The organism is Arthrobacter mangrovi (assembly GCF_026011795.1).
GTDB classification, from domain to species: Bacteria; Actinomycetota; Actinomycetes; order Actinomycetales; family Micrococcaceae; genus Crystallibacter; species Crystallibacter mangrovi.
Window position 1 is genome coordinate 1 of record NZ_BRVS01000015.1, and the last position, 57671, is coordinate 57671.

Below are 57671 nucleotides of genomic sequence, written 5' to 3' on the forward strand. Positions count from 1 at the left end.
CGTTTTTCTTACAGTCCCCGCAGGGACCGTGCCCTTCGAGACGAGGCGATCCGTAGCTTAGCCTCCGCCGCAGCGAGCTTAGTCACCGCCGCGGTGTGGTCCGTAGACGGCGGATACGTGGCGCAGTAGTCGAGCGTTTCGCGGAGTTCTGTAACGCGAGTGAACGCTCCGCTAGCTATAGCTCCCAGGAGTCCTCCTGCCAAGGCGGCGATGAACAGTGCCACTCCGAGGGGCACGGATCCTTCAAGCCAAAGAAGCTGACCAGCACCGGGTAGGAACCCGGGCCAGATAGGGAGCGCGTCTTTAGCGCGAGTTTGTTGATGGCTGGATAGATTTGTTCTGCCGGGCAGCGTCGACCAAGGCTTTGAAGATGGCTTGCTGCCTTGGATCTTCGCTGGCCAGCACTTCGGGGTGCCATTGCACTGCCAGGACCTGCCGCGCCTGATCTTCGATGGCTTCAATGCAGCCGTCGGCCGCGCGTGCTGTGACCATCAGGCCTTCGCCGAGGCGGTCAACGGCCTGATGGTGGGCGGAGGCGGTGGGAGCTGTGGTGCCCAGCAGTGCGGCAAGCCGGGATCCAGGTAGGAGGTCGACCGGGTGACGGGCGAAGGCGCCAGCAGGGTCCGCCGTGTGCCGATGCCGGTGATCGATATCCGACGGCGGCAGGTCCTGGATGAGGGTGCCGCCGTAAAGCACATTGATCAGCTGCATTCCGCGGCAGATGCCGAAGATGGGCAGGTCCTTCTCGAGGGCATGCTTGGCGGCGGCGAAGTCGAGATCGTCCTGCGCCGGATTGGTGTCGTAGACGCGGGGATCCGGTTCCTGACCGTAGCAGCGGGGGTGCAGGTCTCCGCCCCCGGGGAGCAGCAGCCCGTCGATGTCCGGTCCCGCGGCCCAGGTTTCCGGGGTGAGCGGCACTGGGATGCCGCCTGCGGCGCTTACGCGGTCAGTAATGAGCCCGATAAGGCGATTGGCTACTGCCACACGGTTGTCCAGCGCCGGATCACTGAGGCGTACGGGGATACCGATTCTGGTTGACATTCTGATCTCCTTTGATCGTGCACTAGGCCCACACCGCGCCGGGCAGTACCTGGGCATGCCGCGCCGCCCCCTGCGGTGGGCTGAGAGGGCGGCGCGGCGGTCGGATTGTGGCGTGTTAAGGCTGTTCCGGATCGAGGACGAAGTTGTAGGTGACTTCGTTCCCGCTTCCATCGGCCTTGGGGTGTGGGGCGAGGACCAGTTCGGGTTTGACCGCGGTAGCGATGTCGTCTTCCAGGTGGCTGTCGCCCTGGAAGTAGAGCTGGGCGGTGAGCAGTTCGTGGCCGGGTGCGGAGACCTTCAGGTGCAGGTGGGCCGGGCGCCATGCGTGCCAGCCGGCGGCCTCGATCAGCTTGCCGCAGGACCCGTCAGTGGGGATCTGGTACGGCGCGGGCTGGATGGTGTTGACGGCGAAGGTCCCGTCCGCGTCGGCGATGATGGTTCCGCGCAGGTTCCATTCCGGCAGGCCGGGAGCGAACTGCGAGTAGAAGCCGTGGTCATCGGCATGCCATAGTTCGATGTTGGCGCCGGCCAGCGGTCGGCCGTCGACGTCCCTGACCTGTCCTGCGAAGAGCAGGGGAGTGCCGGGCTCGTCGGCGCGCATGGGCAGGCTGCACGTGGCGGGCAGTTGCGGGGCGCCGGCAACGTAGTACGGTCCTTCGATGGATCCTTTGGACCCTTCGCGGTGGTCGGTGGCTACTTCCTCGACGACGTGTTCGACCCAGACGTCCATGAAGAGGGGCCATTCGCCGTCCAGACCGACCTGAATCAGCCAGCCTTTGACAGCCTGGTATTCGTCATAGGTGACCCGGTGCCGGCGGATCACGTCGTGGACCGCCGTCAGGACTTCGGTGGCCAGCTGGCTGACCCGTTCCTTGGGCGTGTCCAGGTTTGTCGCGTGGTTTTCAAAGTAGCGTTCGGTGGCGCGGCCGCCTGAGTCGGCTGCGGTAGCCTCGAATTCGGTGACTTCCTGCGACATGTCAGTTCTCCTTTGCTCCGTTGCGTTGTGCTGGGTGGCTGAATCAAATTTCCCGGATCAGGGTCTTCAATGGGAGACCGGTGTTGTGGGCATCTGTGGGGTCGATCGTGGCACCTTTGGCCAGGGCACGTTTGACGGCCATGAAGTCGTGCGGGTTGTTGACGGCGTCGGCGGCGATCAGCCGGCCGTCGCGGTAGTACAGCACGGTGAACTGCTCGGTACCGGGCTCTCCGCGGATCACGTAGTCGTCGAAGCCCATCGACAGGCCGGCGATCTGAAGTCTGATGTCCGCCTGATTGGACCAAAACCAGGGCACGGCCCGTTCCGGCCGGGGCCCGTCCATCAGTGAGGCGGCGGCTACCTTGGCCTGGTCCGCGGCGTTCTGTACCGATTCCAGGCAAATGGACTCGGTGGGGTAGAGCGGATGCGGCTGCATGGTGCAGTCGCCCGCGGCCACAATGGCAGGGTTGCTGGTCCGTGCCGCGTCATCGACGATGATGCCGCGGCCGCAGTCCAGTCCCAGCTTCTGCGCCAGTTCAATCCGTGGTTCGACGCCGATGCCGATGATCACCAGGTCGGCAGGGAGCACCATGCCGTCGGAGAGCTCAACACCGCTCACGCTGCCGGCGGATCCCCGCAGGGCCGTGACCGAGGCGCCGAGAAGCACCTTCGCCCCGCGCTTTTCGTGGGCGGTGCGGAAAAATTCCGATATCGGAGGGGCGGCCACGCGCTGCAGCAACCGGTCGAAGGTCTCAACCACGGTGACATCCAGGCCACGCCCGCGTGCGACGGCGGCGGCCTCGAGCCCGATGTAGCCACCGCCTACGACGACGACCCGCGTAGCGCCGGGAAGCAGTGTGCGCAGCCGACGGGCATCCGGGATATCCCGCAGGTAGCAGACCCCGTCGAGGTCCCCGCCTGGCACCGGCAGGCGCCGAGGGCTTGCGCCGGTGGCCAGTGCCAGCCCGTCGAAATGGATTGCGTGGCCGGCAGAGGTGGTGGCGGTCCCGCCTGCGGAATCCTCGTCCAGGACGATGTCCTCGATATGCGCGTTGGTGAGCAGCCGGAGGTCCTTGTCCTGGTAGAAATCATCGGCGCGCAGGAGCAGGTTTTCCTCGTCCATCTCGCCGGCGAGGAATTCCTTGGACAGCGGCGGGCGCTGGTACGGCGGGTCGGCTTCCAAGCCGGTGATCGTGACAGGGGCCGTGTACCCCGCGTTGCGCAGGGCGACGGCGATGCCGAGTCCGGCTTCGCCGGCACCGACGATCAGCGTCCCGGTCTCAGTTTCAGTCGTGACGGTGTCCATGGGGTCCTTCACTGTTCGGGGGCAATCTCTACTTCGAGCCCGTCGAGTTCGTCGGACATTCGGATTTGGCAGGAGAGCCGGCTGTTGGGACGGCGTTCGGAGGTGGCGTCGTCGAGCATCTCGTCTTCGAAGTCCTCGGCCGCACCGGCGCGTTCCAGGCATGAGTCGGACACATACACGTGGCAGGTGGCGCAGGACAACGCCCCGCCGCATTCCGCGACGATGCCGGGGACACCGTGTTTGACGGCGGTTTCCATGACCGAGGCCCCGACGCGGGCGTCCACGGTGTGTGTGTTCCCGTCCGGGGAACGGAGAATGATTTTGGGCATGGGGATCGACCTGCTTATCTGTCTGTTCTGTGCTGCAGTGTCCGGGTGCCGTCGGCAGCGACGGCACCCGGATGATGGTTCCTGGTGGTGGGGCTAAAACACCTCGAAGTACTCGCGGTGCTCCCAGTCGGTGACGCCGTTGACGTACTGGTCCGCGTCCGGATGCTCTGCCAGCCAGGCCTGGTACCTGGTCACCTCGCTGCGCTTCATGGCGACGAGGTAGTCGATAAAGGTGCTGCCGAAGGCCTGCCGGTAGAAGGTGTCGGCTTCGAGGGCGTCGATGGCTTCGGCCAGGGAGGTGGGCAGCTGCGGGACGTCTGCCTTGTAGGGGTCTTCGCTGAGCGGGCCGGGCTTGGTCTTGCTCAGGATTCCGTCCAGTCCGGCGGCGGCCTGGGCGGCGATGTAGAGGTAGGGGTTCGCTGCCGAGTCGCCTACCCTGTTCTCCACATGCGATGCTTTGTCGCCTGGAGCCGAGATCACGCGCATCATGGCGGCGCGGTTGTCCTGGCCCCAGGTCAGCCGGTCGGGTGCCAGCGAGTAAGGCCGGCGGCGCCGGTAGCCGTTGACGGTAGGTGTGGTGAAGACAGAGGCGGCGATGCCGTGCTCCAGGGTGCCGCCCACGTAGTGCTGGCCAAGGTCGGACAGCGGCTCGTCGAAGGAGGGAACCATGAGATTCTCGCCCGTGGAAAGGTCAACGACGGAGGTGTGCAAGTGCCAACCGTTGGCGTAGAACCCCTGGATGGCCGGCGTGCACATGAAGGATGCAATATGGCCGTGGCGCTTGGAGATCTGCTTGACCGCCATCCTGAAGAGCACTGCGGCATCGGCGGCGGCGAGCCCGTCGAGGACGTCGAACGTGGTTTCGACCTGGCTGGGTGCCCACTCGTCGTCCAAAGAGCGTAGGGGCAGGTCCATGGATACGAGCGCCTTGCGGATTGGCCGCAGAATGTGGTCGATCTCGTCCAGATGGTCGCTGAGCAGGTAGTTGTAGCCCCGGGCAACGGGCGCCACTTTCGGCGGATCGGCCGGCGAGCCGGGGGCGCCGAGGGACCCGTGTTCGAGCATGTTGTCGACGAGCCGGGTGAGGTACCACTCCATCTCGATGCCGGCGACGAGTCCGTAGCCGTTCTCAGCCATCTTGCCCAGTGAGGTCTTGAGGATTGATCGCGGGGCAAAGGGGAACAGCCGGCCGTCGGACATGTACAGGTCGCAGATGACGACAGCTGTTTCCTCCACCCAGGGCAGGACAGTGAAGGTGCCCGGGTCCGGGACCATCTTGACGTTGGGGCTGCCGCCCAGGCCTTCGATGGCGAAGCCGCCGTCGGGGGAGAACGGGTTGAGCACGATGCCGTTGGCCGTGTCGAAGAAGAACGGCGCCATGGTGATGTCCATCCCGGACTCCAGGCATGCCAGGTAGGACTCCTTGGTGACGGATTTGCCACGGAGCAGGCCGTGCTGGTCGGGCCAGACGAGGCGGACGATCTCAATGTTGCCACTGTCAAGGCTTGCGCGGTTGCGTTCTGCAGCCGCGAGCTGCTCGTCAGTGTAGAGGTTGAACTTGGGGATGAACTTGCTGGAATTAGACATAATCAGGTCCTTTGGAGCAGTGCTCGGCGGCGGGCGCCGCCGGACGGTTGGTGGTGTTTCTAGACGGTGATGCGGCCGGTGAGCCAGCCTCCGAGAATTTGCCGTGCTCCGGCCCAGGCCGTGTCCCGGGATGCAGTTGCCTCCGCAAGTACGGCTTCAACGTCGATGCCATATGTGCGCAGCTTGTCTTCCTCTATTGAAAGCAGCTGCCGGATACCGGCAGGAGAGATTTCCGGGTGGAACTGGATTGCGAGGGCCGAGCCAAGCCGCCAGGCCTGCGGGTACTGGTCGGAGACTGCCAGCAGCTCTGAACCTGCCGGGGGGAGGAAGGTATCGGTGTGGAAGGAAAAGAACCGTCCACACAGCCAATCCGGCAGTGGGTCGCCCGAAGCCTCCGCCGTTCCCTGAACTGTCCGGACATCGATGAATCCGCATTCCAGTCCCCGGGTACCGGGCATGGCCTGGCCTCCGAGCGCCCGGGACAGGATTTGCGAGCCCAGACAGATGCCCAGCGTAGGGACCCCTGCCTCGGTTGCGTCCCTGAGGAATGTCTCTTCGCTGAGCAGGAAGGGATGTGCAGCCGTATCGTAAGCGCTGTGGGGGCCGCCCAGGCAGATCACTGCCGCAGTGTCACCGTCACCGGGCTGCGGCAGCGGTTCCCCGCCAAACGGACGGACTGTCCGGGGCACCAGCTCCTGCTCTCGGATCAAGCGGTCCAGCCACAGCAGATCCGCATCATCGAAATGGGTGATGATTACGACCTCGCCGCCGCGGTTCATGGCTGAGGCCGTGGCTCGATGCGGGACTGCCAGGGGTGCCAATGGTCGGTCCCGGCCAGGGCACGCATCAGCTCCGTAGCGCTGGCCCGGTCCAAAGCCAGCCACGAGTCATCTGGCCGGACCCCGTAGGGCGTGAAATCCCAGATTTTCAGACGTTTGACCTCGGCAATGATCGGTTGCATGCTGGCCGCTTCGCGTTCGAGACGGCGTATCCTCTGCTGCAGCAGGCTGTTTTCCCGTCGCAGCTGTTCCAGGTCGGCGTAGTGACCGTCCTCATGTGTCGTCATTTTCGGCCTCCCCTCAGAAGACCAGCGTGAGGTTTTCGTGGATGTGCTCGGAATCGAGCAGGTTGGCCTGCTTGAGTCTGATGGTCCAGCCGCCGTCCTGCGGTTGAAGCACGTGTCCGTACCAGCCGGTGTAGCTCTTGGCGACCCCGGCGCGGAATTCGTTGACGATGAAGTTGGAACGGATGAAGCGCAGGCCGCTGGCTGGTTCGTCCAAGACCTCCATGTTGCTGATCATCCGGCGGGTACGGGACTGGGGGATCTGGCTGAAGGCGAGGCCGGTCCGCAGCCAGTAGACGCGATCAGTGAGGCGGCGGCAGTCGTCAAAGGCGTGGGAGACTTCCAGGCGCGGGTTGCCGCCTCCCGGGGTGATGGGTACCCAGTACAGGCAGTCGGGCCCGAAGAGCTCCAGCCAGTCATTGAAGCGGCCTTCGTCGATCAGCCGGGCTTCGCGGGCCAGGAATCCTTCGGCGGCGCGCGCAGGCTCGACTTCGGCTACCGGCCAGTCCTCGGCGAGCACCCGGCTGAAGCGGTCAAGGTCCGCGTAGAAGGAATCATCAACGTGGTAGGACCAGCTCGAGGTGTCGGAGTAGTCCTCAATCTTCTGGCTCATGCGGGCTCTCCGTTCATCAGGCGCAGCCATTCTTCGTAGTAGCCGCGCATGTGGATCTCGTCCGTCACGGCGGTGACGATGACGCCGTTCTCGTCGATGGTCTGCCAGCCGTCCACGTTCAGGCCGCGGTTCATGAGGACCCATTCCTCCTCGGTGACGGCCAGTCCGCGCTGGACCTCTTCGAAGTTCGCCTGATCGTCCGGCTCGCCAAAGGCCGGGAAGTCTTCCTGGGTGCGCATGCGCATGGTGTTGACTTCCTCAGGAACCCCGCCGATCGATGTGGCGTTCCAGGTCAGCTGGGTGCGGTCCACGCTCAGCGGCTCGATCACCTGGATCTGGTTGCCGATGATCAGCAGGTTCGGGAAGATGCTCAGGTTGATCTGCCCGCCGGCGCTGATATCCAGCAGCCGGTCGGCGTCCTCGGGATACTTGGCGCGGATCAGTTCCTCGAACTTTTCGCGGCCGGGCTGGGGACGCTGGTTGGCCCAGATGCTGCCGGGACCATCAAAGTTGGGTCGCTGGTCGATCACACTGTGGCCGTTGCCCAGCGAATACACCTTCATCGGACCGTCGTCCGGGGTTTTGCCGAAGTAGGACATGTCCTTGCTGTCGCCCATCCGCGAAGCCATCTCCAGCAGTGAACGGTGCGAAAACGAGGGGTGGTAACCGTCTCCGGCATTGTCGAAGGCGAGCTTCCAGTTGCCGCGGTAACCCATCCGGTGTGCCGCGCTGCGCACGACGACCTCGCCCTCCGGGGCCCGGTCGATCCAATAGTCCAGCCAGGGCCGGGCTTCCCCTAGATAGTCGGCCAGCGGCGGTGCCGCCTCGCTAAGGGTGCCGAAGATGAAACCTCGGTACGAGTCGACACGGGTGACCTTGCCAAGGCCGAATTCGGACTTATCGAAGTCTGGCCCGTAGCCCTGCGGCCAGGGGGCGCCGACCAGTTCGCCGGTGTTCTTGAAGGTCCACCCGTGGTACGGGCACTGGAAGCTCTTGGCGACACCGGTTTCCTCGCGGCAGACAGTGGCCGCGCGGTGTGCGCAGCGGTTGAAGACCGCGTGCAGGCCGCCCCGGCGGTCACGGGTGACAATGATCGGCCGCAGGCCCAGTTTGGTGGACACGAATGAATTGGGTTCGGGGAGCTGCGACTCATGCGCCAGGTACACCCAGGTATGGCCGAAGACCTTGACCATTTCCTCGTTGAAAACGCGCTCGTCAGTATAGAGGGACCGGTGAACCCGATCCTCCCGGACGTATTCGCGCCACGCAACGTCCTGCGCTTCCGCGGCCGTGGAACTGGAGATCTCAGGGGAAACCACCATAGAAATGCCTCCTCAATGTGGGCCAGGACTCTGGCTCGGGGACGGTTGCACCGAGCGTAGGGTGCGCCGTTTCAGCCGGTCTACGGTCTTGTACCGCATTTCGCTGAGGAGAATAACTAAAAGGTATGTTTTTCCTATGAAAATGCCGTCCGGAAATATGAATCTTTCGGGCGCCGGATACCGCTGCCTCCCACGCAGATCCCTATGAGGCGTGGGCAGCAGCCCCCCGGGCAGGCTTGCCTAGATCCGCTTCGGCCGTGGCGACGGCATCGCGCAGAGCCTCGACGTAATCCGGGATCTTCTTGCGGTTGAACCGAATGCTGGGAATGGCTACGGAAATGCCTGCGACCGCGCGACCCCCAGGGTCCTTCACACAGGCAGCGATACCCGCAATTCCCTGGGCGGCCTCTTCGAGGTTGAGTGCGTAGCCGTTCTGCCGCACGGTCACCAGGTGCCGCTTGAGCGACTGCAGGGAGGTGATCCGGGACGAGCGCCACGGCGGGAGCCCGCCGGCATGGATGGACTCAAGCTCGGCGTTGCTAAGCGTGGCCAGCAATGCCTTGCCGCCCGCAGAACAGTAGGCGGGCACAAGGTCCCACATGGCCGTGCGCACACTCAGGGACTGAGTGCTCTCGATCCCGTCGATGTACCTGACCCTCGGCCCCTGCAGGACCCAGACCTGGATGGTCTCGTCGAGGGTCTTATTGAGGGTCTCAATGGAGGGCCAGATGGCCCCGCGGAGCTGGTTGGGCGGGTAGGACATTTCCTCGTGGGGGGCCAGCTCCGGCCCGGCCCGGTACCGGCGCTCCCTGTCCTGGACTGCGAAGCCGTCGTAGCAGAGGGCGGCCAGCAGACGGTGTGCGGTCGAGGGGACAACGTCGAGCATTGCGGAGGCATCTTTGACGCTGAGGACCTGACCGTCGCGCAGGGCCACGAGCAGCCGCAACGCGCGATGCACGGAATCGAGCGGAGGCACCTGTTCAATATTTCGCATGGAAGAATCCTTGCACCTCCTGTTGCCCTAGGGGAAACCGATTTGTAATGTCCTTTCCGAGTCAGATCCGTGATCCGCTTCACACCTCCCCGTTGGTGTCTTCCGGTGCCCTCGGGAACACGGTTCCTTGACTACCCATACTCAACGGGGTCGGTTTGCCGGCCCGCTACCGCTAACTGCGTGGGCCTGCGGGTCCGGCAGCGAATGCGAAAGGTGCGCAGATGCCCAATTCATTTTCCGAGCGGGACCGCCGCTGGGACCTGCTGAACAAGTCGATGCAGGAAAACGGCGTGGACGCCCTCATCTTTGCCGCCAATGATTACCGCGGCCACAAGGGGGCGCTGCGCTACGTTTCCGACTACAACCTGCCCCATCGTTCCGGCAATGCCGTGATGTTTAAGGATGAGGAGCCGGTGCTCGTACTCTCGGGAAACCTCATCGGCGGACGCCGGCCAACCAGCGGCTGGGTCAGCGACTACCGCTTCCCGGGAACCATCGCCCAGGGCCTGGTCGACGCCTTCAAGGGCCGCAGCTTTTCCAAGGTCGGCATCATTGGGCTGGGACAGGTTATGAAGGTGGAAGAGCACCTTGCCCTGACGAGCGCCTACCCCGAAGCACAGTTCATCGACTATTCGGCCCAGTTCGAACTGATCCGTTCGGTCAAGAGTGCGGCGGAAATCCGCGGCGTCGAGGAATCAGCGTTCATCCTGGACCAGTGCTTCAGCCGGCTGCTGGAGATCGCCCGGCCGGGCGTCACGGAGCGGGAGATCGGCGCCGAGATGTACAAGGTCGGGCATCAGCTCGGCGGCGAGGACCCATTGTTCCTCACCATGTACACGGAAGTCGACGGCGGTAAGACCGGGGCGACCTTCGGACCCCCGCGTGACCGCGTCCTGACCACCCACGACATCCACACCTTCTCCTTTGAAATCGTGGGGCCCAAGGGCTACTGGACCGAGCTGTCCCGGATGGTCACCTTCGCCCGCCCGGCGGACGACGACGCGCGCATGGCCCGGGCCGTTACCAAGGGTTTGGCCGCAGCCGCAGCGCAAATGGCACCCGGAACCTCGCCGTCGGACGTCCAGCGGTCTATCCTCGAGGCCATCGGCACCGAGGGAGCCACCTCCTCCTACTGGTCCGGACACTCACTGGGGCTGGACGTGCTCGAACAGCCCTGGATCGGCCTCGACGTAGTCGAGGACGGTACCCAGTCCCAGGACACCGCCCTCCAGGCCGGCTATGTGCTGGCCGTGCACCCGATGGTGCTGGATGACCGAGCGCAAACCAGTGGTTACATGGCCGACACCTACGTCGTCGAGGAGACCGGGAGCCGTAAGCTTTCGGAGCACCCGACCGGCCTGCACCGTCTTTCGAAAGGTGAAGTACATGTCAACGAATGCTGAGAACAGGATCGATCCGATCACGGCATCGGTGCTGCAGCGCCGGGTCGACGCGATCGCCAAGGAAATGGCGACCATGCTGATGCGGTCCTCCCGATCACCGATCTTCAACGAAATCGGGGACCTGGTGACCGTAGTCTTCGACAAGGATGGCAACACGCTGGCCCAGGCCGAATTCGCCGCCATCATCGCCTTCGGCGCCCATCCGGCGCTGGAGTACATCATCAACTACTACGGGGACGACATTCACGAAGGCGATGTTATCGTCCACAACGACGTCTACCACGGAGGCAACCAGAATGCGGACACGGGCATCTTCATGCCCGTCTTCTCTGCCGGCCAGCTGGTCGGATGGACCGCTGCCAAGGGCCACATGGCCGATATCGGCGGGATGACCGCCGGCGGCTACGACCCGAACGCACGGGACATCTGGCAGGAGGCCCTGCGCATCCCCCCGGTCAAGGTCGCGGAGAAGGGCGTTTTCCGCAGGGACGTGTGGGACTTCATCGCGGCGAACATCCGCTTCGATTTCGTCATGGAAGACATCAAGTCCATGATCGGCTGCTGCACCATCGGAGCCCGCCGGCTGGGGGAGCTGATCGAACGCTACACGCTGCCGGTCTACGAGAACCACATGGACTATATCCTCGAAAGCTCAGCGCGCCAGGTACGGGCCGAGGTCAGCCGGTGGGCCGACGGACACTACTACGGCGAAAGCTGGATGGTCTCCGACGGCTTCGACACCACCAAGCGCTACAAGATCGCCTGCGACATTGAAATCAAGGGTGATGAAATCACCTTCGACTTCTCCGCCAGCGACGACCAGGCGCCGGGCATCACCAATATGCCACCGGCCTCTGCCAAGGGAGCCGTGCGAATCGCATTCCTGATGCTCATGGCCAGCGGGGACATTAACATCCCCACCAACCAGGGGCTGTTCGAACCCATCAGAACAGTCTTCCGGGAAGGCTCCGTCCTGAACCCGCGCTTCCCGGCCGCCACCGTCTTCGGGAACCAGATGTCTGACGAAGTGGTCGAGTGCATCATGACGGCACTGGCCGGTATCCTCCCGGACCGGGTATCCGCGGGCTGGAACAAGTACCTGTGTACGTCCACCAACGGCGTCGACCCGCGCACCAACGAAGAATTCGGCACCTTGACCGTCTTCCAGCGGACCGGCCCCGGAGGCGTGCAGGGGACCGACGGCTGGGACGCCCTGGGCTTCACCGGGACCGCCGGGCAGATGCGCGCACCGGACCCGGAAATGTTCGAACTAACCTCGCCGCATTTCCTCGAATACCACGAGTACCTGCCCGACTCCGCGGGCGCCGGCGAATACCGCGGCGGGATGGGGACACGTTCCGCCTGGGTCAGTTACGGCGAGAACCAGCATGGAGTCACTCTCGGGGACAATGTCCGCGCCGAAGGCGCGGTGCCGGCACAAGGACTCTTCGGCGGCATGGATTCGGGTCTCAACGACATGACGGTCACCTTCCCGGACGGAACGGTTCACCAGTGGGGGTCCAAGGAGATCATCGCCATGCCCCCGGGGACCAGGGTCGAATCCCTGCTCGGCGGCGGTGCCGGATACGGCGACGCCTTCAAGCGGCCGGCGGAGAAGGTCCTGGCCGAGGTCCGCGACGGCATTCTCTCGGCAGAAAGGGCGCGGTCGGATTACGGCGTCGTCCTCACCTCAGACGGAACCGCCGTCGACACCGCACAGACCGCAGCGCTTCGCGCCTAAGACATATCCGGAAGGTCCATTCCCATGAGCATCAGAATCGGCATTGACGTCGGCGGCACCTTCACCGACTTCCTGGTCATTTATCCCGACGGCCAGCGGCGCATCCACAAGACCAGTTCGGTTCCCTCCAATCCGCCGCTTGCGGTCTACAACGGGCTGCAGGAGATTGCCGCACTGGACGACACGTCCATTGAGGACTTTCTGGCCGGTGTGGAACTGATTGTGCACGGCACCACCGTCACGACGAACGCCCTTCTCACCCGGCGCGGACCCAAGACCGCGCTGCTGGGCACCGAGGGGTTCAGGGACGTGCTCCCGATGCGCCACGGCACCCGCGAGGAGCCCTACGACAACCGGCTGGAACAGCCCGACTCGCTGGTGCCCCGGCATCTGCGGCTGCCGGTGGCCGGCCGTCTCGATTACAAGGGGGACGAAGTCACCCCGCTGTCCGAGCAGGACGTGCGGGACGCCGTGGCAGTCCTGCAGGAGCAGGACGTGGAGTCCGTGGCCATCTCCTTCATGCACTCGCATGCCTCGACGGTCCATGAGGACCGCGCGGCGCAGATCGTGGCCGAGCTGATGCCGGGCGCCTACATCACCAAGTCCGCCGAACTTTTGGGCCAGGCCCGTTACTACGAGCGGACCAGCACCGCGGTGTTGAACTCCTACGCGGGCCCCATCATCAGCAGTTACCTATCCACACTGATGGAACTGCTCGCCGAGGTCCGGTTCGAGGGCGTCCTGCTGATGATGCAGTCCAACGGCGGTGTCGCGACCCCCGACCAGCTGGCCAGGCGCGCGGCGCTGTCGCTGCTGTCCGGCCCGGCGTCCGGCCCCACAGCCGGGCTGCTGGTCACCGCCACCCATGGCTGGAACTCCTGCATTACCGTGGACATGGGCGGTACCAGTTTCGACGCCGCCGTGGTCAAGGACAACAAGCCCCTGGTGATGACGGACGGCGAGATAGATCGCTGGTCCGTCGCCTTACCGGCGGTGGATATCCACACCATCGGCGCCGGGGGCGGCTCCATCGCCTCTGTGGATGAGGGCGGCCTGCTGAGGGTCGGACCGCAGAGTGCGGGCGCCGTGCCCGGCCCGGCCTGCTACCGCCGCGGCGGCGTGCATGCGACCACCACCGACGCCGATGTGGTCCTGGGCTACATTGATCCTGATACCTTCCTGCACGGCCAGATCGGCTTGGACAGGGAGGCCGCCGTTAAGGCGATCAAGACGGACGTGGCGGACCCGCTGGGACTGAGCGTGGAAGAAGCAGCAGCCGGCATCTACGAAATCGTCAATGTCAATATGGCCGCGGGCGTGCGGGACATTACCGTCCGCCGCGGCCTGGACCCGCGCGACTTTCCGATTGTCGTCGCCGGCGGCGCCGGTCCGGTCCACGCGGCCGCCATCGCCCGGGAGTTGGAGATTCCCGTGCTGATCACCCCGCGTGATTCCTCCATCTTCTGCGCGGCGGGCATGCTGGTCTGCGATTTCAAGCACGACTACGTCCAGAGCGCCAACCAGCGCCTGGAAAACCTGGATGCGGGGACGCTGGTGGCTGCATGGAAGGAAATGGCAGCCGATGGCCTCAACACCTTGCTCGCCGAAGGTGTTGACGAGGCAGACATCTCGTTTGTCCCCTCCGTTGACCTGCGCTACAAGGGGCAGTGGTACGAACTTAATCTCGAAGTGGATCCGGCTAACCTGGAGGCACCGAACGTTGCGGAGTTCGCCGAGGCGTTCCATCGGGAACACGAGGCGCTGTTCGGCTACAACAACTTCGAGATGCCGATCGACCTGCTCAACATCCGCCTCTCCGCGGTCGGCCGTACCCCTAATGATCGGGTCACGCTAAGCGGCACCATTTCCGGGGGAGCACTCCCGGAACCGAAGCGCCGCAATATCTGGTCTCCGCTGCAGCACCGCATGGTGAAGGCCGATGTCCACCAGGGCGCCGCGATGGGACCGGGCGAGGAAGTGGAAGGCCCGGCCATCATCGAACTGGGCACCACCACAATCGTGGTTCTGGACGAATACAACACCGTCGTGGATGCGAACGGTTCCTTCGTGATGTACCTGCGGGACCAGAAGGATCAGATCAGGGCACGCCTGAGTCTGTCCTGATCTGAAGCTGGGCCTGGAGGCCGCCTGTTTCGGCCTCCAGGCCCTAACCAACCGGCCACCCCTCGCTTCAACACAGTGGAGTGGTCTGGTGCAATCGCCCTACCCTCAGCCTCCGTCCGCCGCGGGCAGTCTTGCCCGCCGCCGCAGGAGGGTCACCGCTCCGGATTCTGCCGGCATGCCGTGCCCCCGCAGTACCGGAACCAACTCCAAGGAGACGGCCATGGCTTCTGCACATGACGCCACCCCATCCACCCCGCAATCCACCGGCCTCAAAGCGGCCATGGATGACAACGTCCTAAATCCCGTCGCCGCAAGCCAGCGCATGAGCGGCTGGTCCCTTCTGGCGAACACGGCCGGCGTCGGGACCACACTCGCCATGCTGCTCATCGGCGGCACCGCCAGCTATCTCGTCGGCACCCAGTGGGCCATCGCCATGGCCGCCGTTTCCGCCCTGTTCGGGTCGGTCGTCGGCATGTTGACCGGCCGTGCCAGCCAAAGCACGGGCATGTCCTCGACCGTGAGCATGCGATTCCATGGCCTTGGAGCTTCCGGATCTTCGCTGGCTTCGCTGATCTTCGCCTTCATGATCCTCGGCTTCCTGGCTTTGGAGAATGTCCTGCTCTACTACGGCACGCTCTTCATGCTGGGCTGGGCACCTAACCTGGGCAACGCAGTCCTGATCTACGGCCTCCTCTCACTTGTGTGGATTCTGCTCACGATCTTCGGCATGAAAGTCGTTCAGAAGACATCATTCTTTCTGACCATCATTGCCGGCGCCCTCATGCTCTGGGTGGGTTTCGTCGCGTTCCAGCAGTCTGGGCTTTCCGTCGGGGAGGTACTGACAGTGCGGCCCAGCGAAGTGACCCCGGTCCAGATCATGACCGTCCTGAGCATGATGATCGGCATGGCCGGCGCCTTGTCCCTAGTCGGCGCCGACTTCGCACGCTACGCCCGCACCCCCAAGGACGTCGGGATCATGGCCGTGGGCGGCAATATCATCGTGAACTTCCTCGTCGTCTCCCTCGGCGCGCTGCTCTACCAGGCAGGAGACGCCGTCGTCGCCCGATTCCTTGCGGACGCGGCCAACTCCGACATCGCGGCCGCCCAGCAGGGCAGCTCCATCGTGGAAAAAGTCCAGCACCTGGCCCATTCAAACCCTGGAGCCTACTTCGTAATCCTGAGCGGCTTCATAGGTTTCCTCGTCATGTATGCGGCACAAATCAAGGCCCAAGTCATCAACACCTACTCCGGATCCCTGACTCTGGCCAACCTGTATGACGCTGTGCTGGGCCGAAAGCCCAACCGAATCGCCATGGTCATCGCCGCAAACGTCATCGCGCTGATTTCCGTCTGGGCAAACATCCTGGGGGTCATTACGCAGTACCTGGGCTTGCTGGGCATTCTGACGTTCTCACTGTGCGCACTTGTCATCGCTGATTTCTTCATTGTCAGGAAGCGGCGTCCGGCCGATACCGCGACGGTCGAACGGATCAACTGGGCTGGCCTTGTCGCAGCCGTCGTCGGCTCCGGCGTCTCCTACTTCCTCACCGCCACGGGAATATTTCCGCTCGGATTCCTGCTGACGTTGGTCCTCACGCCGCTGGTTTATGTCCTCTTGCGGCGCTCCGTCCTGCAGGAAGGCGCCGGAACATCTATGGTTCCGGGCACGGCGGCGCTGCGGGACGAGGACGATGTGGCAGAGCCCGCGCCCGCCGCCTAGCGAATCATCCAAAGTGGCGGCGCGTCCGGATCATGCCGGCAGCGCCGCCACCAGGACCAATAAGCACGAATTATCAATTCCGGTCCAAGCGGTATCTTTAAACGCTTGAGTGGTTTATTCCTCGATGCTGTAATTGTGCATAATAGCGGCACACTCAGCAGGGCACGAATTATTCCCACAAATTCTCAGGCCCGCAGCATTTTCAAGGCCATCAAATCAGTCGCTGCCAGGCCAGAATGCCGACTCTACGGACATTCTTATCATCCACAATTATCGGGGGATTACCTCCTGCCGGAAGGATTTGGCAACATGTATAAAATCCAAATGCGCCTTACAGGATTATTTGCGGCAGGGGCAGCGGTCCTGCTTGTAGCCGGTTGCGGTACCGCCGCCGGCTCGGGGCAGACTGATGACGCATTCACCGTGGGAATGACCCTGCCCACGGCGCAGAACTCCACCATCGAGGCCATCGCCGACGGACTGCGTGCCGAAGTCGAGAATGCTGGCGGAAAGCTCGTCACGGCGGACAGCCAGTTGCAGATCGACAAGCAGATCAGCGACATCGACACGTTCATTTCGGAGGAAGTCGACGCCATCGTGGTCTTCCCACTGGACTTCCCCACGCTCAAGAATGTGCTGGAACGCGCTGACAAGGCGGGCATCGCCCTCTTTGCCCACGACGCCCTGATGACAAACGCCACTCCTGAAACCCTGTCACCGGTGCGCGCCCAAGTGATGACAGGCCGCAGCCAACAGGCCGAGGAAGCCGCGGACTTCATCGAGCAGCAGACCGGCGGAACGGGCAAGGTTGCGGCCATCGGCATCGCGGCGCCAGTAAATACGAACATCTTCCTGCTGGACAAATTCAGTCAGCAGGTCAAGCAGCGCCCCAACCTGGAACTCGTCGGCCAGAAGGGCAATCCCACCGACGACGCAGCAGGCGCGCGTCCGCTAGCCGAGGGATTCCTGACCCAGCATCCTGATCTGTCGGCGGTTTTCACATACAACGACCCGAGCGCCATTGGAGCGGCCGCGGCGGCTGCTGCGGCCGGAAAGGATGTGGTCGTTACCGGATTCAACGCGAGCCAGGACGGCTTGGACGCAGTGAAATCAGGAGCTATCGATGCCACTTGGGACTACAAGCCAGTGGAAATTGGGCAGACGCTGGGCCGGTTGGCCATTGAGTCCGCTGTCAAAGGTAACGAGGTCGGCCTCAACTACCAGATGGACGTGGCAATGGTGACCAAGAAAAATGTCGATTCCTTCGTGCCGTGGGACGACCGCGTCAAGCAGATCGAGGATGGCAAGTACCTTGGACTGCCGATCGAGTAGCGGTGCTGGCTGATACGGAAGGACCAGAACCAATGATCGAGGTCAAAGAAGTTGCCAAGACGTACCCGGGCACCGTGGCACTCGAAGACGTCAGCCTGAGAATCGCGGCTGGCGAAGTGCTGGCGCTGGCAGGGGAAAACGGATCGGGCAAGTCGACGTTGATGAAAACCCTGGCGGGGCACATTCGTCCCGATGCGGGGGAGATCAGCATCGACGGAGCGCCTGTCCGCTTCCAAAACCCAAACGAATCGGTGGCGGCGGGGATCGGTCTCGTGGAACAGGAACTAGCCGTGGCCAGGCACTTGTCGGTTGAGGAGAACATCCTCCTCGGCGCGCTGCCACGACGCCGATACCTGCCCGGAGCTGTCGCGTGGAAGCAGGTCCGGAAGCGCGCCCGCGAGGTTATGGACGAACTGGCGATCGAAGTGGATCCCCGGGCCACCCTGGACGAACTGCCGGTCAACGTCCAGCAGTTGGTCGCCATCGCCAGCGTGCTTTCACGACGTCCAAAACTCATGCTGCTGGATGAAGCCACCAGCTCCCTCTCGGAAGATGAAACCGATCATCTGCTCCGGACCGTGCGGACCCTGAGCGAACGCGGCATGTCGGTGATTTTCATTTCGCACCGGATGCGGGAAATGCGCCAGGTGGCGGACCGGATCGTAGTGCTTCGGGACGGCCGAGTCAGCGGCGAATCAGAGTTGAGCGACGTCTCCGACGCCGACGTGGTGGGCATGCTGGTCGGCAGGGAACTATCTGAGATCTATCCGCAAAACGTGCCGGCCCGTGAACGGATAGTGCTGCAGGTGGATGAGGTGACGGCGCGGAACTACATCCAGAATGTCTCCGTCACGGTCCGCGAAGGTGAAATCGTGGGTCTGGCCGGTCTGGTCGGTTCCGGACGATCCACGCTCGCACAAACCATTTTTGGAGCCATCCGTCCGACTGCCGGCAGCATCCGGCTGGAGGGCAAGACGGTCCTCTTCCGTCATCCTGCAGACGCGCTGGCGGCCGGGATCGGCTTCGTCGGCGAGAACCGCAGGGTTCAGGGCATCCTGCCGGGACGGACAGTGCGCGAGAACCTGACGGCGTGCAGCCTTGGCACGTTTAGCCGCTCCGGCGTGCTTTCCCGCCGCGCCGAACAGGACCAGGCCCGGCAGGCAGCCAGTGAGATGGGCGTCAAATATACGAACCTGGAAGATCCGATTGGGGGCCTTTCCGGTGGGAACCAGCAAAAGGTGCTGTTGGCCCGCAGCCTGATGCGCGGCCCCAAGCTGATGGTCTTGGACGAGCCGACACGCGGTGTCGATGTGGGAGCCAAGGCGGAGATCTACCAGCACGTCGTGCAGGCAGCAGCCAACGGCATGAGCTTCCTAATCGCTTCATCGGAACTACCGGAGCTGCTGGGGCTGTGCGACACCATTTATGTTCTGTCCCAAGGCCGGGTGGTCGGCAGGCTCGACGGGAACCAGGCAACCGAAGAGCAGATTGCGGCCTTGGCCTTCCACACAGACGACGCTACGGAGGTAGCATGAGCAAGCTAACGCCCCAAACCGAATTCGCCGGCCCCTTGGGCCTGCTCCCGACACGGCCTCGCCCCCAATCGCGAGGGCAGCTCAGTCTGAACCCCAAACTCACCCTGTCCGTAGTATTGGTACTGCTGATCGTCTTCTTCACAGCTTCGCAGCCCAATTTCCTCACGTTTGACAACTTCCTCAACATTGCCCGTCTTCAAGCAGTTCCACTGATCCTCGCCGTCGGCATGACAATGGTCGTGCTGACCGGCGGCGCAGACCTGTCAGTCGGATCGGCCTTGGCTTTATCGGGGGTTATCGCCGGCCTGCTTTACGTCAACGGGGTCCCGGCTCCGGCGGTCATCATGCTTGCGGTGCTGTGCGGGATCTTGCTCGGCCTGCTGAATGGCCTGCTGATCGGGGCGCTCGGGATGTCGTTTTTCGTGGTCACCCTGGGCACCCTCGCCGGCTACCGCAGCCTGGCACTGGTCGCCTCGGACGGTGCGTCCATTCAGCTCGGAGAAGCTCCGCTGCTGCTGACGATCGGCGATGGATCGATAGGCATACTGCCGATCCCCGTCATGCTCGCGGCCCTAGTGACCGTTTTCGGCCACCTGGCGCTCTCGGGTACCGGCTGGGGGAGGAAAATCTACGCCGTCGGGTCGAACCGGGAAGCGGCCCGGCTGGCAGGGATCCGGGTCAACCGGGTCCTCGTCTCAGTCTACGTGACCAGCGGGTTGCTGGCCGGGCTCGCCTCCGTCATCCAGATTGGGCGCCTCACGACCGCATCTCCGGTAGTTGGGACCGGGATCGAGCTGCAGGTCATCGCTGCGGTCCTGCTCGGCGGCACCATCCTGTCCGGCGGGTCCGGCGGGCTTGGCGGAACTGTCCTGGCCGTACTCATGCTCGGAGTGCTGCAGAACGGCCTGACGCTGTCGGGAACCCCGGACTTCTGGCAGGGCGCCATTACCGGCGCCATCCTTATTGTGGCCGTCTTTCTTGACCATCTCCAGCGCCGCCGGCGGGGTCTGGCAGAGAACTAAGCCAGCGCCATGGACATCCGCCACCTGAAATACTTCGTTGTCCTTGCTGAGGAACTGCACTTCAACCACGCTGCCGAACGGCTGCACATCGCACAGCCGGCGCTAAGCCAGCAGGTACGGAATTTGGAGCGGGAGTTGCAGACGGAACTGTTCGCCCGCAGCACCCGACGGGTGGAATTGACCTTGGCAGGACAGGCCCTGCTGAGCCGGGCCCGGGACATCCTGGCCAGTATCGACACTGCCAGCGACGTGGTGACCCGTGTTGCCAGCGGGACGTCGGGGCGCCTCTCAGTGGGCTTCACCGGGTCGGCCACCTACGACCTGCTTCCGCGGATCGCCAAGGGCGTTGGCGAGCATATGCCGGGGGTTTCGCTAGAAGTCCATGGCGAGATGGCAACGTCGGATCAAATAGCGGCGCTGCGCTCCAACTCCATAGACATAGGGTTTCTCAGGCCGCCGATCGCCGTTTCAGAGTTTTCGCACAAGATTGTCAGGACTGATTATTTGTCCTTGATGCTGCCGTCCACCCATCGGTTGGCTTCCGAGCGCGCGATAGACCTGCGTGACGTGGCGTCGGACCCGTTCATCATCTATCGGCCGACCGCGGATCTGGCAACCGACGCCTTTGTGGCCGGCGCCTACCAGCAGGCAGGATTCAAGCCAATCGTCAGGCAGGAGGTTAACGCGACTTCGGTCATGGTGTCTCTGGTGGCGGCGGGCATGGGGCTGGCACTGGTCCCGGATGCGGTGCGAAGCGTATGTGTGGACGGAGCCGTCATCCGTCCGTTGCGGACCCCTGTGGTGGCCATGACGCTGGCTGCTGCCTGGCGGACCGGAAATGATGTGCCGGCTGTTCAGCGGTTTTTGGAAATGCTCGATGCAGCAGCTCTCTAAGCCCGCGACGCGAGTCTCACCTGCGGGACCTTTACCGACGGCTGTCTGAGCAGCCCCAGAACAATTTATCAATGGGGTTCTGAGGGCGACGGCAATACTTATCAATTGTATCAAAAAAACTATTTGTCGTTATTGACCATGGATTCTAGACTCGCAATATCAAAATAATTCGACTCAAAATACTCTCCATTGTCATTCGGATTTTGTAATGATTTGAGCTTGCCGATGAAAAGGGGCCCCATAAATGACCACTCCAGGAATTCTGAGTTCTACCCGCAGCGATCAAAAGTCAAAGATCCTGCGGGAACGCCACGAAGCCATCTGGGCCGAGATGAGGGCTGAGAACTATGACGCCATCGTCGTTGCCGGCCGTGGTCTGATCACCCAGTACGGCTACCTGGAATATGTAACCGGGTGGTGCCCGCAGGTCCGTCTGGCCTATGCCGTCGTGCTCCCGGGACAGGAACCGATCCTGATCATGCCGACGAATTCGGACGCCTGGTTCGCCCGCCAAGCCACGGGGCTCACCGACGTCAGGGCCGCCGGGCAGGGTGACGTGATTAGTGAACAGGACAGCCTCCCGCAGGTGATCGCGGACGTGATCACTGAGCACCGAGCAGGCTCCGGCAAGATCGGCGTCGTCGGCCTGCGGCACATCGTGCCGGTCGGCGACTACGAAATGCTAAAGAACGCGCTCTCGCAGGCTCAGATCACGGACGCCACCGCCTTGGTAGGGCGCGTCAAGGCAATCAAGAGCATGGATGAGCGGGCGGAAGTGGTGCGATCTGCCGCCATAGCTGACGCCGGCATGGAGGTCTTCGCGCAGCGCGCTGGGTTGGGCGTGGCCGGTTGGGAACTTTGGGGTGATATCCAGCAGGAAGTGCGCAGGCGCGGGGCACAGCACGTACTGGTTATGGTGGGCACCGGGCCGTTCTTCAACGATCCGCCCCGCTCAGATGCGCTGAAGGCGGGGGACCTAGCTTCAGTCTACGTGGAGATCACCGGGCCCAACGGCTTCTGGGTCGAGAAGGCCAGCCTGTTCGCGGTCGGCTCGCTCAGCGATGAAAAACAGCGCCTCGCCCGGGCCTGCCTGGCGAGCCATGCCGCTGCCGAAGCCGCGCTGCGGGCCGGCAATACGGCCGCTGACGTCGCCGTAGCGGTCGAAAAGGTCGCTACCCCCGCAGGTGTCGACTTCGGCATCTGGCATGGTCACGGCGTGGGCGTTGACCACGACATTCCGGTCATTACCCAAACGGACGAAACGGTTCTGGCCGAGGGAATGGTCATGGCCCTTCATCCCAACTTCGTCAACCCAACCACGACCGTCGGTGTGAGCGTCGCCGACACCTACGTCGTGCAGGAAGGCGCCCCGCAGCGCGGATCGAAGATCCCGCAGGAACTGCGTCACATCGAAAGGAACGACTGATGGGATACACCGTTGGAATCGACGTCGGAGGAACGTTCACCGATTTCCTCCTGACCGGGAACGCCGGCACCCGCCGGCAGCACAAGACGTCCACCACGCCAACGGATCCGTCCACCGGCATCCTGACCGGTTTGGCGGAATTGGCGGAATTGGAAGGGCTCGCAGAACAGGACTTCTTCGGCCAGATCGATCTGATCGTCCACGGAACCACGGTGGCCACCAACGCAGTGCTGACGGAGAACGGTGCACGCACGGGCCTGATCACAACGGATGGTTTTCGGGACATCCTGGAAATGCGCCGAGGCATCCGCAGCCGCCAGCACCTGTACAACAACAAATACGTCGCGCCGCGCCCGCTGGTCCCGCGGGACCTACGCAAGACCGTCACCGAGCGTGTTGACGTCGAGGGACAGGTCATCACGCCCCTCGACGAGGATGCGCTGCGGCAGGCCGTTGACGAACTGGTCGCTGAAGGTGTTGAAGCCATCGCCGTGTGCTTCATGCACTCCTACCAGAATGCCGAGCACGAGCAACAGGCCCGGAAACTGATCACCGAATCGGCCCCGGACGTGTTCCTGTCCGTCTCCTCCGACGTGCTGCCGCAAATCCGCCTGTACCCGCGGGTCAGCACAACCGCTATGAACGCCTACCTGGGGCCCGTCGTCGAACGCTACATGCGCAAGATCGTCCGCAGGATGGCGGATCGAGGCTTCGCCGGAACACTCATGGTCATGCAGTCCAACGGCGGTATCACCCTCCCCGAGACAGTGGCACACATGCCGGCTTCCATCACCATGTCCGGCCCGGCGGCCGGACCGGTGGCCGCCCTGGCCTTTGTGTCCGGCCGAGGCTGGTCGGACTGCACCGTGGTGGACATGGGCGGGACGAGCTTCGACGCGTCCCTGGTCAAGGATGGACAGGTCCAGATCACACGCGAGGGCGAAATCAACCGCCACACGATATCGCTGCCCACCACCCACGTCCACACGATCGGCTCCGGTGGAGGGTCAATCGCCTGGATCGACGAGGGAGGACTGCTGCGCGTCGGCCCTCAAAGCGCGGGCGCCGAGCCGGGCCCCGCCGCGTACGGCAGGGGCGGGGCCGAACCGACGGTGACGGATGCCGATGTCGTGCTCGGCTACATCGACCCCGACTACTTCCTCGGTGGCCGCCAGCAGCTCCGGGCAGATCTGGCAGCCGAAGCCATCACCTCCCGCGTGGCCGAACCGCTGGGACTGAGCTTGGACGAGGCCGCTGCGGGTATCTACGAGATGGTTAACCTGCAGATGGCCGCGGGCACCAAAAACATCTCAGTGGAACGCGGCTACGATCCGCGGGAATTCCCCATGGTGGTGGCAGGCGGAGCCGGACCGGTACATGCGGGCATGATCGCCCATGAGCTTGAGATCCCGATCGTGGTAATTCCCCGGTTGTCCTCCGTGCTCTGTGCAGCAGGCATGCTCATGGCGGACCTGCGGCACGACTTCGTACGCGCATTCAGCACCCGACTCGACGAGATCGACCGGATCCGGGCCCAATCCCTGGTCGCCGAAATGGCGGACAAAGGGTACGCGCTGCTCGAACGGGAGGGCGTACAGGACGCAGACCGTCACGTCGTCGTCGCCGCGGACCTGCGCTACATCGGCCAGCATCACGAAGTGATCGTCAATTTTGACGACTCGGACCTGGACCCAGCGAATCCGGCAGCGATCGGCAGACTCGCGGACCTCTTCCACAAGCGACATGAACAGCTGTACGGGTTCTGCACGCTCGATGCGGAACTGGAACTGCTCAGCCTGCGGGTAACGGTCATCGGCCACCGGCCGGAACCGGATCTGTCCAACCCCGACGCAGGAGTGACCGGTGCCGCGGAGCCACGCAGCCATCGTGCTGTCTACCTCAAATCCTTCGGGCGCAAGGAGCAGGTGCCTGTTTACGACGGTCAGGAGCTGCCGGTGGGCCAGCTGGTGGGAGGTCCGGCCGTAGTCGAGGAACCCACGACGACAATCTTCGTCCCCGAGTATTTCGATCTCGAACTCGATGTTTCGGGCAGCTACATCATGACCCGCAAAGGTTTCGACCCTGCCGCCGCGGGACAGGAAGAACGGTGAAAATCATGAAAGAACTGAATCCCATCCTCGTCTCCGTAATCGCAAGCCGCATCAAGGCCGTTGGGGAACGCATGGGCGTTGTCGTCGAGCGCAGCACGAGGTCACCGCTGCTGGTTGAAGGCCGCGACTTCTCCCTGGGCATCTACGACCCGGACGGGCGGCTGATCGAACAAACCGAGTACATCCCCATTCTGGGCTACGCAGCCGCCCCGGCCATGAAATACATCGCTGATAAGTTCAAAGGGAAAGTCCGCCGTGGCGACGTCATCTTGCACAACGACACCTATACCGGCGGCAACCAAGCCTCCGACTGGAAGGTCACGAAGCCCGTCTTCCACGGTAACGAGCACATCGCGTGGGTGGTCATCACCGCTCACCAGGCTGACGTAGGCGGGGCAGTTCCCGGCTCCTACAACCCCCATGCCACCGATTTGTGGCAGGAAGCGCTCAGACTGACCGCGGTCAAGGTGTACGACGGCGGCCAGCCACGCGAAGACGTCTGGGACCTAATCTTTGGCAACGTCCGGCTCGGAATGGTCGAAGACGACGTCCGGGCCATGATCGGGGCCTGCACAGTCGGCGAACGCGAACTGGAGGATCTCGTCGACCGGTATTCCGTCGATACCTTCCGGCGAGTCGTCGACAGCATGTTGGACTCCGCAGAGGCGATGGCGCGGCAGGTCATCCAACGGATTCCGGACGGCTGCTACGACGCGCAGTGGCAGGTCAACTTTGACGGCATCACCCCGGGCAGCACAATGCTGATCAAAGTGAAAGTCACCGTGGACGGGGACAACCTCCACTTTGATTTTGCCGGAACCGATCCGCAGACCCCGGGGTACGTCAACGCACCGCTGGCCGTGACACTGTCCTCCGTAATGATCACCTTCTTCATGCTCGCTGACATGGACATTCCACATAATGACGGGATCATGCGCTGCATCAAGATCGATGTCCCGGAAGGCAGCTTCCTGAACTGCCAGTTCCCCGCGGCTTCAGGTTTCGGGAACCATCTCTCGGACCAGATATGTTCAGCCATCATGCTCGCGTTCACGGACGCCCTGCCAGACCGGGTGACGGCGGGATGGAACCCCCTACTCTGCGCCATCGTCAACGGGCACAACGATCGGGATGGGGAACCATTCGTGGACATCCTGATCAATTCCTGCAAGGGCGGAGGAGGAGGAACCGTCGGCGCCGACGGGTACGACCATGTCGGACTGATCGCCTCTGGCGGCGCTCTGGGGGCACAGGACCCGGAGATGTTCGAGCTCATGACCCCAACCTTCGTCGAGAAGTTCGAATATGCCCAAGACTCGGCCGGAGCAGGTCAGTGGCGGGGCGGGCTGGGCGTGGAGTCCATATTCCGCTTCGTGTCCGGAGGGGTCCAAGCCAGCATTTTCGGCGACGGCGATACGCCCGAGACCGCAGCCCCGGGCATAGCCGGCGGACACAGCGGCAGCGCCAACCTCATTGAATTCGATTTCCCGGACGGCACAGTCCAGCGGCCGCTGACCAAAGACCTGATCACGGGCATGCCCGCAGGAACACGCCTCCACCAGGTCGCCGGCGGGGGCGGCGGCTACGGCGATCCTCACCGGCGCCCCGCGGAACGGGTCGCAGAGGAGGTCCGCTTCGGTTACGTCTCCGTCACCGCGGCCAGAGACCTCTATGGAGTTGCAGTCGACGAACGCGGTGTCCTGGACGAGCCGCAGACCCGCGCCCTCAGAAGCGCCGCCGCTGTGACTGCGTAGGACGTAGCAGCGGGACCGTGCCCTGATAACGATCAACGAGCCGGAAGCAGTTGTCCCCGCCAAGCCGCCCGCCTGGCGGGGACACTGTCGCGAACGCCCATGAGCAATGAGGTCCAGGTAAGTACTATTCCAACGAGCATCTCTCGAACTCCATGGTTCATTAGTGCAATAAGTAAGGCCCGATGACTCGCTATGTCCTGTCGAATGGCCGCGAAGGGAATCAGCGCGGAACGGCTTCAGCAGCGACTGCAGTGCTTCCGCCTTCTGAGGGTAAATTCGCGTTCTGCCGTGCGGATGCAGTCGTCACCGCCAAGGCCATCTGACCCGCGGAAAGACCGATTTTGATCATGGAACGCGGGACTTGCTACTCCCGTACTTTAATCGCCGATAACCACCTTATGTAAAGTAGAACTTTGTTTGTCTCACTGGACTATCAACTCGTCACTATTCCTCCCCTCCAACGCAGCCGCCAAGGAACGCCTAGCTGGCGGTACCCGACTTGGAGTCTCGATTGCATCTCCCGCTGACTGGACTCCGTCCATACCCTTGTAATTGACGACCGAATTAGCTCATCATTTCGGTTCAGGGTGGAATGGCCGACCGATCAACAGGCAAAGCGAGGAATACGGGTGAAGCAGGTTCCTATCTCCGGCGACGGCGCCGCGACCTGCCAGCTCAGTCCAGATCCCGACGATTCCCCCGTGGCTCTGACGATCGACCAATTGTTACAGGAGAGCCGCATCGGGCTCGAGCGTGTCCACGCTTCGGACCTTGAACGGGAGATGGCAGCGGGCGCCCTTGTCGTCGATACACGGCCGGTCGATCAGCGGGACCGCGGCGGGGATCTTCCGGGGGCGGTTGTCATCGACCGCAACGTGCTCGAGTGGCGGCTCGATCCTGCCAGCCCCCACCGGCTCCCGATCGCTGGCGACCCTGCTCGGCGGATCGTGGTGGTCTGCAATGAGGGCTACAGCTCCAGTCTCGCTGCGCACACCTTGCAGCGGCTGGGGCTGTTCCGTGCGACCGACCTTATCGGCGGTTTCCAAGCTTGGGCAGCACTGCGCAAGCAGTCCGACTAGTAGCGGCTGTTATGTCCGAGGCTCGGGGGAGCCAGGTGCAAAGGGCCCTGTCAGCCACTGCCGCGCTTCCTTGGCCTCTTCGAAGTACCGGCTCGGATACCTTGGCCCGTGAACGTCAACGAAGTACTTCGCGATCAGGCGATCCACGCGCGATGGTCCGATAAGGGCCAGTGTCGAGACGTTCAGCCGGGTGGCAAAGGTCCGGAAGGCGCCGCGGCTGAGGGAGGACATGCCGTTGAGATGCACCAGCATCGGGCAGCATTCGTTCCGGCTCAATTCGTCAAGCCGAACCAGGAGGTTCTGCGCATCTTCAGCGGTGACGTCCAATCGCGGCTGCCATTCGACCCGGATCAAGGAACTACCGTCACGGACCATGACAAAGCGGTCAGTCGCAGCTTCGCCGTGCATGGACCCTCCTTCTTCGCGACCTCCGGTGTTGATGCCTCCAAAAGGTTCTCAGATCGCCGTGCATTCGGCAGCCTTGAACCGCAAGTCGACTCAACAAAGGTGGCCTGGAGCACGTCGCGCAGGAGCTCAATGGCGCCTACGCAAACGCTCGGCTGGGATAACCCAGCCGAGCGTTATGCGGGACCCGCTCTCAGTCACCGGACCCAGGCCGTGTTGTAACGGCCCCTGTTGCCCGGGTGCTCCGCGCAGAGGGCCGCGGTCCGGGGCTGGCTTATGCGAAGTGCTTCGGCAGCGTCGCCTCGTGGGCTTCCTTCAGCTCGGCGAGCGGGAGGGAGAACTGGCTCTGGAAGTCCAGGGCGCCGATCTCCGTGTCCACCACGCCGATCCGCATGTGCGCGAAGCCGCGGGCGGAGCACATGTCCTTGAAGCGGACCTCTTCGCTGCGGGCCACGCTAACGACGGCGCGTGCCTGGCTTTCGCTGAAGAGTGCGGTGAACAGGTCCACACCGTCGCGCTCGCAGAGCTCGCCGAGGCCAATCCGCGCGCCCACGCCGAAGCGCAGCGCCATGTCCGCCAGGGCCGCGGCGAGGCCGCCCTCGGAGAGGTCGTGCGCGGCGTCGATCATGCCGTCGCGGGAGGCGTTGACCAGCAGTTCGCCCAGCAGCTTCTCGGCCGCCAGGTCCAGCTGCGGCGGCTGTCCGCCGAGGTGGCCGCGCAGGTTGGCCCACTCGGAGCCGTCCAGTTCGTCCTTGGTCACGCCCATCAGGTAGATGGCCTGACCGTCCTCGCGCCAGCCCGAGGGGGTGCGGCGGGACACGTCGTCGAAACGTCCCAGCACGCCGACCACCGGGGTGGGGTGGATGGCCACGCCGCCGGTCTGGTTGTACAGCGAGACGTTGCCGCCGGTGACGGGCACGCCGAGCTCCATGCAGGCGTCGGACAGGCCGCGCACGGCCTCCGCGAACTGCCACATGACCTCGGGGTCCTCGGGCGAGCCGAAGTTCAGGCAGTCGGTGACGGCCATCGGCACGGCGCCGGTGGTGGCGACGTTGCGGTAGGACTCGGCCAGCGCCAGCCGGGCGCCCTCGTACGGGTCCAGGTAGGCGTAGCGGCCGTTGGCATCGGTGGAGATGGCGACGCCCAGGCCGGTTTCCTCGTCCACCCGGACCACGCCGGCGTCGTCGGGCATGGCCATGGCAGTGTTGCCCTGCACGTAGCGGTCGTACTGGTTGGTGACCCAGTCCTTGGAGCACATGTTGGGCGAGGACATCAGTTCCAGCACGGCGGCCTTCAGCTCCTCCGGGGAGGACGGACGGCCGGCGTCCGCGGCGGAGCCGGTGAACGCGTCGCCCTGCACCTTGTCCAGCCACTCCGGCCGGTGGAACGGCCGCTCGTAGACAGGGCCCTCGTGCGCCACGGTGCGGGGGTCGACGTCGACAATCTTTTCGCCGTCCCATTCGATGATGAGCCTGCCGGTGTCGGTGACCTCGCCCAGCCAGGAGTACTCGACGTCCCACTTGGCCATGATCGCCTCGAACGCCTCGACGTTCTCCGGGGTCACCACGGCCATCATGCGTTCCTGCGACTCCGACATCAGGATCTCGCCCGGGGTCAGGGTCGGGTCGCGCAGCAGCACACTGGTGAGCTCGATGTGCATGCCGCCGTCGCCGTTGGAGGCCAGCTCGGAGGTGGCGCAGGAGATGCCGGCGGCACCGAGGTCCTGGATGCCCTCCACCACTGAGGCCTTGAACAGCTCCAGGCAGCACTCGATGAGCACCTTCTCGGCGAACGGGTCGCCCACTTGGACGGCCGGCCGCTTGGACGGCTTAGCGTCGTCGAACGATTCCGAGGCCAGCACGGAGGCGCCGCCGATGCCGTCGCCGCCGGTGCGCGCGCCGAAGAGCACGACCTTGTTGCCGACGCCGGACGCGTTGGCCAGGCGGATGTCCTCGTGCCGCATGACGCCCACGGCCAGCGCGTTCACCAGCGGGTTGCCCTGGTAGACGGAGTCGAAGACGACCTCGCCGCCGATGTTCGGCAGGCCGAGGGAGTTGCCGTAGCCGCCGATGCCGGACACGATGCCGTGCACCAGCCGGGCGGTGTCCGGGTGGTCGATCGCGCCGAAGCGCAGCGGGTCCATCACGGCCACCGGGCGGGCGCCCATGGAGATGATGTCGCGGACGATGCCGCCGACGCCGGTCGCGGCGCCCTGGTACGGCTCCACGAAGGACGGGTGGTTGTGGGACTCCACCTTAAAGGTCACGGCCCAGCCGTCGCCGATGTCCACGACGCCGGCGTTCTCGCCGATCCCGACGAGCAGGTGTTCCTTCATCTTCTCGGTGACCTTGTCCCCGAACTGGCGCAGGTGCACCTTGGAGGACTTGTAGGAGCAGTGCTCGCTCCACATCACCGAGTACATGGCCAGCTCGGCCGCGGTCGGGCGGCGGCCGAGGATCTCGACCACGCGCTGGTACTCGTCTTCCTTCAGGCCCAGCTCGGTCCAGGGCAGGTCCGTGTCCGGCGTCTGCGCCGCGTGCTCCACGGTGTCGATGTTGAACTTGCGTCCCTCGACATGCTCCACGGCATCCGCGGCGCCGCCGAAGCTCTGCACGTGCTCGTTGCGCAGTTCCTCGGCCGTGGCCAGATGGGTCTCGACGGGGACGTCGGAGGTGCGGTTGGTCTCAGTCATTTACTTGGCACCTGCCACAATCTTCTTCAGTACGGAGATGAACACGCCAAGCCCGTCCGTGCCGCCGCGCAGGTCAACCGGGCCGGCCGCGGAGAAGTCGGGGCCGAATCCGGCTTCCGTCGCATGTTCCGGGTGGGGCATGAGTCCGACGACGTTGCCCGCCGCGTTCGTGATGCCGGCAATGTCGCGGCGGGAACCGTTGGGATTGGTGCCGACGTACCGGAAGGCCACGCGGCCCTCGCCCTCGAGTTCGTCCAGCGTCTTCTCGTCCGCGACGTACTGGCCGTCCTGGTTCTTCAGCGGCACCACGATCTCTTCGCCGGCGGCGTACTCGCTGGTCCAGGCCGTCTCGGCGTTCTCGACCCGCAGCCGCTGGTCCCGGCAAATGAAGTGCAGGTGGTTGTTCTTGATCATCGAGCCCGGCAGCAGGTGCGCCTCGGTGAGGACCTGGAAGCCGTTGCAGATGCCCAGCACCGGCAGGCCGCCTTTGGCGGCGTCTACGACCTGGTCCATCAGCGGGGCGAAGCGGGAGATCGCGCCGGCGCGCAGGTAGTCGCCGTAGGAAAAGCCGCCCGGGATGATGACGGCGTCCACGCCCTGCAGGTCATGGTCGCCGTGCCACAGGCTTACGGCGGTGCCGCCAGCCAGCCGGACGGCGCGGGACGCGTCCCGGTCATCCAGTGTGCCGGGGAAGGTAACGACACCCACGCGCGCGCCGGAGAGGCCGCGGTCGGGGGCCGGCGAGAAGTCGCCGATCAGCGGAGTTTCAGACATTATTCGCCGGCTCCGATGGTCGCGTCGACAATGACCTCCACCCGGGTGACGTCCTCGATCACCGGGTTGGACAGCAGGGTGGCGGCGGCGTGGCGGGCCTGCTCGAGGATCTCCTCGGTGACCTCGCCCTCCACGGTCAGTTCGAACCGCTTGCCCTGGCGGACCTCGCCGAAACCGGTCTGGCCCAGCCGCCGCAGCGCGCCGGCAATGGCCTTGCCCTGCGGATCAAGGATTTCGGGTTTGGGCATGACATCAACAACGATCCGTGGCAACGGTCACTCCTGTGTTGGGAACGGGCTCTTCAACGAAGCGAGGCGCGCGGAAACCGCTGCACGGTCTGTGCAGGAAAAGTGCCGTCTCACGCTGATCCAGCGCTCCGCGAGCTTGCACCCTCCATTCTACCGGCTGAAGCAAACCGCGAATTCTACGCCAACGGCGCCACCTGTAAGCCAACTGTCAGTAGCATCGGTCTATGGCCGAGAAACCTCAATCCATGCTCCTGCCGATCATGGCCGCCGCCGTGGCGGCCGGCCTTGCCCGGCTCGTCATCCGCAAGTACCGCGGCGACCGCCAGGCAGCGCGCGCCGCAGATGAAGACCTGGCCCGGCGCGTCAGCGAGGCCGTGCGCAAGCCCCGTCCTTGATCAGAAATCCTGACAGGGCGGACGACGACGGCGGCGCGCACCCGGCGTCGTCAACGTCCGTCCGCAGGTTGCCGGCATCCGTATGCAGGCTGGCTTCTAGACCTTTCCACCCGCACTGCCGAGCAGGTCCTGCATGGCGTTCCACTCGGAGATCTTGCAGCCGTCGGTCAGCGTGAACGTCTTGTTGACCTCGCGCCCGTCGATGGTGCCCGTGACGCGGGCCTGCTGCGGGCCGCCGTACTGCTGGGTGCAGGCGCGGTTGGGGTCGGGCTGGGTGAAGAACACGTTCTCGGCATGCTGCACCAGCGCCGCGCAGGCCGCGTCCGGGTCCTGGACAGTCGAGCTTTCCATCGGCTTGGAGTCGACGCACACGAGCGTCTTTTCCTCCTTGTAGTCCGCTCCGGAGGTCGAGACCGAGATCTTCAGCTTGGCGTCCACGGGGGCTCCTTCCGCAGGGCTCGACGGCGGCGCGCTGCCGGGGCTGGTGGGGGAAGCCGGGCCGCTCGTGGCCGGCGGGCTGGTTTCGCCGGGCCCCTCGCCGCCGGGCGCGCAGCCACTCAGGAGCAGTGCCAGCGCCGCGGGCACGCTCAGCAGGGTCAGTGCCGTCCTTGAGCCAGCGCGTTTGCGGTCCATGTTCTCACCCTTCGATCGTCTCCAGCGCGGCCAGCAGGCGGCCGCGCAGCCGTTGCGATTCGTCCGCGAAGCCGCGCTGGGCAGCCGCGTACTGCGCGCGGCCCTCGGCGGTTTCGATGCGGATCGGCTCATACCCCCAGGCGGCGAGATCATACGGCGAGGCCTGCATGTCCATCTCGCGGATCCGCCAGGACAGCTCGAAGCAGTCCATGACGAGTTCGCCGGGCAGTGCAGGAGTGAGCTTGTAGGCCCACTTGTAGAGGTCCATGTTGGCGTGCAGGCAGCCGGGCTGCTCCATGTCCCGCTGGTTCTCCCGGCTCAGCCGCAGGGTATTCAGCGGCGCCGCCTGCGGCGTGTAGAAGCGGAAGGCGTCGAAGTGCGAGCAGTTGATCCGGCTCGCCTCGACCACGCCATCCGTGCCCTCCGCGCCGAGCCGCAGCTCCAGGTATTCGTGCCGGACGCCGTTGAGCCGCGACTTGTAGACCATGGCCCACTCATGCAGGCCGAAGCAGGCGAAGCGTGCGGGGCGCGCCGCGGTCGCGGCGAGGATGGTCCGGGTGAAGGACACCGTCTCGGCCCGCTCGCGAAGGAACCGCTCGGCGTCGAAGGTGACCGCGCCGCCGTCGTTAATGTCCTGTTCCGCGCGCTCCGCGTCCGTCAGCGGGCGGTAGTACTTCCAGGCGGCGCGTTCCGCCGCCGCTTCGCCGGTGAGTACGACGCCGGCACCCGGGTGCCAGCGCAGCAGCTGGCCGGGTTTCTGGGTGTAGTAGGTGAAGAGGAAGTCCTCGACCGGGTGCTTGCGCCCCGCCGAGCGGCGCTGCAGGTACGGCTCGGTGAAGCGGGAGGCGCGGCGCTGGTGCGCCTCCTCGCGAGCCTGCCAGTGCTCCGGGCCCAGCACGTCCAGCCGGGTCAACTGCAACTGCATGATTTTATTGTCGCAAAAACGGGCGGCTATATCACTTCCTCAGGCTCGGGGATAGACTTTGACTGGTTATTGGGTGGGACTGTCGTGAACATTCCTGAAAGGGTTCTTTGAGACTATTTCCTCCGCTAACTTAAGCTCACAGATCCCGCCGGTAGTGGCTTCGGCCACGCAGTTGGGGGGAGGGGCCGGCCCAGTGGCCGGAACGCCAGCCGCCCGGAGTTGATACGTTTCCGCGTCGGGCAGCGAGCAGCCGGCGGGTCTGGGGGCCGGACCAGGTTGGTCCGTCCCACAGGGATGAAAGGCGTTCCAATCTCATGACCAAGCAAAGCAGAGGCTTTGTGCGGCGGCGCTCCGTCCGCGCCGCCACGGCACTCGCACTGGGATTACCCCTCGTACTATCCAGCCTGGCCGGACCCGCAGCCGCCGTCGGGCCCGCCGCTCCTTCGGGGCAGCCGAGCGCCCAAGCCTACAAGGACGGCCAGTACATCGTGCTGCTCAAGGGCGAACCTTTGGCAACCTACGACGGCGGCGTCGCCGGCATTGCGGCGACCAAGCCGGCCAAGGGCAAGAAGGTGGACACGGACAGCCCGCAGGCCCAAAAGTACACCGCCCACCTGAACAGGAAGCAGCAGGAGGTCGCCGCCGCGGCCGGCACCGCCGTCGGCGAGAGCTTCACGACGGCGGTCAACGGCTTCACAGCGGACCTGACGGCGGAGCAGGCGGCGGTCCTGGCCAAGAACCCGCAGGTGCTGTCCGTTTCCGAGAACGAGCAGCTCAGCCCGGACTATTCCAGCACCGAGTTCCTTGGCCTGCCCGGCAAGGACGGCGCCTGGGAGCAGCGGTACGGCGGTGCGGCTAATGCCGGTAAGGGTGTCGTGGTCGGAGTGATCGATACCGGCTACTACCCGGACAACGCCTTCCTCGCCGGCGAGGAGCCCACGCGGCTGGCCCGCGGCGCGGCGCCCGAAGTCGGTGTCCCGTACCTCACTACAGACGGCAAGATCGCGATGCTCAAGGCGGACGGCGAGACGTTCATCGGGGACTGCCAGAAGGCCCAAGGTGGCGGCAACAGCACGCGCGCCTGGACCGGCAAAGAGTGCAACAGCAAGGTCCTGAGCGCACGGTACTATGCCGAGGACTTCCTGAAGCTCGTGCCGCCGGCCGAGCGTGACCCGAAGGAGTCAATCTCGCCGCTGGACATCGCCAGCCATGGCACCCACACCGCGACCACGGCGGCCGGCAACGACGGCGTCAAGGCGAGTGTGGACGGCCGCGACTTCGGCGAGGGCTCCGGCGTCGCACCCGAGGCGAAGGTCTCGGTCTACAAGATCTGCTGGGAGGACACCAACCCCTCCACCGGCGGCTGCTTCACCTCCGCGTCCGTGGCGGCCATCGAACAGGCCGTCAAGGACGGCGTCGATGTGCTGAACTACTCGATTTCGGGCAACAACAACTCGGTGCTGGATCCGGTGGCCCTGGCGTTCTTCAACGCGGCCGCCACCGGTATCTTCGTGTCGGCTTCGGCCGGCAACTCCGGTCCGACGGACACCACCGTCAACCACAGCGCGCCCTGGCTGACCACGGTCGCCGCGAGCACGTTCTCGAACGAACTGCAGGGCACGGTGCAACTCTCCGACGGTTCCAAGTACCGCGGCGCTTCGATCATGAGCTCCGAGGTCCCGCAGACGGCCCTGATCCTCTCGCGCAATGCCGCGGTCAAGGATGACGGGAAGAAGGAGACGGACGAGACCGAAAACGCGCGGCTCTGCCTGCCGGGCTCGCTGGACGCGGCCAAGGCCACGGGCAAGATCGTGGTCTGCGAACGCGGCGTCAACCCGCGCGCGGAGAAATCCGTGACGGTGAAGGACGCCGGCGGCGTCGGAATGGTCCTGGTCAATGTGCCCACCGGTTCGCTGGACCTGGACCTGCATGCGGTGCCCACCGTCCACATCAACGACGACGGTTTCCTCGCCAAGGTTGCGGCGGACTCCGGCCTGACCGCGGCGCTGGTCAACCACGACACCACCGGCCAGCCCGAACCTCCGCTGCCCCAGATTGCCGACTTCTCCTCGCGGGGACCGTCCACGGCGGTCGGCGGCGACCTGCTGAAGCCGGACATCGCGGCGCCTGGCGTCGGCGTGCTGGCCGGCGTCTCCCCACTTGAAGCCGGCGAAAACTTCGGCTTCATGTCCGGCACGTCCATGGCAGCCCCGCAGGTTGCCGGCCTTGCCGCACTGGTGCTGGGCGAGAACCCCAAGTGGTCGCCGGCCGCGGTGAAGTCCGCCATGATGACCACGGCCGCACCGGTGCAGACCGCCGACGGCGAGGCCAATGAGGACAAGTTCGCCACCGGTGCCGGCGAGGTCGACGCCGCCGCGATGGCCGACCCCGGGCTGGTGTACGACGCCGATGTGCTGGACTGGGCGGGCCTGCTGGAGACGGCCTCCGGCGGCGACGTCTGGCCGGACGTGAAGCCCATCGAAGCCAAGGACGTCAACGTTCCCTCCATAGCGCTGGGCACCTTGACCGGCCCGGTCACGGTAACCCGCACGCTGACCGCGCTCGAGCCGGGCAGCTACTCCGCCGCGATCGACGTCCCCGGAGTGGACGCCGTCGTCGTACCCGAACAGCTCGAATTCACCCAGGCGGGCCAGTCGCTGGACTTCACCGTCACCTTCACCAATGACAGCGCAGCGTATGGTGAGGCGGCGATGGGCGAGCTGACCTGGTCCAGCGCGGACCATGCCGTTACCGCGCCCGTGGCCCTCACCCCGGTGGCCGCCCTCGCTCCGCCCGCCGTCACCGTCGACTCCGCCGCCGCTTCCGGCGAGCAGGCCATCGACGTGACCTCCGGGACGGACAACCCGATCGACATCACCGTGGAGGGCCTGGTCAAGGCCAACGCGCTGACCGAGGAGAAGACGCCGGATCCCAACAACATCACCGCGGCCAGCTCCATCACCAGCACGCTCACGGTTCCGGCGGGCGCCACCACGGCAGAGTTCGCGATCAACTCCGCCGCCGAGACCGCTGACTGGGACCTCTACGTGATGACGCCGGACGGCGAGCAGATCGCCGTCGCCACCGCCAACACCAGTGAGAGCCTGACCCTCACCGCTCCCGCGGCCGGCGACTACCAGGTTGTCGGACATCTGTGGGGCACCTCGGACGGAGCGGCCACGGCCACAGGCACGCTCAACACCGTTGCCCTCACCGGGGATGCCGGGAACCTCGCCGTAACACCGGATCCGCTGGAGCTGCCCAACGGCCAGTCCGGCAAGGTCACGGCCAAGTGGAACGGGCTCGGGTCCGGCAGTTGGGTCGGCCTGGTCAAGTTCGGTGACAGCGCCTACACCACCCTGACCATCAACGTCCCGTAGCACTGCCCGCCGGTTCGACCGGCACTGCAAGGAGCCCCGTCCCCGCGGCGGGGCTCCTTCCGTGTGCTTGGGCCGGGGGTCAGGGGACGCCCCGCCTCCGACCTCGCGGCGGCCCCGGCTCGTCGCGGCTTTCAGTCGCCGGTCCCTCCTTTAGCGTCACGGCCATATTGCCCGAGGCCCGGGCGGGCGGCGCCTCGCTTGGTACACGATTGAGCCCCTCTGGACAGCTTTAGCCTTCAAGCGGCGGCTTGACCTGCCTGTTTGTTTTGCTTGAAGCCTAAAGCTGTACGGAATGGCCGGGGCTGGGGTGATCCGGTCCGTACGGCAAGGGAAAAGAGCCCCCGTCCCCGCGGCGGGGCTCCTTTTCATGCGAGGGCCGCGCTCCCTTGCGGGGGCGCCCACGATAGCCCGCGGTGCCGGACGGCGGTGACGGGCGTGGCTCAGCCGCTGGTCGGCGGGACGGTGCCTGCTCAGGCGGCGCGCTGGGCGGCGTCGATGAGCCGCCGCATGGAGACGTTGAGTTCCTGCAGCATTTCGCGGTCCAGCTCCAGCCGCTCCAGCATGGTCCCCGGAACGGCCAGCGCCCGCTCGCGCAGCGCCGCCCCGGCGTCGGTCAGCTCGATCGCCAGCGCCCGCTCGTTGCCCGCCACCCGCTCGCGGGTGACCAGCCCGGCGCCCTCCAGCCGCTTGAGCATGGGGGAGAGCGTCGCCGGCTCCTGGGCCAGCGCCTCGCCGAGCTCCTTCACGGTCCGGGGGCTCTGCTCCCAGAGCGCCAGCATGACCAGGTACTGCGGGTGGGTCAGCCCCAGCCCCTCCAGCACGGGTTTGTAGGCGGCGACCACGCTGCGCGAGGCCACGGAGAGCGCAAAGCAGAGCTGGTGCTCCAGCAGCAGGTCCTCCGCGCGGTCCGAGTCAACCGTCACGCCCATCACGCCCTTCACGAATAGTTAGTGCACTAATTGTTAGCGTAGAGTGGTTCATGCATCCAGTCCAATCGTCGGCACGCGCAGGAAAGGGGTCCTCCATGGGCCAGAAAAAGTCGGGGGCGCAGCGGTTCATGAACATCACGGGCAAGCTGCGCGTGATCTTCGGGCCTGCGCAGAAGAGCGGCGTGGACCACCCGATGACGGAGGAGAACAAGGAACTCCTCAAGGCGCGCGAGGCCGAGGCCGAGCAGTGGCAGACCATCCGCCGGGCCGACGGCAGCACCTACATCGTGCCCAAGCAGCAGTAGCGGACTACACTTGGATCACCGGATTCTTACCCCGTTAAGAAGGTGATTCAGATGGCTGGGAATTCGAGTTTCATCCGCGGTTTCATGAGGATTACGGCCCGCGCGGCCAAGGTCTGGGGGCCTGCGGACAGGATTGACAGTGACACTCCCGTGGTGCACCGGCACGATGATGCCGAGTTGTCCTCAGAGGAGCAGTTGGCGGAAATCGAAGTGGAACGTGATGCTGAAGGCCATGCCTACGCGTTCCGCAAACGCCACGAGACGACCTGACCGGTCGGCCCCTAACCAGCAGGAAAACAACGACGGCGATCCCCGCGTGAGGCGGGCATCGCCGTCGTTAGTTTGTGGCCGGTTAGGCCGGACCGGGTCCTAGCGGCCGGTGCCGCCGTAGACCGTGGCCTCGTCCTCGCTGTCCAGGTCGAACGCCGAGTGGACTGCGCGCACGGCGGTGTCCAGCAGGTCCGCGTGGGTGACGATGGAGATGCGGATTTCCGAGGTGGAGATCATGTCCACGTTGACGCCGGCCTTGTGCAGCGCCTCGAAGAACTTGTAGGAGACGCCCGGGTTGGAGCGCATGCCCGCGCCGATCAGCGACAGCTTGCCGATCTGGTCGTTGTAGTCGATGCTCTCGAAGCCGACGGTGGACTGGGCGGCGTGCAGGGCCTCGAGGGCGTCCTTGCCTTCCACGATGGGCAGGGTGAAGGAGATGTCCGTCTTGCCGGAGCCCTGGGTGGAGACGTTCTGCACGATCATGTCGATGTTGACGTGCGCGCCGGCGACAATGCCGAAGAGCTCGGCCGCCTTGCCCGGGATGTCCGGGACGCCGATGATCGTGACTTTCGCCTCGGAACGGTCATGGGCCACGCCGGAGATGATGGGCTGTTCCATGGGTTCTCCCTCTTGGATCTTGATTTTGTCGTCGGGGCTGGGCAGGACCCAGGTGCCTTCGTTGGTGCTGAACGAGGAGCGGACGTGGAGCGGCACACCGAAGCGGCGGGCGTACTCGACGCAGCGCAGGTGCAGGATCTTGGAGCCGGAGGCGGCCATTTCCAGCATTTCCTCGCTGGAGATCTTCTCGATCTTCTTGGCGCTGCTCACCACGCGCGGGTCGGCGGTGTAGATGCCGTCGACGTCCGTGTAGATCTCGCAGACGTCGGCGTCCAGCGCCGCCGCCAGGGCCACCGCGGTGGTGTCGGAGCCGCCGCGGCCGAGCGTGGTGATGTCCTGGCTTTCCTGGCTCATGCCCTGGAAGCCGGCCACGATTGCGACGTCGCCCTTCTCCAGGGCGGTCCTGACCCGGTGCGGCGAAACATCGATGATGCGGGCCTTGCCGTGGATCGCGTCGGTGATCATGCCGGCCTGGCTGCCGGTGAAGGACTGGGCGGTGGCGCCGTGCTCCTGGATCGCCATGGCCAGCAGCGACATGGAGATGCGTTCGCCCGCGCTGAGCAGCATGTCCATCTCGCGTGCGCTCGGGTCGCCCGTAATCTGTTCGGCCAAGTCCAGCAGCTCGTCAGTGGTGTCGCCCATGGCGGAAACCACCACAACTACATCGTTTCCGGCCGCCTGCGTGTCGACCACGCGCTTGGCGACGCGCTTAATGCCGTCGGCATCGGAAACGGAGGAACCTCCGAACTTCTGAACTATCAGACTCATGCGCTCTCTAAACAACTCCTGGGTGTGGCCCGCCGGCAGCCTAAGTCGGCAGGCAGTGAAAATCGGCCGCCGGATATGTCGGCTGCAGACAGCGGCGGCATGGCCAGTCTAACGCCGCGGCACGGGCGGGGGAGAATGCGCCAAGTCAGTGTGACTTCCCTCGGCATCGGTCGATCCGGCCCTCCCGGCCCATCGGCCGGCAGGTGGCACCCGGGCTATGATGCCTTGGCATGCGGGATTCGTTCGGGAGGTGCGGTGGCCAATTCGTCGTCCGGTGAGTCCGTCATCCACCGGTTCGTCAAGATCGTCAGCGCCTTCGACGATACGCACCGGTCCCTGACGGTGGCCGATCTGGCCCGGCGCACCGACCTTCCGCCCAGGACCACGTACCGCCTGGTCAATGACCTGCTGCTCGAGGGGCTGCTGCAGCGGGAGCGGGGCGGCCAGGTCCGGATCGGCAACCGGCTGTGGGAACTGGCCTCGCGGAGTTCGCCGATGTCCGGTCTGCGCGAGGCGGCGCTGCCCTTCATGGAGGACGTCCAATCCGTGGTCCAGCACCACACCACGCTGGGCATCCTGGACGGCAACGATGTGCTGTACATCGAACGGCTGGTGTCCGACTCATCGGCCGTGAATATCACCCGGCTGGCGGGACGCCTGCCGATCCACGGGACCTCTTCCGGATTGGTGCTGGTGGCTTTTTCGCCCGCCAGTGTCCAGGAGCAGTTGCTGTCCCGGCCGCTGACGCGGTACACCGACTTCACCATCACGGATCCGGCCGAGCTCCGGCGCCACCTTGCGGAGATCCGCCAGCGCGGCTTTGCGGTCATGGCCGGCATCATCGTGCCCGAGTCCAGCGGAATCGCCGTACCTGTCTTCGGGCCCGACAACGCCGTGGTCGCCGCCCTCAGCGTCGTGGTGCCGCGGCAGGAGGAGAACGTTCCGGCGCGCGTCCAGGTCCTCATGACAGCCGCCCGCGGGATCTCCCGCGCCTTGGGCTGGAAGGGCAAGCTCCAAGGGGCGGTGCGGCGCAGCCAAGGCGGCTGAGATTGCCGTTGAATGGCAATCGTGTGTCGCCCGTCTCGCCCGCGGCGGCAGACTGAAGCGACGCGGATCACAGTAGTTAGCGGCATCGCGGCAGCGCCTTCTTCCAGATACGAACCGGCCTGATTGGTGCTGCCCGGAAACAACGCTGCCGCGTTGGACAACTATCTGAACCAGCTCTCCAGGAGGAGCCCTCATGAACCAGCCCTTGGGCCGGGTAGCCGGCAAGACTGCCATCGTCACCGGTGCGCGCGGCGATCTCGGTGGCGCCACCGCGCGCCTGCTGGCCGAGCATGGCGCAAAGGTCGCCAGTCTTGATGTTGCCGGCATCCCGGCCGCCGTCGAACACCCGAACGTCACCGAGTTCGACGTCGACGTCACCCGCGAGGACAGCGTTTCCGCAACGCTGGCTGCCGTCCGGGAGGGGCTTGGCACTCCGGACATCCTGGTCAACGCCGCCGGCATCATCGGTCCTTCGGGCCCGTCCCATACGGCGGCCGAAGCCGAGTTCGACCTGCTTTTCAACGTCAACGTGAAGGGCGTCTGGCTGATGACCAAGCACGCCGTGCCCGCCATGATCGAGGCCGGCAGCGGCAGCATCATCAATTTTTCTTCCATCCACGGCATCACCGGCGGCAGGAACGTGCCCCTCTACCACGCCACCAAGGGCGCGGTGCGGCTGCTGACCAAGTCCGATGCAGCGGCCTACGGCGAGTCCGGCATCCGCGTGAATTCCATCCACCCGGGCTCGATGAACACCCGGATGAGCCGCCGCTCGGCGGAGCAATCCCCGATGGGAGCCGAGGCTTACTACCGGCAGCTGGTCGGCAGCAATCCGCTGCCCCGCCAGGGCGAGCCGGATGACATCGCCTACGCCGTGCTCTACCTGGCCTCGGACGAATCCCGCTTCACGACCGGCGCCGAATTCGTCGTCGACGGCGGCTACACCGCGGTCTGACCCGCGCTACAGAAAGGAAAGACCATGAAATTCCTGAACGGGAACCCTTCGGATACGTACGACGTCGTTGTGGTCGGCTCCGGTGCCGGCGCCCTCACCGCGGCGGCCACGGCGGCGCGCGCGGGCAAATCCGTGATCGTGCTGGAGAAGGCCGCGCTGCTCGGCGGCACGTCGGCCATCTCCGGCGGCATGCTCTGGGTCGCAGACAACCACCACGCCAAGGAAGCCGGCCTCACCGATTCCAAGCAGGCCGCCGCCGAATACGTCCGCGCTGTTGCCCGCGGCCGCGGACGCGATGAGCTCATGGACGCCGCCCTCGAGCACGGGGACACCATGCTCCGCTTCGCCGAAGACGAGCTCGGCGTGAAGTTCATCTTCCTCGACGACTTCCCCGACTACCGCCAAGACCTGCCGGGCGCCGTCGAGGGCGGGCGCACCATCGAGCCGGAACTGTTCAACAGCACCGAGGCCCTTGGGACGCTGAAGGCCCACGTCCGCTCCGACGGCCGGGCGCCCTTCACGATGCAGGAATACGAGACCTGGGGAGCGTTCACCAAGTTCCCATGGCCGGAACTGGAGCGCCGCCAGGCCGATGGTTTCGTCGCCAAGGGCCAAGCGCTGGTGTCCATGCTGCTGGCCGCCTGCGTCCGGGAAGGCGTGGCCCTGGCCGTGGAAGCCCGGGCCGAGCGCCTCCGGATCGAAGACGGGCGGGCCGCCGGGGTCGTACTTGCCGGCGGGGAAAGCATCAGGGCGAACGACGGCGTTGTGCTGGCCACGGGTGGCTTCGAATGGGACAAGAAGCTGGCCGACTCCATGCTCGCCTCGCGCCTCTACACCCAGTGCTCGCCGCCGTCGAACACGGGCGACGGGCTGAAGATGGCCCAGCGCATCGGCGCGATGACCCGCGGGACCCGGGAAGCCTGGTGGGCCCCCATGTCCATCACCGGCGACACCCGCGACGGCGAGCCGATCGGCACCCTGCTGCGCTTCGAGCGCCAGGGGCCCGGCTCGATCATGGTCAACCGCCACGGCGAGCGGTTCGCGAACGAATCGCAGAACTACAACGACCTGGCGCGGTGCCTGCAGTCCTGGGACTCGCCGAACAACCAGACGCTGAACACACCGGCGCACGTGGTCTTCGACCACTCGTACCTGGAGCGCTACGGAATCCTTGCCCACCGCGCGGGCCTGCCGACCCCTGAGTACCTGGCCGAGGGGGCCACGCTGGAGGAACTGGCCGCGAAGATCAACGTGCCGGCCGGCAGGCTCGCCGCCACCGTGGCCAGGTTCAACGAACACGCGGTCAAGGGCGAGGACCCGGACTTTGGCCGCGGCGAGAGCGCCTACGACAAGTACTGGGGCGACTCGGACTGCCCGTGGCCCAACCCGTCGCTCGGCCCGCTGCAAACCGGCCCGTTCTACGCGCTCGAGGTAGTCAACGGCGCGTTCGGCACCAACGGCGGCATCGCCACCGACGGCGAGGCGCGCGTGCTGGATGTCGACGGCCGCCCGATCCAGGGGCTGTTCGCCGCCGGCAATGCCACGGAGTGCGCCTACGCCGCCGGCTACCCGGGTGCCGGCGCAACCCTGGGCCCGATCATGACGATGGGCTACCTCGCCGGCCGCACCCTGGCCGGCCAGGACCCCGCCTACGCCCCTGCCCGACGGACCGAAACCCTGATTGGAGCCGACGCATGATCCGCCACACTGTGCTGTTCAAGTTCAAGCCGGACTTCCCGCCGGCCGACAAGCAGACCTGGATCGCCGGACTCGAACGGATGGCCGGCAACATCCCGGGCATGGTCAGCCTCACCCACGGCCCGGCCGTGCTCAACCAGGAGCGCTCCTTCGACTACGCCATCGTCGCCGATTTCGAGCGGGTCGAGGACATCGAGGTGTACAGCACGCACCCGTTGCATGAGCCGCTCAAGGCTTACTCATTCCCCAACAGCGAGCAGATCCTCTCGGTGGATTTCCACCTCTAGCCCCTCCCTTCCACCAGGACACAGCCGTCCTTAGGAGACCGCCATGGAAACCATGCACCCTTCCCAGACAGCGCCCAAGAAGACACCCGGCAAGGCCGCCCTGGCCTCGTTCCTGGGCAGCACGCTGGAGTACTACGACTTCTTTATCTACGGGACTGCCGCCGCCCTGGTGTTCCCGCACCTGTTCTTCCCCTCGGACAACCCGGCGATCGGGCTCATCGCCGCCTTCGCTACCTTCGGCGTCGCCTACATCGCCCGCCCCATCGGCGGCCTGGTGATGGGCCACTTCGGCGACCGGCTCGGCCGCAAGAAGATCCTGCTGGTGACCCTGAGCGTCATGGGCCTGGCCTCGCTGGGCATCGGCCTGCTGCCGACTTACGAACAGATCGGCATCTGGGCGCCCGTCCTGCTCGTCGCCGGCCGCCTGGCGCAGGGCTTCTCCGCCGGCGGCGAGTCTGCCGGAGCATCCACGCTCACCCTGGAGCACTCCCCGGAAGGCCGGCGCGGCTTCTTCACGAGCTTCGTGATGACCGGCTACGCCGCCGGCATGGTGCTTTCCACGCTGGTATTCATCCCGGTGTCGGCGCTGCCCGAGGACCAGCTGATGAGCTGGGGCTGGCGCGTTCCGTTCTGGCTCTCCGTCGTCGTGCTCGCCCTCGCGTACTGGGTGCGGACGCACCTGGACGAAACCCCGGTCTTCGAGGAAGCCCACGAGCAGCGCGAAGTCAAGAAGCTGCCGCTGAGGGATGTGCTGAAGTACCAGAGCGCCGACGTGCTGCGGGTCATCGGAATGTCCATCATGTCCGTGATGCAGACGATCTTCACCGTCTTCGGGCTGTCCTACGCGACCGAAACGGCCGGCTTTGACCGTGCCTCCATCCTGACCGTGAATGCGGTGGCCATCGGCCTGACCATGTTCGTCATGCCCGTGGCGGCGAAGATCTCGGACCGCGTGGGCCGCCGGCCCATGGTGCTCACGGCGGCCATCGGCTGCGCGCTGACCATCTACCTGTACTTCTGGACCCTCTCGACCGGGAACATCGCCCTCGTCTTCGCGGCGGCTTTCCTGAACATGACGCTCCTCTACTCGGCGTTCAACGGCATCTGGCCCAGCGCCTTCGCGGAGCAGTTCGCGGCGCCGGTCCGCTACTCCGGCATGGCGCTGGGCAACCAGCTGGGCCTGGTCATCGCCGGCTTCGGCCCGATGATCGGCGGGCTCCTGATGACCGAAGGAACCCACGGCTGGGTGCCAGTGGCAGTGTTCGGCACCGTCTGCATGCTGATTTCGGCGGTCGCCGCCTACTCCGCCCGGGAAACGGCCCATACTCCAATCGACGAGCTGGGCGAGCCCTACCTCAAGGCCGTGGCCGCCGAACAGGCCGCCCGCCACGCCCGGACCGCCCCGGTCGAGGGCCTCGACAGGAAGAAGGGAAGGCACGTGGAGCAACAGACTTTGGCCGGGAAGACCGCGGTGGTCACCGGCGGAGGATCCGGCATCGGGGAGGCGATCGCGCGGACGCTGGCCGAGGAGGGCGCCGCCGTCGTGGTCGCCGACGTGGACACGGCCGGCGAAGTGGTGGCCAAAGCCATTAACGACGACGGCGGCCGCGCGGCTTTCGTTGCCGCGGACGTCATTAGCGAGCCATCGGTCGCCGGGCTGATGGACCAGGCCGTCACACGTTTCGGCGGGCTGGACATCCTGGTGGCCAATGCCGGGATCGCGGAGGTGAAGGCCCCGGTGCACGAGCTGGACCTGGCAGCCTGGCAGCGCGTGCTCGACGTCAACCTGACCGGAGTCGCGATCTGCAACAAGTATGCGGCAGCGGTTATGGTCGCCGCCGGCCGCGGGTCGGTCATCAACATGGCCTCGATCCTGGCGCACGTCGGGCAGGCCAACAGCCAGGCCTATTCGGCGGCCAAGGCCGGCGTCGTCAACCTCACGCGCAGCGCGGCCCTCACCTACGCGCGGCAGGGGATCCGCTTCAACTGCGTGTCGCCCGGCTATGTGGACACCCCGTTGGTCGCCGGCCTCCCTGACGAGGTGCGGGCACGCATGGTGGAGCGCCAGCCGATCGGCAGGCTGGCGCGGCCCGAGGAGATCGCCCAGGTGGTCGCCTTCCTCGCCAGCGACAGGTCATCGATCATCACGGGCGCGTGCATCAATGCCGACGGCGGTTATACCGCCATCTGACGACTTGCCGTTCATCGGCAAGGACACTCACCGCGCGGCCAGCCAGACGGTTGACTGCCGGATAAAGCCATACCCGAAGGAGAGCAGTACATGGAGAGCAAGCCGGTCGAATGTGATGTCCTGGTCGTGGGATCCGGCGTGTCCGGAATGGCTGCGGCGCTGAAGGCCGCCAGCCAGGGACTGAGCGTCATCGTGGCGGAGAAGGAGAAGTTCTTCGGCGGCACGACGGCGATATCCGCCGGCTGGGCCTGGGTGCCGGGCAACAAGGCCGGCGTGGAGCAGGGGGACACCCGGGCGGAAGCCGAGGAATACCTGCGGAACCTCGCGCAGGACACCTACAACGCGGAGGGGGTCAAGCAGTTCCTGGACACCGTGCCGGAGGCGCTGTCCTTCTTCGAGAACGAAACCGACGTCGAATTCGTCTACCCGGAGAAGGCCCCCGACTACCAGATGGACCTGCCGGGCGCGAAGCTCGGCGGCCGCGCCATCCTGCCCAAGGACACCGACGCGAGGATCCTGGGAGACAAGCGGCTGAAGATGCAGCCGTACATGTCCTCCTACACGGTGTTCGGCTACATGCCCCAGGTCGGGCCCGACATCAACGAGTTCTTCCACGTCAATCAGTCGGTGAAGTCCTTCGTCTACGTGGCCAGGAAGCTGCTGCGCACCTGGGTCGACGCGGCCCGGTACAAGCGCCCGGTCCTGCGCTCGAACGGCAATGCACTGATGACGCTGATGGTCAAGAGCGCCTACGACGCCGGCGTGCGGATGTGGGAAGCCACACCCGTTCAGCAGCTGACTGTCAGCGACGCGGGTGCGGTGGACGGCGCGGTGCTCGGCGGGAAGCACGCCGGCCGTGTCCATGCCAGACTGGGTGTGATCCTTGCATCCGGCGGATTCTCGGGCGACGAGGAGCTGCGCAAGCAGTATTTCCCGCACGATCCGAACGGCGACAACCATTTCACCCCGACGATCGGGCACGGCGGCGACGCCGTTACCCTGGCCAAGCAGGTCGGCGGGCACGTCGACGACGGCGTCCATTCCGTCGGTTCCTGGGCGCCGGTGACGGTCTTCAAGTACCTCAACGGACGCGAACGCCTATTCCCGCACCTGCGCGCCATCGGCCTGCCGGGGCTGATCGCCGTGGACAGGGAGGGCCGGCGCTTCGGCAACGAGGCGCTGAGCTACCACGACTTCGGCGGCCAGATGATCCGCCACAACGCCGGCCAGCAGGACACCTACGGCTGGGTGGTCGCGGACGAGAAGACCATGCACAAGTACGGCATCGGCTACGCCAAACCCTGGCCGATGCCGCGCGGCTACTTTTACAAGACCGGCTACCTGGTGAAGGGCGAGTCGCTGGCGGACCTGGCGGAGAAGATCGGCGTTCCGGCCGCGAACCTCGCCGAGACAGTGCGGGACTTCAACAAGGGCGCCGAAGCAGGCGAGGATCCGGCTTTCGGCCGGGGCTCCACCGAATACAACCATTTCCGCGGCGACATGGAGCACAAGCCGAACCCGAACCTCGCCCCGCTGGACGAAGGCAAGTTCTATGCCGCCAAGATCCGGATGGGTGACCTGGGCACCTTCGCCGGGCTCGGCGTCAATGAGCGTTCCGAAGCCACCACCGAAGACGGCCGGACCATCCCCGGCCTCTACGCAGTCGGCGCAGCCGCGGTCTCCGTCTTCGGCGGCGGCTACCCCGGGTACGGCTCGCACATCGGCCCGGCCATGGTGTTCGGTTACCGCGCCGGCCGCGACATTGCGAAGCATGCAGCGGCGCGCGGCGTGAACCGCATCTAGCCGCAGCCACCCCGTTGACGGCGGTTCCGCGCCCGGCGCGCGGCGCCGCCGTCGTGCTTTGCCTAGGTCAGGTTGCGGCGGCCTTCGAAGGCGCGGCCGAGCGTCACTTCGTCGGCGTACTCCAGGTCGCCGCCGACCGGGAGCCCGGAGGCGAGCCGGCTGACGGTGATGCCGATGGTCTTGAGCATCCGGGCCAGGTAGGTCGCGGTGGCTTCGCCCTCGAGGTTCGGGTCGGTGGCGATGATGATTTCCTGGATCTGGCCGTCCGAGAGGCGGTTGAGCAGTTCGCGGATGCGCAGCTGCTCGGGGCCGACGCCGCCGATCGGGTTAATCGCGCCGCCGAGCACGTGGTAGCGCCCCTTGAAGGACCGGGTCCGCTCGATCGCGATGACGTCCTTCGACTCCTCGACGACGCAGATCGCCGTCGGATCGCGGCGCGGATCACGGCAGATGTTGCAGGTTTCCTGCTCGGACACATTGCCGCAGATGGAGCAGAACTTCACCCGCTCCTTGACGTTCGTGATCGACTCGGAGAGCCGCTTCATGTCCTCCGGGTCGGCTTCCAGGATGTGGAAGGCGATCCGCTGCGCCGACTTCGGCCCGATGCCGGGGAGCCGGCCGAGCTCGTCAATTAGCTCCTGGACGGCGCCTTCGTACACTGATCCTCAATCTCCTGACCTGCTTTAGGAACCGTCGAGGCTCCGTTCTTCCACCAGCCGGCCGCCCAGAATCCGCTCGATCGCGGCGCGGCCCACCAGCCCGGAATCTTCGATGGCAACATCGTCCTCGCTGGGGATGTCTTCGACGTAGCTCAAGCTTATGCCACCGGGCTGACCGTTTTGGGCCGGTTCCACCGGACGGTTCCGCGCTTCGGCCGCCCGGGCCTGCTGGAGCAGCATCTGGTAGCGGCTCATCGGCTTGCCGGGCTCGGGCTGCGCCGGGGCAGCCTCGGGTGCGGGAGCCGTGGAAGCAGGTGCGGCAGCGGCGGGCGCGGCGGCCACGGGGCGGTTGGCCGACGACGGCGGGGCCGCGGCTGCGGCCGGTCCGCTCACCGGCGGCTGGGCCGGGGCCGGCGACGCCGCATTCCGGGCCGGGGCCGGTGACGTTGCGTTCCGGGCCGGGGCCGACTGCGGAATCCGGCGGCCGAAGCCCGGATCCTCCGGGGGCGGGCCGTCCCACTCGTCCGAAGGCGGCTCCTCGTCGGAGAAGGGGATGTCGTCATAGGGCGACGACGGAACCGACGCGGCCTCCGCTGACGCCTGCGGCGGCTCCCAGACCTGGCCCTCGTTCTTCGGCGGCGCGGCGGACCGGGACGGTTCCCAGACACGGCCTTCCTGCGCAGAGGGGACTGGGTTGCTCGGCTGCGCCGGCTGGGCCTCTTGCGTCGGCTGGACCGAGTGGGCCGGCTGGGCCGCTTGGGTCGGCTGGGCCGGCCGCTGCGCGGCCTGGGGCCGCCGGTTGGCGAGGTGCGCAAAGACGGGCTGTTCACCCGGCACGGGCGGCGGCACGTTCACGGGACGAGTCTGCGTCTGGGCCGGCGCGGGTGCACCCGCGCCGGCGTGCTGTATGCCGCCTGCGGAGTCCGCGCTCGCGGCAGATGGTGCCGAGCTGGGTGACCAATTCGCCGACGCCGCGCTCGGGGCCGAGGCCGATGTCTCAGCCGACTGGCTCGACGATGCCGAGGTCGCCGACTGGCCCGACGACGCGGTGCTTGCCGACTGGCCTGACGACGCCGTGTTCGCCGACTGGCTCGACCATCCTGAGGCTGCCGAGGGAGCTGAAGGTGCCGTATGTGCAGACTGGCCAGTCGATGCCGAGGTGTTCTGGTCAGAAGACTCCGTGTGTGCAGACGCGCTCGACGACGGCGACGTCGACAAGGGTGCCGACGGCTGCGCTGCGGGCCCGGGCATGCCGGGGGAGGTGGCGCTCGCCGCCGAGGGCGCGCTTGCTGCCGAGTAGGCCGAGGGCGCGCTCGCCGCCGAGGGTGCGCTTGCTGCCGAGTAGGCCGAGGGCGCGCTTGTTACCGAGTAGGCCGCGGGCGCGCTCGCCGCCGAGGTTGCGCTGGCCGCAGAGTTCGCCGATTGTGCGGTGCCGGCCGCCGAGTAGGCAGGCGACGGGGCGCTGCCGGCAGACGTGGCGCCGGGCGCTGTCGATCCGCTGGGCGAACCCGAGCCGGAAGGACCGTAACGGTGTGCCGAGGCGGGGCCGGATGCCGGGGCATTGGCTGGCGTCGGCTCATGGACCGGAGCCGGAGCCCGGGTGGCCGCGACCGGCGCGTCGTCGACCGGAGCCGGGGCGTTAGCCCCGGGCTCGACGGAAGCCGTGCTTACCGGGTTGGAGGCAGTGAATGGTGAAGTGGCAGGCTGGTGTTGCGGACCGGCTGCCGGCTGGGGCCGGCTAGCGCCTTTTGGGCCGGACTCACCTGCCGACCCGGATCCGCCGGCCGTGATATCAAGCTGAACGTCCGTCCCGAGCACCTTGAAGATGCACTGCCTCAGCAGGCCCGCATTCTCCTGTTTGCTCGAGAAGGCCGTCATGGCGCCGGTATTGGAGAAGGCGACCGTCAGGGTCCGGCCGTCGAAGCCGGCCAGCGAGGCATTGGGCTCGACCGTCATCCAGAGGAACTTCTTCTCCGACTTCAGGACGTCCATGATTTCCGGCCAGGCGCGGCGGAACATCTCGACCGAGCCGGCGGCACCGGAGCGCGGGGGACCAGCCTGCTGTCCGGTGTCCTGCTGCGGCTGCTGTGCCGCCGCGGGGCCCGTCGGCTGGCCTGGCTGCTGCGGCGGGGTCGGCTGCTGGCCTGGTCCAGCCTGTGCGCCAGCGTTCTGGGGCGAAGCGGGCCGCTGCTGCTGTTCCGGTCCGGCGGCACGGTCACCGTTGCCGGGGCGCGGTTGTTGCTGGCCGGCGGCAGGACCGGCTGGCTGGCCGGTGTTCTGCGGCGCCATCGGCCGCTGCTGGTTCTGCGGTGCCTGGCCCATCGGGTTGGGCCGGGCGGCAGGCGCCTGCTGTGCCGGTCCGCCGGGGCGGCTGCCGTCATTCGGTTGGCTTTCCGGCCGCTGGGCGGAAGCGGGGGCGGTGCGCGCGGGCTCGGGTTCGGGCTCCGGGACGACGCCCCAGGCTCCGCCCCAGTCGCGGGACGAATCGGAGGTGGGTTCGGGAACGGCGGGGCCCTGCGGAGAAGCCTGCTGGCGCTGCGGTTCCATGCCGGGCCGGTCCTGCTGCGCGGGTGCAGAATTCCAGCCCTGCTCGGCCTGCGCGATCTGGGCTGCAAGTTCTTCGTGAGCGGGGGCTGCGGGAGCCTGCCGGGCCGCTTCCGACGGCCCCGAGGCCGCGGGTGCTGCCTGGGGCGCAGGGGCGGCCGGCGCCGACTGCTCCGGGACGGCGGCAGGAGCCTGATGAACGGCCGCCGGAGCGGACGGAGTCGCCGGAGCAGCCGGAGCCGACTCGGCGGAGGGCTGCGCTGCGGCGGGAACGGCTGGCCGTTGGATCTGCTGGGAGTCTGCGGCCTGGCCGCCGGAACGGGCGGCCCGCAGCATCTCGCGGACCTGCGCGGCGCCGGAGCCCGCGGACGCGGCACCGCCCCAGCCCGGCGCGCCGGACGCGGAAGGCGAGGCCCCGCCGTCGTTGGCGGCACCGGCCTCCGCCGACACGGGAGCCTCCGGTACGTCCCCGGCGTAGGAAAGCCGGCGTTCAATCCTGTCGACGCGGGCCGCGACGCCGCGCTGGGCCTGGTCCGCCGCGGGGAGCAGGATCCGGGCGCACAGCAGTTCGAGGTGCAGCCGCGGGGACGTGGCGCCGGTCATCTCGGTCAGCGCCTCGTTGGCGATGTCCGCCGCGCGGGAGAGCTCGGAGGCGCCGAGCTGGTGGGCCTGCGTCTGCATCCGGGCGATCTGGTCCTCCGGTACGCCGCGCAGGATCGTGTGCGCGCTCTCCGGCATGGCCTTCACGATGATCAGGTCGCGGAAGCGTTCCAGCAGGTCCTCGACGAAGCGGCGCGGGTCATGCCCGGTCTGGACAACCCGGTCCACCGCGCTGAACACCGTGGAGGCGTCCGAGGCGGCGAAGGCATCCACAACGTCGTCCAGCAGCGAGGCGTGGGTGTAGCCGAGCAGGGAGACGGCCAGCTCGTAGTCCAGCCCGGCCGCTCCGGCGCCGGCCATCAGCTGGTCCAGCACGGAGAGCGAGTCCCGCACGGAACCGCCGCCGGCGCGGATCACCAGCGAGAGCACGCCGGGAGCCACGGGCACGTTCTCCTGGTTGCAGAGCAGCTCCAGGTACTTCATCAGCGGTTCCGGCGGCACCAGCCGGAACGGGTAGTGGTGGGTGCGCGAGCGGATGGTCCCGATGACCTTGTCCGGCTCGGTGGTCGCGAAGATGAACTTGATGTGCTCCGGCGGCTCTTCGACGATCTTCAGCAGCGCGTTGAAGCCGGCGGACGTGACCATGTGGGCCTCGTCGATGATGAAGATCTTGTAGCGGTCGCGCACCGGGGCGAAGGTGGCCCGCTCGCGCAGGTCACGCGCGTCGTCCACGCCGCCGTGGGAGGCCGCGTCGATCTCGATGACGTCCAGGCTGCCCGGGCCGCCGCGCCCGAGCTCGCGGCACGAGTCGCACACGCCGCAAGGCTCCGGCGTCGGGCCCTTGGCGCAGTTCAGGCAGCGGGCCAGGATCCTGGCCGAGGTGGTCTTGCCGCAGCCGCGCGGGCCGGAGAAGAGGTAGGCGTGGTTGACCCGGTTTTTCTGCAGCGCCGCCATCAGCGGGTTGGTGACGTGTTCCTGCCCAATGACGTCCGCGAAGGAATCGGGGCGGTAGCGGCGGTAGAGGGCTGTACTCACAGTAAGAACCCTATCGGTTGCAGTAGGGGCATTTCACTTCCGGCCGGCGGCATGTGCATAGACGGAAAAGACCCCCCATGCACCTGCCAGAGCCCGCTTACCCTTGCTACCTTCCGGTCCTGGGGGAGTTCACAGGATGACACCACATGAGGGGCCGACAAACAGTTTACCCGAGATGAACGGGCGGCCGAAATCGGCTCAGTCCGCGGCCTTTTCCCGCGGGTTCGGCGGCAGGCTGATGTCTATCGGGAAGGTCATGAAGGCGGGGGTCTCGTAGGGGTGGGCCTCCACGGCGGCACCAACGACGGCGGTGCGCAGGGAGCGCGGGTAGATCGCCTCGATCCGGGTCTCGGCTACCTCCTCAGGGGTGCCGACGGCGCCGATGGCAGGGGCGGCTCCGGGGAGCGGGGTGAAGCGGCCGGTTCCTTCCGTGCTGAATGAGCAGTGCGAGTAGTTGCCGAACCGGCCGGCGCCGGCATCGCTGATGGCCCGGCGGACCGCGGGCGCGGCGTCGGTCGGGACGTAGATGACCAGGCAGTCCATGGGCTCCATGGCGCCAAGTCTGCCACTCGGGACCGACGGTTTCGAGGGGTTGCCGGCGTGCCCATCCGGGTTCCTGGAGCGGACCGGTCGGGGGTCCGGAGGGGTGTGCAGGCGGGGCGGACGGCGCCCGATTCGTTACTTTCGCCCCGGTCGGGTATCCTAGTATCTGCTCTTCATGAGCAATCACCTGGAGGATTCGCCTAGCGGCCTATGGCGCACGCCTGGAACGCGTGTTGGGTTAACGCCCTCGGGGGTTCAAATCCCCCATCCTCCGCCAGTGAAGGAGTCCCGCCGGTTCGGCGGGGCTCCTTCCTTTTTGTGCTCGATTCTTTGCGCCGCCCGCCGGGGATCGCCCGGAGCCGGTCTGGTTTGTACAGCATCTGGCTTCCTTGTACAGCTTTAGCCTTCAACCGACTCCTTGGCCTGCGGCGATGTCGGGGACGGGTTTCAATGCTGGGCAGTTCGGACGGATGGGTTGACCCCCGCGGGTGCTGCGTGGCGGGACCTCAGTTGGCGTAGCTGCGGCTGATGGCGTTCAGGGCCGTTTCGTAGGCGGCTTCCCAGTCGGTGCCGGGGAGGCCGGCGCCGGCGAGTTCGAGGCTGACCAGTCCGTGGACCTGGCCCCAGATGGCGGCGGCCACGAGGGGCACGGATTCATTCGACCCTGCGGCGGCGAGGGCGGCTCCGACTGCTTCGTAGAGGGGCTCTATTGCGGATCCGGCAACTTCCGGCGTGGCCTCGCAGGGCACGGGGGAGCCGAGCGGGCTGCTGAACATCAGGGCGTAGAAGGAGCGGTGCTCCAGGGCCCACTGCCGGTAGGCCAGGCCGAGCCCGCGCAGGCCTTCGGGGGCGGCGGCCCGCTGGGACTCGCCGAAGGACCGGAAGGCGTCGTCCAGCACGGCGGTCAGCAGTTGGGGCTTGCCGCCGAAGAGCGAGTAGATGGCGGTGGTCGAGGTGCCGGCCGCCGCCGCAATGTCGCGCAGGGCCACCCTTGCCGGGCCATCCGCCGCGACGAGTTCGGCGGTGGTCTCGAGCAGTCGCCGGCGGAGATCGGAATCGTAGACAGGGGGTCTTGCCATATGTCCCATTATTCCATAACGTTGTTTTGTAACAGTGTTATGGAATCAGTGGAGCGGCAGGCCGGTGCCATTGCATGCGGCGGGCCAGGCTGTGGTGTCGACATCGCGGGGGCGGGCAGGGCGCGTGTGCGGTCGGATGTGATGGGCCAACTGGCGGAAGGGAAAGCGGCGATGAGCGAGGCTGCGGCGATGGGGCGGAAGGTGGAACCGGGGCGCTTTACGGCGGCTCCGGAGGAAGCGGTGACGGTCTTCCTGATCGGAATGCGGGCCAATCGGTGGTGGAAAGTGCCGGCGGTGATGAGGACGGCGTCCGCCATGCCGAGGATGCTGCGTTATCTGGCGGCGCATCCAGAGGCGGGGCTGCTCGGGTTCCATTCGTGGTTCGGGCGGACCACGGTGATGCTGAGCTATTGGAAGAGCCCGGAGCATCTCCAGCGGTTCGCCGCGGATCGCGAGGCTCCGCACCTCGAGCCGTGGCGGCGGTTCATGAAGGAGGCGGCCGGCTCGGGCGACGTCGGGGTCTGGCATGAGACCTACCAGGTGGCAGTGCGGGACCAGGAGTCGGTCTACAGCGACATGCCCGCCTTTGGGCTCGCTGCGGCGACCCGGCGGGTGCCGATCGGCCGCGGCAGCAACACGGCGCGGCAGCGGTTGGGGCGCCGCTCCTCGGAGGGAGCTGCTGAGGCTGTGACCGGGGCCTGACCGGGGCGGCAGGTCGGGGGTGCTGCCGCGAGCGGTCCGACGGGTGCCCCGCGCTCAGCCCTCTAGCACGCAGAGGCGGGCGGCCCCGTCGTTCGCGGGAAATTCCCGTTCAAGTGATTGACAGCTCCCGTCGTGCTGGGCTGCAATGGTGCATGTGAGCCAATCGATCGATTGGCCCTCATGGCTTCGGCAACGGGAAGCGTGGTGAGCGTGAACCTCGGCAAGGTCCAGCAGGCGGCGGTGTCCCTCTTCGCCACTCGCGGTTTCGCCGCCACTGGGATCCGGGAGCTGGGGGCGGCGGCCGGCATCAATTCGGCGACGCTCTACCACTATGTGGGCAGCAAGGAAGAGCTGCTGGTCAGCATCATGCGCGACTGCCTTGACGAGATGATCCGTTCCGGCTCTGAGGCCCTGCGCCGCAGCGCGGAGCCGGCCATTCAACTCGCGGGCCTGATCTCCTCGCACGTGGGGTTCACGGCGACCAACCAGCTCACCGCGCGGGTGGCCGAGTACGAGATGCGGGCGCTTTCCGAAGCGCACCGGCCCACCATGCAGGCGCTCCGCGACGAGTACGAGTCGCTCTTCGCGCAGGTGCTGGAACGCGGCGCGCGCGTCGGCGCTTTCAGCACCGAGGACCTGACCATGGCGCGCCTGGCCCTGATGGAGATGGGGACGGGTGTCGCGCACTGGTTCCGTGCGGACGGGCGGCTGCGGCTCGAAGAGGTGCAGCAGTATTTCGTGAGCATGGCCTGCCGGATCCTGGCGGTCGAGGACGGTGAGCTCGACGGGGTCGACTTCGTGGTGGCACCGCGCCGGCTCGCGAGCGAGCCCGACCCTCCGCAGCCACGCGCCAACGTTTCCTGACCTGCTTCACCGGCCACCCCGGCCCGTACATCAGCGACGAAAGGACAGCATGGACACTCTGACCAGCAGGGTCGACACAACGGACCCCGGTTTCCTCCAGAATGCCAAGCGGCAGTCCGAACTCGTCGACGAGCTGCGGGCGCGCCTGGCGCGGGCGGCGCTGGGCGGCCCGGAGAAATCGCGCCAGCGCCACGTGGACCGCGGGAAGCTGCTGCCGCGCCAGCGGGTCGACATGCTGCTGGACGAGGGCTCCCCGTTTCTGGAGATCGCACCGCTTGCCGCCGAGGACATGTACGGCGGGGAGAGCCCGGGCGCGGGAATCATTGCCGGGATCGGCCTGGTCCACGGGCGCCACGTGCTGGTCATCTCCAACGACGCGACGGTCAAGGGCGGCACGTACTTCCCGATGACGGTGAAGAAGCACCTGCGCGCCCAGGAGATCGCGCTGGAGAACGGGCTGCCCTGCGTCTACCTGGTGGACTCCGGCGGCGCGTTCCTGCCGATGCAGGACGAGGTCTTTCCGGACCGGGACCACTTCGGCCGGATCTTCTACAACCAGGCCAACCTCTCGGCGCGAAAGATCCCGCAGATCGCCGCCGTCCTGGGATCCTGCACGGCGGGCGGCGCCTACGTTCCGGCGATGAGCGACGAGACGGTCATTGTCCGCGACCAGGGCACGATTTTCCTGGGCGGACCGCCGCTGGTGAAGGCGGCAATCGGGGAAATTGTCACGGCGGAGGAGCTGGGCGGCGGCGAGCTGCACGCCCACACCTCCGGCGTCGTCGACCACCTGGCGGAGAATGACGCGCACGCGCTGTCGATCGTCCGGAACATCATCGAAACGCTGCCGCCTGCCCCGCCGCCGGCGTGGGACATCGAGGCGCAGGTCGCGGAGCCAGTGGCGGATCCCGCCGAGCTCTACGGGGCCGTGCCGACCGACGTCAACGCGTCCTACGACGTCCATGAGGTCATCGCCCGCATCACCGATGGCAGCCGCTTCCACGAGTTCAAGGCCGGCTACGGCAGCACGCTCGTCACCGGGTTCGCGCGGATCCACGGCCACAAGGTCGGCATCGTCGCCAACAACGGCGTGCTCTTCTCCGAGTCAGCGCTCAAGGGGGCGCACTTCATCGAGCTCTGCGACCAGCGCGGCATCCCGCTGCTGTTCCTGCAGAACATCGCCGGTTTCATGGTGGGCCGGGATTACGAGGCGGACGGCATCGCCAAGCACGGTGCCAAGATGGTCACCGCCGTTGCCACGACCCGCGTGCCCAAGCTGACCGTGGTGATCGGCGGCTCCTTCGGCGCCGGCAACTACTCGATGTGCGGCCGCGCGTATTCACCGCGCTTCCTGTGGATGTGGCCCGCCGCCCGGATCTCGGTGATGGGCGGCAACCAGGCGTCGTCGGTCCTGGCCACCGTGAAGCGCGACCAGCTCGAGGGAGCCGGCCAGGACTGGAGCGCGGAGGACGAGGAGGCCTTCAAGGAGCCCATCAGGCAGCAGTACGAGGCGCAGGGCAACCCCTACTACTCGACGGCGCGGCTCTGGGACGACGGCGTCATCGACCCGGCCGACACCCGCCGCGTGCTGGGCATGGCCCTGGACGTCTGCGCCCGCCAACCCCTGCCGGAGACCTCCTTCGGCGTCTTCCGGATGTAGCCGAGAGAACGGACCAATCGTGGACAACCCACTCTTCGACACGGTGCTCGTGGCCAACCGCGGGGAAATCGCCGTCCGCGTCATCCGCACGCTGAGGGACCTCGGCATCCGCTCCGTCGCCGTGTACTCGGATGCCGACGCGGGCGCGCGCCATGTGGCCGAGGCGGATACCGCAGTGCGGATCGGGCCGGGGCCGGCCGCCGAGAGCTACCTCAGCATCGACGCGATCCTCGAGGCCTGCCGCCGCAGCGGCGCCCAGGCCGTGCACCCCGGCTACGGCTTCCTCTCCG

The 57671-nt window shown here is 66.1% G+C and carries 48 protein-coding genes, 1 tRNA gene and 1 other RNA gene (1 of these 50 running past the window's edge); 27 read left to right on the forward strand and 23 right to left on the reverse strand.

Annotated features, from left to right (window positions below):
• Window positions 1-303: 303 nt before the first annotated feature.
• The 10 genes from AHIS1636_RS13735 to AHIS1636_RS13780 all read right to left on the reverse strand — a co-directional run bounded on the left by AHIS1636_RS13735 (window position 304) and on the right by AHIS1636_RS13780 (window position 9231).
• Window positions 304-1041, reverse strand: coding sequence for a gamma-glutamyl-gamma-aminobutyrate hydrolase family protein (locus AHIS1636_RS13735; protein WP_264796405.1), 738 nt, complete (start codon window positions 1039-1041; stop codon window positions 304-306).
• A gap of 115 nt (window positions 1042-1156) precedes the next feature.
• A complete protein-coding gene (gene catA, locus AHIS1636_RS13740) occupies window positions 1157-2017 on the reverse strand; it encodes a catechol 1,2-dioxygenase (protein ID WP_264796406.1) in 861 nt (286 codons plus the stop codon).
• Window positions 2018-2060: 43 nt separating this feature from the next.
• Window positions 2061-3323, reverse strand: coding sequence for an NAD(P)/FAD-dependent oxidoreductase (locus AHIS1636_RS13745; RefSeq protein ID WP_264796407.1), 1263 nt, complete (start codon window positions 3321-3323; stop codon window positions 2061-2063).
• 8 nt (window positions 3324-3331) lie between these two features.
• The gene (locus AHIS1636_RS13750; RefSeq protein WP_264796408.1) at window positions 3332-3652 is read right to left on the reverse strand and encodes a 2Fe-2S iron-sulfur cluster-binding protein; all 321 of its coding nucleotides are present in this window, start codon (window positions 3650-3652) and stop codon (window positions 3332-3334) included.
• 93 nt (window positions 3653-3745) lie between these two features.
• Window positions 3746-5239 carry a glutamine synthetase family protein gene (locus tag AHIS1636_RS13755; protein ID WP_264796409.1) on the reverse strand — a complete coding sequence of 498 codons (1494 nt, stop codon included), beginning with the start codon at window positions 5237-5239 and terminating at the stop codon, window positions 3746-3748.
• A 59-nt stretch (window positions 5240-5298) separates the two neighbouring features.
• Window positions 5299-6018 carry a type 1 glutamine amidotransferase gene (locus AHIS1636_RS13760; RefSeq protein WP_264796410.1) on the reverse strand — a complete coding sequence of 240 codons (720 nt, stop codon included), beginning with the start codon at window positions 6016-6018 and terminating at the stop codon, window positions 5299-5301.
• Window positions 6015-6305 (reverse strand): hypothetical protein, encoded by a 291-nt coding sequence (locus AHIS1636_RS13765; RefSeq protein WP_264796411.1) that lies wholly within the window; start codon window positions 6303-6305, stop codon window positions 6015-6017. The genes AHIS1636_RS13760 and AHIS1636_RS13765 overlap by 4 nt, the downstream gene beginning before the upstream one ends.
• A gap of 13 nt (window positions 6306-6318) precedes the next feature.
• Window positions 6319-6915: an aromatic-ring-hydroxylating dioxygenase subunit beta gene (locus tag AHIS1636_RS13770; RefSeq protein ID WP_264796412.1), complete on the reverse strand. Its 597-nt coding sequence runs from the start codon at window positions 6913-6915 to the stop codon at window positions 6319-6321.
• A complete protein-coding gene (locus AHIS1636_RS13775; RefSeq protein WP_264796413.1) occupies window positions 6912-8237 on the reverse strand; it encodes an aromatic ring-hydroxylating oxygenase subunit alpha in 1326 nt (441 codons plus the stop codon). Before AHIS1636_RS13775 ends, AHIS1636_RS13770 begins: the two co-directional genes overlap by 4 nt.
• A gap of 202 nt (window positions 8238-8439) precedes the next feature.
• Window positions 8440-9231, reverse strand: coding sequence for an IclR family transcriptional regulator (locus tag AHIS1636_RS13780; protein ID WP_264796414.1), 792 nt, complete (start codon window positions 9229-9231; stop codon window positions 8440-8442).
• 221 nt (window positions 9232-9452) lie between these two features.
• Here AHIS1636_RS13780 and AHIS1636_RS13785 point away from each other — a divergent pair, with 221 nt between their 5' ends.
• The 12 genes from AHIS1636_RS13785 (at window position 9453) to AHIS1636_RS13840 (ending at window position 27372) form a co-directional block, all read left to right on the forward strand.
• On the forward strand, window positions 9453-10634 hold the full coding sequence (locus AHIS1636_RS13785) for a M24 family metallopeptidase (protein ID WP_264796415.1): 1182 nt from the start codon (window positions 9453-9455) through the stop codon (window positions 10632-10634).
• Window positions 10618-12375: a hydantoinase B/oxoprolinase family protein gene (locus AHIS1636_RS13790; protein WP_264796416.1), complete on the forward strand. Its 1758-nt coding sequence runs from the start codon at window positions 10618-10620 to the stop codon at window positions 12373-12375. The genes AHIS1636_RS13785 and AHIS1636_RS13790 overlap by 17 nt, the downstream gene beginning before the upstream one ends.
• A gap of 24 nt (window positions 12376-12399) precedes the next feature.
• Window positions 12400-14499: a hydantoinase/oxoprolinase family protein gene (locus tag AHIS1636_RS13795; RefSeq protein ID WP_264796417.1), complete on the forward strand. Its 2100-nt coding sequence runs from the start codon at window positions 12400-12402 to the stop codon at window positions 14497-14499.
• Window positions 14500-14719: 220 nt separating this feature from the next.
• Entirely contained in the window at window positions 14720-16219 is a 1500-nt protein-coding gene (locus AHIS1636_RS13800) for a purine-cytosine permease family protein (RefSeq protein WP_264796418.1), read from the forward strand.
• Window positions 16220-16528: 309 nt separating this feature from the next.
• Window positions 16529-17551, forward strand: a complete 1023-nt coding sequence (locus AHIS1636_RS13805; protein WP_264796419.1) for a sugar ABC transporter substrate-binding protein — start codon at window positions 16529-16531, stop codon at window positions 17549-17551.
• A gap of 32 nt (window positions 17552-17583) precedes the next feature.
• Window positions 17584-19086: a sugar ABC transporter ATP-binding protein gene (locus tag AHIS1636_RS13810; protein WP_264796420.1), complete on the forward strand. Its 1503-nt coding sequence runs from the start codon at window positions 17584-17586 to the stop codon at window positions 19084-19086.
• Window positions 19083-20108, forward strand: a complete 1026-nt coding sequence (locus AHIS1636_RS13815; protein ID WP_264796421.1) for an ABC transporter permease — start codon at window positions 19083-19085, stop codon at window positions 20106-20108. The genes AHIS1636_RS13810 and AHIS1636_RS13815 overlap by 4 nt, the downstream gene beginning before the upstream one ends.
• Window positions 20109-20117: 9 nt before the next feature.
• Window positions 20118-21002, forward strand: coding sequence for a LysR family transcriptional regulator (locus AHIS1636_RS13820; protein WP_264796422.1), 885 nt, complete (start codon window positions 20118-20120; stop codon window positions 21000-21002).
• A 244-nt stretch (window positions 21003-21246) separates the two neighbouring features.
• Window positions 21247-22428: a M24 family metallopeptidase gene (locus AHIS1636_RS13825; protein WP_264796423.1), complete on the forward strand. Its 1182-nt coding sequence runs from the start codon at window positions 21247-21249 to the stop codon at window positions 22426-22428.
• Window positions 22428-24539 carry a hydantoinase/oxoprolinase family protein gene (locus tag AHIS1636_RS13830; RefSeq protein WP_264796424.1) on the forward strand — a complete coding sequence of 704 codons (2112 nt, stop codon included), beginning with the start codon at window positions 22428-22430 and terminating at the stop codon, window positions 24537-24539. Before AHIS1636_RS13825 ends, AHIS1636_RS13830 begins: the two co-directional genes overlap by 1 nt.
• A 5-nt stretch (window positions 24540-24544) precedes the next feature.
• The gene (locus tag AHIS1636_RS13835) at window positions 24545-26293 is read left to right on the forward strand and encodes a hydantoinase B/oxoprolinase family protein (protein ID WP_264796425.1); all 1749 of its coding nucleotides are present in this window, start codon (window positions 24545-24547) and stop codon (window positions 26291-26293) included.
• Between the two features lie 629 nt (window positions 26294-26922).
• Window positions 26923-27372, forward strand: a complete 450-nt coding sequence (locus tag AHIS1636_RS13840; RefSeq protein ID WP_309298613.1) for a rhodanese-like domain-containing protein — start codon at window positions 26923-26925, stop codon at window positions 27370-27372.
• 9 nt (window positions 27373-27381) lie between these two features.
• Here AHIS1636_RS13840 and AHIS1636_RS13845 read toward each other — a convergent pair whose 3' ends face one another.
• The 4 genes from AHIS1636_RS13845 to purS form a co-directional block, all read right to left on the reverse strand.
• On the reverse strand, window positions 27382-27780 hold the full coding sequence (locus tag AHIS1636_RS13845; RefSeq protein ID WP_264796426.1) for a DUF7793 family protein: 399 nt from the start codon (window positions 27778-27780) through the stop codon (window positions 27382-27384).
• Between the two features lie 271 nt (window positions 27781-28051).
• Window positions 28052-30469, reverse strand: coding sequence for a phosphoribosylformylglycinamidine synthase subunit PurL (gene purL, locus AHIS1636_RS13850; RefSeq protein WP_264796427.1), 2418 nt, complete (start codon window positions 30467-30469; stop codon window positions 28052-28054).
• Window positions 30470-31243 carry a phosphoribosylformylglycinamidine synthase subunit PurQ gene (purQ, locus tag AHIS1636_RS13855; protein WP_264796428.1) on the reverse strand — a complete coding sequence of 258 codons (774 nt, stop codon included), beginning with the start codon at window positions 31241-31243 and terminating at the stop codon, window positions 30470-30472.
• Complete coding sequence (gene purS, locus AHIS1636_RS13860) at window positions 31243-31515, reverse strand: phosphoribosylformylglycinamidine synthase subunit PurS (RefSeq protein WP_262107643.1); 273 nt, start codon at window positions 31513-31515, stop codon at window positions 31243-31245. The genes purQ and purS overlap by 1 nt, the downstream gene beginning before the upstream one ends.
• A 200-nt stretch (window positions 31516-31715) precedes the next feature.
• Here purS and AHIS1636_RS13865 point away from each other — a divergent pair, with 200 nt between their 5' ends.
• Complete coding sequence (locus AHIS1636_RS13865; protein WP_264796429.1) at window positions 31716-31886, forward strand: hypothetical protein; 171 nt, start codon at window positions 31716-31718, stop codon at window positions 31884-31886.
• Between the two features lie 96 nt (window positions 31887-31982).
• Here the strand turns inward: AHIS1636_RS13865 and AHIS1636_RS13870 are convergent, their stop codons facing one another.
• The gene (locus tag AHIS1636_RS13870) at window positions 31983-32519 is read right to left on the reverse strand and encodes an SSI family serine proteinase inhibitor (protein WP_264796430.1); all 537 of its coding nucleotides are present in this window, start codon (window positions 32517-32519) and stop codon (window positions 31983-31985) included.
• 4 nt (window positions 32520-32523) lie between these two features.
• The gene (locus tag AHIS1636_RS13875; protein WP_264796431.1) at window positions 32524-33444 is read right to left on the reverse strand and encodes a 3-methyladenine DNA glycosylase; all 921 of its coding nucleotides are present in this window, start codon (window positions 33442-33444) and stop codon (window positions 32524-32526) included.
• Window positions 33445-33758: 314 nt separating this feature from the next.
• On the opposite strand from AHIS1636_RS13875, the gene AHIS1636_RS13880 reads away from it, so the two are divergent.
• Entirely contained in the window at window positions 33759-36824 is a 3066-nt protein-coding gene (locus tag AHIS1636_RS13880) for a S8 family serine peptidase (RefSeq protein ID WP_264796432.1), read from the forward strand.
• Between the two features lie 470 nt (window positions 36825-37294).
• On the opposite strand, the gene AHIS1636_RS13885 is transcribed toward AHIS1636_RS13880, so the two are convergent.
• Complete coding sequence (locus tag AHIS1636_RS13885) at window positions 37295-37747, reverse strand: MarR family winged helix-turn-helix transcriptional regulator (RefSeq protein WP_264796433.1); 453 nt, start codon at window positions 37745-37747, stop codon at window positions 37295-37297.
• 101 nt (window positions 37748-37848) lie between these two features.
• On the opposite strand from AHIS1636_RS13885, the gene AHIS1636_RS13890 reads away from it, so the two are divergent.
• Complete coding sequence (locus AHIS1636_RS13890) at window positions 37849-38058, forward strand: hypothetical protein (RefSeq protein ID WP_264796434.1); 210 nt, start codon at window positions 37849-37851, stop codon at window positions 38056-38058.
• Between the two features lie 51 nt (window positions 38059-38109).
• Window positions 38110-38328, forward strand: a complete 219-nt coding sequence (locus AHIS1636_RS13895; RefSeq protein ID WP_264796435.1) for a hypothetical protein — start codon at window positions 38110-38112, stop codon at window positions 38326-38328.
• Between the two features lie 99 nt (window positions 38329-38427).
• Here the strand turns inward: AHIS1636_RS13895 and AHIS1636_RS13900 are convergent, their stop codons facing one another.
• Complete coding sequence (locus tag AHIS1636_RS13900; protein WP_264796436.1) at window positions 38428-39714, reverse strand: aspartate kinase; 1287 nt, start codon at window positions 39712-39714, stop codon at window positions 38428-38430.
• 255 nt (window positions 39715-39969) lie between these two features.
• Here AHIS1636_RS13900 and AHIS1636_RS13905 point away from each other — a divergent pair, with 255 nt between their 5' ends.
• The 6 genes from AHIS1636_RS13905 (at window position 39970) to chcC2 (ending at window position 47695) form a co-directional block, all read left to right on the forward strand.
• Entirely contained in the window at window positions 39970-40761 is a 792-nt protein-coding gene (locus AHIS1636_RS13905) for an IclR family transcriptional regulator (RefSeq protein WP_264796437.1), read from the forward strand.
• A gap of 193 nt (window positions 40762-40954) precedes the next feature.
• Window positions 40955-41716, forward strand: a complete 762-nt coding sequence (locus tag AHIS1636_RS13910) for an SDR family NAD(P)-dependent oxidoreductase (protein WP_264796438.1) — start codon at window positions 40955-40957, stop codon at window positions 41714-41716.
• A gap of 24 nt (window positions 41717-41740) precedes the next feature.
• A complete protein-coding gene (gene chcC1 / locus AHIS1636_RS13915; RefSeq protein ID WP_264796439.1) occupies window positions 41741-43414 on the forward strand; it encodes a 4-oxocyclohexanecarboxylate 2-dehydrogenase in 1674 nt (557 codons plus the stop codon).
• Window positions 43411-43701, forward strand: a complete 291-nt coding sequence (locus AHIS1636_RS13920; protein ID WP_264796440.1) for a Dabb family protein — start codon at window positions 43411-43413, stop codon at window positions 43699-43701. The genes chcC1 and AHIS1636_RS13920 overlap by 4 nt, the downstream gene beginning before the upstream one ends.
• Window positions 43702-43744: 43 nt before the next feature.
• A complete protein-coding gene (gene chcB2, locus AHIS1636_RS13925) occupies window positions 43745-45892 on the forward strand; it encodes a cis-4-hydroxycyclohexanecarboxylate dehydrogenase (protein ID WP_264796441.1) in 2148 nt (715 codons plus the stop codon).
• 90 nt (window positions 45893-45982) lie between these two features.
• Window positions 45983-47695 (forward strand): 4-oxocyclohex-2-ene-1-carboxylate 5-dehydrogenase, encoded by a 1713-nt coding sequence (gene chcC2, locus AHIS1636_RS13930; protein ID WP_264796442.1) that lies wholly within the window; start codon window positions 45983-45985, stop codon window positions 47693-47695.
• Window positions 47696-47757: 62 nt separating this feature from the next.
• Here the strand turns inward: chcC2 and recR are convergent, their stop codons facing one another.
• The 4 genes from recR to AHIS1636_RS13950 form a co-directional block, all read right to left on the reverse strand.
• Window positions 47758-48354 carry a recombination mediator RecR gene (gene recR / locus AHIS1636_RS13935; RefSeq protein ID WP_264796443.1) on the reverse strand — a complete coding sequence of 199 codons (597 nt, stop codon included), beginning with the start codon at window positions 48352-48354 and terminating at the stop codon, window positions 47758-47760.
• Between the two features lie 24 nt (window positions 48355-48378).
• Complete coding sequence (locus tag AHIS1636_RS13940) at window positions 48379-52533, reverse strand: DNA polymerase III subunit gamma and tau (RefSeq protein ID WP_264796444.1); 4155 nt, start codon at window positions 52531-52533, stop codon at window positions 48379-48381.
• A 63-nt stretch (window positions 52534-52596) separates the two neighbouring features.
• Window positions 52597-52692, reverse strand: an RNA gene (gene ffs, locus AHIS1636_RS13945) — signal recognition particle sRNA small type.
• A 39-nt stretch (window positions 52693-52731) separates the two neighbouring features.
• Window positions 52732-53085, reverse strand: coding sequence for a YqfO family protein (locus AHIS1636_RS13950; protein WP_373875850.1), 354 nt, complete (start codon window positions 53083-53085; stop codon window positions 52732-52734).
• Between the two features lie 180 nt (window positions 53086-53265).
• Between AHIS1636_RS13950 and AHIS1636_RS13955 the strand changes: the two genes are divergently transcribed.
• Window positions 53266-53353, forward strand: a tRNA-Ser gene (locus AHIS1636_RS13955).
• A gap of 229 nt (window positions 53354-53582) precedes the next feature.
• Here the strand turns inward: AHIS1636_RS13955 and AHIS1636_RS13960 are convergent.
• Window positions 53583-54155, reverse strand: a complete 573-nt coding sequence (locus AHIS1636_RS13960; protein ID WP_264796445.1) for a TetR-like C-terminal domain-containing protein — start codon at window positions 54153-54155, stop codon at window positions 53583-53585.
• A 189-nt stretch (window positions 54156-54344) separates the two neighbouring features.
• On the opposite strand from AHIS1636_RS13960, the gene AHIS1636_RS13965 reads away from it, so the two are divergent.
• The 4 genes from AHIS1636_RS13965 to AHIS1636_RS13980 all read left to right on the forward strand — a co-directional run.
• Window positions 54345-54857, forward strand: a complete 513-nt coding sequence (locus AHIS1636_RS13965; RefSeq protein WP_264796463.1) for a DUF4188 domain-containing protein — start codon at window positions 54345-54347, stop codon at window positions 54855-54857.
• 180 nt (window positions 54858-55037) lie between these two features.
• Window positions 55038-55721 carry a TetR/AcrR family transcriptional regulator gene (locus AHIS1636_RS13970; protein WP_264796446.1) on the forward strand — a complete coding sequence of 228 codons (684 nt, stop codon included), beginning with the start codon at window positions 55038-55040 and terminating at the stop codon, window positions 55719-55721.
• A gap of 49 nt (window positions 55722-55770) precedes the next feature.
• Complete coding sequence (locus tag AHIS1636_RS13975) at window positions 55771-57381, forward strand: carboxyl transferase domain-containing protein (protein WP_264796447.1); 1611 nt, start codon at window positions 55771-55773, stop codon at window positions 57379-57381.
• Between the two features lie 19 nt (window positions 57382-57400).
• Window positions 57401-57671, forward strand: the 5' end (the start) of a protein-coding gene (locus AHIS1636_RS13980) for an ATP-binding protein (RefSeq protein WP_373875851.1). 1916 nt of this gene lie beyond the right edge of the window; 271 of the gene's 2187 nt are visible here — the first part of the coding sequence; the start codon lies at window positions 57401-57403; its stop codon lies off the right edge, out of view.

Excerpts from the sequence above, each read along its gene's own strand:
- AHIS1636_RS13735 (WP_264796405.1), bottom strand. The coding sequence starts at position 1,041 with ATGTCAACCAGAATCGGTATCCCCGTACGCCTCAGTGATCCGGCGCTG.
- catA (WP_264796406.1), bottom strand. The coding sequence starts at position 2,017 with ATGTCGCAGGAAGTCACCGAATTCGAGGCTACCGCAGCCGACTCAGGC.
- AHIS1636_RS13745 (WP_264796407.1), bottom strand. The coding sequence starts at position 3,323 with ATGGACACCGTCACGACTGAAACTGAGACCGGGACGCTGATCGTCGGT.
- AHIS1636_RS13750 (WP_264796408.1), bottom strand. The coding sequence starts at position 3,652 with ATGCCCAAAATCATTCTCCGTTCCCCGGACGGGAACACACACACCGTG.
- AHIS1636_RS13755 (WP_264796409.1), bottom strand. The coding sequence starts at position 5,239 with ATGTCTAATTCCAGCAAGTTCATCCCCAAGTTCAACCTCTACACTGAC.
- AHIS1636_RS13760 (WP_264796410.1), bottom strand. The coding sequence starts at position 6,018 with ATGAACCGCGGCGGCGAGGTCGTAATCATCACCCATTTCGATGATGCG.
- AHIS1636_RS13765 (WP_264796411.1), bottom strand. The coding sequence starts at position 6,305 with ATGACGACACATGAGGACGGTCACTACGCCGACCTGGAACAGCTGCGA.
- AHIS1636_RS13770 (WP_264796412.1), bottom strand. The coding sequence starts at position 6,915 with ATGAGCCAGAAGATTGAGGACTACTCCGACACCTCGAGCTGGTCCTAC.
- AHIS1636_RS13775 (WP_264796413.1), bottom strand. The coding sequence starts at position 8,237 with ATGGTGGTTTCCCCTGAGATCTCCAGTTCCACGGCCGCGGAAGCGCAG.
- AHIS1636_RS13780 (WP_264796414.1), bottom strand. The coding sequence starts at position 9,231 with ATGCGAAATATTGAACAGGTGCCTCCGCTCGATTCCGTGCATCGCGCG.
- AHIS1636_RS13785 (WP_264796415.1), top strand. The coding sequence starts at position 9,453 with ATGCCCAATTCATTTTCCGAGCGGGACCGCCGCTGGGACCTGCTGAAC.
- AHIS1636_RS13790 (WP_264796416.1), top strand. The coding sequence starts at position 10,618 with ATGTCAACGAATGCTGAGAACAGGATCGATCCGATCACGGCATCGGTG.
- AHIS1636_RS13795 (WP_264796417.1), top strand. The coding sequence starts at position 12,400 with ATGAGCATCAGAATCGGCATTGACGTCGGCGGCACCTTCACCGACTTC.
- AHIS1636_RS13800 (WP_264796418.1), top strand. The coding sequence starts at position 14,720 with ATGGCTTCTGCACATGACGCCACCCCATCCACCCCGCAATCCACCGGC.
- AHIS1636_RS13805 (WP_264796419.1), top strand. The coding sequence starts at position 16,529 with ATGTATAAAATCCAAATGCGCCTTACAGGATTATTTGCGGCAGGGGCA.
- AHIS1636_RS13810 (WP_264796420.1), top strand. The coding sequence starts at position 17,584 with ATGATCGAGGTCAAAGAAGTTGCCAAGACGTACCCGGGCACCGTGGCA.
- AHIS1636_RS13815 (WP_264796421.1), top strand. The coding sequence starts at position 19,083 with ATGAGCAAGCTAACGCCCCAAACCGAATTCGCCGGCCCCTTGGGCCTG.
- AHIS1636_RS13820 (WP_264796422.1), top strand. The coding sequence starts at position 20,118 with ATGGACATCCGCCACCTGAAATACTTCGTTGTCCTTGCTGAGGAACTG.
- AHIS1636_RS13825 (WP_264796423.1), top strand. The coding sequence starts at position 21,247 with ATGACCACTCCAGGAATTCTGAGTTCTACCCGCAGCGATCAAAAGTCA.
- AHIS1636_RS13830 (WP_264796424.1), top strand. The coding sequence starts at position 22,428 with ATGGGATACACCGTTGGAATCGACGTCGGAGGAACGTTCACCGATTTC.
- AHIS1636_RS13835 (WP_264796425.1), top strand. The coding sequence starts at position 24,545 with ATGAAAGAACTGAATCCCATCCTCGTCTCCGTAATCGCAAGCCGCATC.
- AHIS1636_RS13845 (WP_264796426.1), bottom strand. The coding sequence starts at position 27,780 with ATGCACGGCGAAGCTGCGACTGACCGCTTTGTCATGGTCCGTGACGGT.
- purL (WP_264796427.1), bottom strand. The coding sequence starts at position 30,469 with ATGACTGAGACCAACCGCACCTCCGACGTCCCCGTCGAGACCCATCTG.
- purQ (WP_264796428.1), bottom strand. The coding sequence starts at position 31,243 with ATGTCTGAAACTCCGCTGATCGGCGACTTCTCGCCGGCCCCCGACCGC.
- AHIS1636_RS13865 (WP_264796429.1), top strand. The coding sequence starts at position 31,716 with ATGGCCGAGAAACCTCAATCCATGCTCCTGCCGATCATGGCCGCCGCC.
- AHIS1636_RS13870 (WP_264796430.1), bottom strand. The coding sequence starts at position 32,519 with ATGGACCGCAAACGCGCTGGCTCAAGGACGGCACTGACCCTGCTGAGC.
- AHIS1636_RS13875 (WP_264796431.1), bottom strand. The coding sequence starts at position 33,444 with ATGCAGTTGCAGTTGACCCGGCTGGACGTGCTGGGCCCGGAGCACTGG.
- AHIS1636_RS13880 (WP_264796432.1), top strand. The coding sequence starts at position 33,759 with ATGACCAAGCAAAGCAGAGGCTTTGTGCGGCGGCGCTCCGTCCGCGCC.
- AHIS1636_RS13890 (WP_264796434.1), top strand. The coding sequence starts at position 37,849 with ATGGGCCAGAAAAAGTCGGGGGCGCAGCGGTTCATGAACATCACGGGC.
- AHIS1636_RS13895 (WP_264796435.1), top strand. The coding sequence starts at position 38,110 with ATGGCTGGGAATTCGAGTTTCATCCGCGGTTTCATGAGGATTACGGCC.
- AHIS1636_RS13900 (WP_264796436.1), bottom strand. The coding sequence starts at position 39,714 with ATGAGTCTGATAGTTCAGAAGTTCGGAGGTTCCTCCGTTTCCGATGCC.
- AHIS1636_RS13910 (WP_264796438.1), top strand. The coding sequence starts at position 40,955 with ATGAACCAGCCCTTGGGCCGGGTAGCCGGCAAGACTGCCATCGTCACC.
- chcC1 (WP_264796439.1), top strand. The coding sequence starts at position 41,741 with ATGAAATTCCTGAACGGGAACCCTTCGGATACGTACGACGTCGTTGTG.
- AHIS1636_RS13920 (WP_264796440.1), top strand. The coding sequence starts at position 43,411 with ATGATCCGCCACACTGTGCTGTTCAAGTTCAAGCCGGACTTCCCGCCG.
- chcB2 (WP_264796441.1), top strand. The coding sequence starts at position 43,745 with ATGGAAACCATGCACCCTTCCCAGACAGCGCCCAAGAAGACACCCGGC.
- chcC2 (WP_264796442.1), top strand. The coding sequence starts at position 45,983 with ATGGAGAGCAAGCCGGTCGAATGTGATGTCCTGGTCGTGGGATCCGGC.
- AHIS1636_RS13950 (WP_373875850.1), bottom strand. The coding sequence starts at position 53,085 with ATGGAGCCCATGGACTGCCTGGTCATCTACGTCCCGACCGACGCCGCG.
- AHIS1636_RS13960 (WP_264796445.1), bottom strand. The coding sequence starts at position 54,155 with ATGGCAAGACCCCCTGTCTACGATTCCGATCTCCGCCGGCGACTGCTC.
- AHIS1636_RS13965 (WP_264796463.1), top strand. The coding sequence starts at position 54,345 with ATGGGGCGGAAGGTGGAACCGGGGCGCTTTACGGCGGCTCCGGAGGAA.
- AHIS1636_RS13970 (WP_264796446.1), top strand. The coding sequence starts at position 55,038 with ATGGCTTCGGCAACGGGAAGCGTGGTGAGCGTGAACCTCGGCAAGGTC.
- AHIS1636_RS13975 (WP_264796447.1), top strand. The coding sequence starts at position 55,771 with ATGGACACTCTGACCAGCAGGGTCGACACAACGGACCCCGGTTTCCTC.